54 protein-coding genes and 4 pseudogenes (2 of these 58 running past the window's edge) are annotated in these 55,812 nt (G+C 71.1%); 38 read left to right on the plus strand and 20 right to left on the minus strand.

Annotation, left to right across the window (positions count from 1 at the left end; all coding sequences use genetic code 11):
• Window positions 1-205: the 5' portion of a reverse transcriptase domain-containing protein gene (locus OHT76_RS38360; RefSeq protein WP_328875478.1), read on the minus strand. It extends 1,577 nt beyond the left edge of the window; the window shows 205 of its 1,782 coding nt (coding positions 1-205); the start codon lies at window positions 203-205; the stop codon falls past the left edge of the window.
• Between the two features lie 538 nt (window positions 206-743).
• Window positions 744-1,406 (minus strand): annotated as a pseudogene (locus OHT76_RS38365) (IS5 family transposase); the annotation flags it as partial.
• Window positions 1,407-1,786: 380 nt separating this feature from the next.
• Here OHT76_RS38365 and OHT76_RS38370 point away from each other — a divergent pair.
• A complete protein-coding gene (locus OHT76_RS38370) occupies window positions 1,787-2,086 on the plus strand; it encodes a hypothetical protein (protein WP_328875479.1) in 300 nt (99 codons plus the stop codon).
• A complete protein-coding gene (locus OHT76_RS38375; protein ID WP_328875480.1) occupies window positions 2,086-3,720 on the plus strand; it encodes a sodium/solute symporter in 1,635 nt (544 codons plus the stop codon). The genes OHT76_RS38370 and OHT76_RS38375 overlap by 1 nt, the downstream gene beginning before the upstream one ends.
• Before the next feature lie 67 nt (window positions 3,721-3,787).
• On the opposite strand, the gene OHT76_RS38380 is transcribed toward OHT76_RS38375, so the two are convergent.
• On the minus strand, window positions 3,788-4,723 hold the full coding sequence (locus tag OHT76_RS38380; RefSeq protein WP_328875481.1) for a helix-turn-helix domain-containing protein: 936 nt from the start codon (window positions 4,721-4,723) through the stop codon (window positions 3,788-3,790).
• 252 nt (window positions 4,724-4,975) lie between these two features.
• Here OHT76_RS38380 and OHT76_RS38385 point away from each other — a divergent pair, with 252 nt between their 5' ends.
• Genes OHT76_RS38385 through OHT76_RS38405 form a run of 5 tightly spaced genes read left to right on the plus strand, consistent with a single transcriptional unit; the run spans window position 4,976 to window position 8,990 of the window.
• Window positions 4,976-6,289 carry an ATP-binding protein gene (locus OHT76_RS38385; protein ID WP_328875482.1) on the plus strand — a complete coding sequence of 438 codons (1,314 nt, stop codon included), beginning with the start codon at window positions 4,976-4,978 and terminating at the stop codon, window positions 6,287-6,289.
• Entirely contained in the window at window positions 6,286-6,699 is a 414-nt protein-coding gene (locus OHT76_RS38390; protein WP_328875483.1) for a roadblock/LC7 domain-containing protein, read from the plus strand. The genes OHT76_RS38385 and OHT76_RS38390 overlap by 4 nt, the downstream gene beginning before the upstream one ends.
• Window positions 6,696-7,055 carry a DUF742 domain-containing protein gene (locus OHT76_RS38395; protein WP_328875484.1) on the plus strand — a complete coding sequence of 120 codons (360 nt, stop codon included), beginning with the start codon at window positions 6,696-6,698 and terminating at the stop codon, window positions 7,053-7,055. The genes OHT76_RS38390 and OHT76_RS38395 overlap by 4 nt, the downstream gene beginning before the upstream one ends.
• The gene (locus OHT76_RS38400) at window positions 7,033-7,635 is read left to right on the plus strand and encodes a GTP-binding protein (protein ID WP_328875485.1); all 603 of its coding nucleotides are present in this window, start codon (window positions 7,033-7,035) and stop codon (window positions 7,633-7,635) included. Before OHT76_RS38395 ends, OHT76_RS38400 begins: the two co-directional genes overlap by 23 nt.
• Window positions 7,632-8,990: a cytochrome P450 gene (locus OHT76_RS38405; protein ID WP_328875486.1), complete on the plus strand. Its 1,359-nt coding sequence runs from the start codon at window positions 7,632-7,634 to the stop codon at window positions 8,988-8,990. Before OHT76_RS38400 ends, OHT76_RS38405 begins: the two co-directional genes overlap by 4 nt.
• Here OHT76_RS38405 and OHT76_RS38410 read toward each other — a convergent pair whose 3' ends face one another.
• Window positions 8,991-10,232, minus strand: a complete 1,242-nt coding sequence (locus tag OHT76_RS38410; protein ID WP_328875487.1) for a cytochrome P450 family protein — start codon at window positions 10,230-10,232, stop codon at window positions 8,991-8,993.
• Between the two features lie 208 nt (window positions 10,233-10,440).
• On the opposite strand from OHT76_RS38410, the gene OHT76_RS38415 reads away from it, so the two are divergent.
• Window positions 10,441-10,812, plus strand: coding sequence for a hypothetical protein (locus OHT76_RS38415; protein ID WP_328875488.1), 372 nt, complete (start codon window positions 10,441-10,443; stop codon window positions 10,810-10,812).
• A gap of 80 nt (window positions 10,813-10,892) precedes the next feature.
• Here the strand turns inward: OHT76_RS38415 and OHT76_RS38420 are convergent.
• The 3 genes and pseudogenes from OHT76_RS38420 to OHT76_RS38430 form a co-directional block, all read right to left on the minus strand.
• Window positions 10,893-11,516, minus strand: a pseudogene (locus tag OHT76_RS38420) (peroxidase family protein); the annotation flags it as partial.
• Window positions 11,517-11,562: 46 nt separating this feature from the next.
• Window positions 11,563-12,162, minus strand: coding sequence for a TetR/AcrR family transcriptional regulator (locus tag OHT76_RS38425; RefSeq protein WP_328875489.1), 600 nt, complete (start codon window positions 12,160-12,162; stop codon window positions 11,563-11,565).
• Window positions 12,159-13,454 (minus strand): PucR family transcriptional regulator, encoded by a 1,296-nt coding sequence (locus OHT76_RS38430; protein WP_328875490.1) that lies wholly within the window; start codon window positions 13,452-13,454, stop codon window positions 12,159-12,161. The genes OHT76_RS38425 and OHT76_RS38430 overlap by 4 nt, the downstream gene beginning before the upstream one ends.
• 191 nt (window positions 13,455-13,645) lie before the next feature.
• Between OHT76_RS38430 and OHT76_RS38435 the strand changes: the two genes are divergently transcribed.
• From OHT76_RS38435 to OHT76_RS38460, 6 genes are all read left to right on the plus strand, one after another.
• A complete protein-coding gene (locus OHT76_RS38435) occupies window positions 13,646-14,404 on the plus strand; it encodes an ABC transporter ATP-binding protein (RefSeq protein WP_328875491.1) in 759 nt (252 codons plus the stop codon).
• A complete protein-coding gene (locus tag OHT76_RS38440) occupies window positions 14,401-15,192 on the plus strand; it encodes an ABC transporter ATP-binding protein (protein ID WP_328875492.1) in 792 nt (263 codons plus the stop codon). The genes OHT76_RS38435 and OHT76_RS38440 overlap by 4 nt, the downstream gene beginning before the upstream one ends.
• Window positions 15,189-16,079: a branched-chain amino acid ABC transporter permease gene (locus tag OHT76_RS38445; protein WP_328875493.1), complete on the plus strand. Its 891-nt coding sequence runs from the start codon at window positions 15,189-15,191 to the stop codon at window positions 16,077-16,079. The genes OHT76_RS38440 and OHT76_RS38445 overlap by 4 nt, the downstream gene beginning before the upstream one ends.
• Entirely contained in the window at window positions 16,076-17,200 is a 1,125-nt protein-coding gene (locus OHT76_RS38450; protein WP_328875494.1) for a branched-chain amino acid ABC transporter permease, read from the plus strand. The genes OHT76_RS38445 and OHT76_RS38450 overlap by 4 nt, the downstream gene beginning before the upstream one ends.
• A 5-nt stretch (window positions 17,201-17,205) precedes the next feature.
• The gene (locus tag OHT76_RS38455) at window positions 17,206-18,483 is read left to right on the plus strand and encodes an ABC transporter substrate-binding protein (RefSeq protein WP_328875495.1); all 1,278 of its coding nucleotides are present in this window, start codon (window positions 17,206-17,208) and stop codon (window positions 18,481-18,483) included.
• Between the two features lie 130 nt (window positions 18,484-18,613).
• Window positions 18,614-19,240, plus strand: coding sequence for a TetR/AcrR family transcriptional regulator (locus OHT76_RS38460; protein ID WP_328875496.1), 627 nt, complete (start codon window positions 18,614-18,616; stop codon window positions 19,238-19,240).
• Here OHT76_RS38460 and OHT76_RS38465 read toward each other — a convergent pair.
• Window positions 19,204-20,883, minus strand: a complete 1,680-nt coding sequence (locus tag OHT76_RS38465) for a carboxylesterase/lipase family protein (protein WP_328875497.1) — start codon at window positions 20,881-20,883, stop codon at window positions 19,204-19,206. The two genes, OHT76_RS38460 and OHT76_RS38465, sit on opposite strands and share 37 nt — an antisense overlap.
• 39 nt (window positions 20,884-20,922) lie before the next feature.
• On the minus strand, window positions 20,923-22,158 hold the full coding sequence (locus OHT76_RS38470) for a right-handed parallel beta-helix repeat-containing protein (RefSeq protein WP_328875498.1): 1,236 nt from the start codon (window positions 22,156-22,158) through the stop codon (window positions 20,923-20,925).
• A 321-nt stretch (window positions 22,159-22,479) separates the two neighbouring features.
• Between OHT76_RS38470 and OHT76_RS38475 the strand changes: the two genes are divergently transcribed.
• Window positions 22,480-23,592, plus strand: coding sequence for a catalase family protein (locus OHT76_RS38475; protein ID WP_328875499.1), 1,113 nt, complete (start codon window positions 22,480-22,482; stop codon window positions 23,590-23,592).
• 35 nt (window positions 23,593-23,627) lie between these two features.
• Here OHT76_RS38475 and OHT76_RS38480 read toward each other — a convergent pair.
• The 3 genes and pseudogenes from OHT76_RS38480 to OHT76_RS38490 form a co-directional block, all read right to left on the minus strand.
• Window positions 23,628-23,959, minus strand: a pseudogene (locus OHT76_RS38480) (putative quinol monooxygenase).
• 57 nt (window positions 23,960-24,016) lie between these two features.
• Window positions 24,017-24,874: an alcohol dehydrogenase catalytic domain-containing protein gene (locus OHT76_RS38485; protein ID WP_328875500.1), complete on the minus strand. Its 858-nt coding sequence runs from the start codon at window positions 24,872-24,874 to the stop codon at window positions 24,017-24,019.
• Between the two features lie 26 nt (window positions 24,875-24,900).
• Window positions 24,901-26,100 (minus strand): hypothetical protein, encoded by a 1,200-nt coding sequence (locus OHT76_RS38490; RefSeq protein WP_328875501.1) that lies wholly within the window; start codon window positions 26,098-26,100, stop codon window positions 24,901-24,903.
• A gap of 91 nt (window positions 26,101-26,191) precedes the next feature.
• On the opposite strand from OHT76_RS38490, the gene OHT76_RS38495 reads away from it, so the two are divergent.
• The 11 genes from OHT76_RS38495 (at window position 26,192) to OHT76_RS38545 (ending at window position 38,639) form a co-directional block, all read left to right on the plus strand.
• Window positions 26,192-27,169: an ABC transporter substrate-binding protein gene (locus OHT76_RS38495; protein WP_328875502.1), complete on the plus strand. Its 978-nt coding sequence runs from the start codon at window positions 26,192-26,194 to the stop codon at window positions 27,167-27,169.
• A 23-nt stretch (window positions 27,170-27,192) separates the two neighbouring features.
• Complete coding sequence (locus OHT76_RS38500; protein WP_443049946.1) at window positions 27,193-28,281, plus strand: FecCD family ABC transporter permease; 1,089 nt, start codon at window positions 27,193-27,195, stop codon at window positions 28,279-28,281.
• Between the two features lie 56 nt (window positions 28,282-28,337).
• The gene (locus OHT76_RS38505; protein ID WP_443049947.1) at window positions 28,338-29,285 is read left to right on the plus strand and encodes a FecCD family ABC transporter permease; all 948 of its coding nucleotides are present in this window, start codon (window positions 28,338-28,340) and stop codon (window positions 29,283-29,285) included.
• A 19-nt stretch (window positions 29,286-29,304) separates the two neighbouring features.
• Window positions 29,305-30,126, plus strand: a complete 822-nt coding sequence (locus OHT76_RS38510; RefSeq protein ID WP_328875504.1) for an ABC transporter ATP-binding protein — start codon at window positions 29,305-29,307, stop codon at window positions 30,124-30,126.
• Between the two features lie 56 nt (window positions 30,127-30,182).
• On the plus strand, window positions 30,183-30,296 hold the full coding sequence (gene amiA / locus OHT76_RS38515) for a streptamidine family RiPP (RefSeq protein ID WP_328875505.1): 114 nt from the start codon (window positions 30,183-30,185) through the stop codon (window positions 30,294-30,296).
• Between the two features lie 93 nt (window positions 30,297-30,389).
• Window positions 30,390-31,199, plus strand: coding sequence for a hypothetical protein (locus tag OHT76_RS38520; protein WP_328875506.1), 810 nt, complete (start codon window positions 30,390-30,392; stop codon window positions 31,197-31,199).
• Window positions 31,196-32,668 (plus strand): CocE/NonD family hydrolase, encoded by a 1,473-nt coding sequence (locus OHT76_RS38525; protein WP_328875507.1) that lies wholly within the window; start codon window positions 31,196-31,198, stop codon window positions 32,666-32,668. Before OHT76_RS38520 ends, OHT76_RS38525 begins: the two co-directional genes overlap by 4 nt.
• Complete coding sequence (locus OHT76_RS38530) at window positions 32,665-34,044, plus strand: YcaO-like family protein (RefSeq protein WP_328875508.1); 1,380 nt, start codon at window positions 32,665-32,667, stop codon at window positions 34,042-34,044. The genes OHT76_RS38525 and OHT76_RS38530 overlap by 4 nt, the downstream gene beginning before the upstream one ends.
• Window positions 34,045-34,069: 25 nt before the next feature.
• The gene (locus tag OHT76_RS38535) at window positions 34,070-35,161 is read left to right on the plus strand and encodes a nitroreductase family protein (protein ID WP_328875509.1); all 1,092 of its coding nucleotides are present in this window, start codon (window positions 34,070-34,072) and stop codon (window positions 35,159-35,161) included.
• Complete coding sequence (locus OHT76_RS38540; RefSeq protein ID WP_328875510.1) at window positions 35,158-36,897, plus strand: ABC transporter ATP-binding protein/permease; 1,740 nt, start codon at window positions 35,158-35,160, stop codon at window positions 36,895-36,897. Before OHT76_RS38535 ends, OHT76_RS38540 begins: the two co-directional genes overlap by 4 nt.
• On the plus strand, window positions 36,894-38,639 hold the full coding sequence (locus OHT76_RS38545; RefSeq protein WP_328875511.1) for an ABC transporter ATP-binding protein: 1,746 nt from the start codon (window positions 36,894-36,896) through the stop codon (window positions 38,637-38,639). The genes OHT76_RS38540 and OHT76_RS38545 overlap by 4 nt, the downstream gene beginning before the upstream one ends.
• Before the next feature lie 79 nt (window positions 38,640-38,718).
• Here OHT76_RS38545 and OHT76_RS38550 read toward each other — a convergent pair whose 3' ends face one another.
• On the minus strand, window positions 38,719-40,068 hold the full coding sequence (locus OHT76_RS38550) for an alkaline phosphatase PhoX (protein WP_328875512.1): 1,350 nt from the start codon (window positions 40,066-40,068) through the stop codon (window positions 38,719-38,721).
• A gap of 374 nt (window positions 40,069-40,442) precedes the next feature.
• Window positions 40,443-40,856: an arsenate reductase ArsC gene (locus OHT76_RS38555; protein WP_328875513.1), complete on the minus strand. Its 414-nt coding sequence runs from the start codon at window positions 40,854-40,856 to the stop codon at window positions 40,443-40,445.
• 91 nt (window positions 40,857-40,947) lie between these two features.
• On the opposite strand from OHT76_RS38555, the gene OHT76_RS38560 reads away from it, so the two are divergent.
• The 3 genes from OHT76_RS38560 (at window position 40,948) to OHT76_RS38570 (ending at window position 43,340) form a co-directional block, all read left to right on the plus strand.
• A complete protein-coding gene (locus tag OHT76_RS38560; protein WP_328875514.1) occupies window positions 40,948-41,256 on the plus strand; it encodes an ArsR/SmtB family transcription factor in 309 nt (102 codons plus the stop codon).
• Complete coding sequence (locus OHT76_RS38565; protein WP_443049948.1) at window positions 41,247-41,996, plus strand: aquaporin; 750 nt, start codon at window positions 41,247-41,249, stop codon at window positions 41,994-41,996. Before OHT76_RS38560 ends, OHT76_RS38565 begins: the two co-directional genes overlap by 10 nt.
• 111 nt (window positions 41,997-42,107) lie before the next feature.
• On the plus strand, window positions 42,108-43,340 hold the full coding sequence (locus tag OHT76_RS38570) for an MFS transporter (RefSeq protein WP_328875516.1): 1,233 nt from the start codon (window positions 42,108-42,110) through the stop codon (window positions 43,338-43,340).
• Here OHT76_RS38570 and OHT76_RS38575 read toward each other — a convergent pair.
• On the minus strand, window positions 43,321-43,698 hold the full coding sequence (locus OHT76_RS38575; protein ID WP_328875517.1) for an ArsR/SmtB family transcription factor: 378 nt from the start codon (window positions 43,696-43,698) through the stop codon (window positions 43,321-43,323). The genes OHT76_RS38570 and OHT76_RS38575 overlap by 20 nt on opposite strands.
• Before the next feature lie 141 nt (window positions 43,699-43,839).
• Between OHT76_RS38575 and OHT76_RS38580 the strand changes: the two genes are divergently transcribed.
• A complete protein-coding gene (locus tag OHT76_RS38580) occupies window positions 43,840-45,186 on the plus strand; it encodes an NAD(P)-binding domain-containing protein (protein ID WP_328875518.1) in 1,347 nt (448 codons plus the stop codon).
• A 28-nt stretch (window positions 45,187-45,214) separates the two neighbouring features.
• A complete protein-coding gene (locus OHT76_RS38585) occupies window positions 45,215-45,601 on the plus strand; it encodes an ArsI/CadI family heavy metal resistance metalloenzyme (RefSeq protein ID WP_328875519.1) in 387 nt (128 codons plus the stop codon).
• 9 nt (window positions 45,602-45,610) lie between these two features.
• On the opposite strand, the gene OHT76_RS38590 is transcribed toward OHT76_RS38585, so the two are convergent.
• Window positions 45,611-46,624, minus strand: a complete 1,014-nt coding sequence (locus OHT76_RS38590) for a hypothetical protein (protein ID WP_328875520.1) — start codon at window positions 46,622-46,624, stop codon at window positions 45,611-45,613.
• A gap of 84 nt (window positions 46,625-46,708) precedes the next feature.
• Here OHT76_RS38590 and OHT76_RS38595 point away from each other — a divergent pair, with 84 nt between their 5' ends.
• From OHT76_RS38595 to OHT76_RS38605, 3 genes are all read left to right on the plus strand, one after another.
• On the plus strand, window positions 46,709-47,515 hold the full coding sequence (locus OHT76_RS38595) for a TetR/AcrR family transcriptional regulator (RefSeq protein ID WP_328875521.1): 807 nt from the start codon (window positions 46,709-46,711) through the stop codon (window positions 47,513-47,515).
• An 87-nt stretch (window positions 47,516-47,602) separates the two neighbouring features.
• Window positions 47,603-47,914, plus strand: coding sequence for a DUF1490 family protein (locus OHT76_RS38600; RefSeq protein WP_328875522.1), 312 nt, complete (start codon window positions 47,603-47,605; stop codon window positions 47,912-47,914).
• A 2-nt stretch (window positions 47,915-47,916) separates the two neighbouring features.
• Complete coding sequence (locus OHT76_RS38605; protein WP_328875523.1) at window positions 47,917-50,106, plus strand: heavy metal translocating P-type ATPase; 2,190 nt, start codon at window positions 47,917-47,919, stop codon at window positions 50,104-50,106.
• Between the two features lie 21 nt (window positions 50,107-50,127).
• On the opposite strand, the gene OHT76_RS38610 is transcribed toward OHT76_RS38605, so the two are convergent.
• From OHT76_RS38610 to OHT76_RS38620, 3 genes are read right to left on the minus strand one after another with little or no spacing between them, the layout of a single operon-like run.
• A complete protein-coding gene (locus OHT76_RS38610; RefSeq protein WP_328875524.1) occupies window positions 50,128-50,889 on the minus strand; it encodes a WD40 repeat domain-containing protein in 762 nt (253 codons plus the stop codon).
• Window positions 50,886-51,908 carry a CobW family GTP-binding protein gene (locus OHT76_RS38615; RefSeq protein ID WP_328875525.1) on the minus strand — a complete coding sequence of 341 codons (1,023 nt, stop codon included), beginning with the start codon at window positions 51,906-51,908 and terminating at the stop codon, window positions 50,886-50,888. Before OHT76_RS38615 ends, OHT76_RS38610 begins: the two co-directional genes overlap by 4 nt.
• Window positions 51,905-52,381, minus strand: a complete 477-nt coding sequence (locus tag OHT76_RS38620) for a Fur family transcriptional regulator (RefSeq protein WP_328875526.1) — start codon at window positions 52,379-52,381, stop codon at window positions 51,905-51,907. The genes OHT76_RS38615 and OHT76_RS38620 overlap by 4 nt, the downstream gene beginning before the upstream one ends.
• 164 nt (window positions 52,382-52,545) lie before the next feature.
• On the opposite strand from OHT76_RS38620, the gene OHT76_RS38625 reads away from it, so the two are divergent.
• Genes OHT76_RS38625 through OHT76_RS38635 form a run of 3 tightly spaced genes read left to right on the plus strand, consistent with a single transcriptional unit; the run spans window position 52,546 to window position 54,677 of the window.
• Window positions 52,546-53,343: a metalloregulator ArsR/SmtB family transcription factor gene (locus OHT76_RS38625; RefSeq protein ID WP_328875527.1), complete on the plus strand. Its 798-nt coding sequence runs from the start codon at window positions 52,546-52,548 to the stop codon at window positions 53,341-53,343.
• A complete protein-coding gene (locus tag OHT76_RS38630) occupies window positions 53,340-53,741 on the plus strand; it encodes a VOC family protein (protein WP_328875528.1) in 402 nt (133 codons plus the stop codon). Before OHT76_RS38625 ends, OHT76_RS38630 begins: the two co-directional genes overlap by 4 nt.
• A gap of 27 nt (window positions 53,742-53,768) precedes the next feature.
• Window positions 53,769-54,677 (plus strand): SDR family NAD(P)-dependent oxidoreductase, encoded by a 909-nt coding sequence (locus OHT76_RS38635; protein ID WP_328875529.1) that lies wholly within the window; start codon window positions 53,769-53,771, stop codon window positions 54,675-54,677.
• 19 nt (window positions 54,678-54,696) lie between these two features.
• Here OHT76_RS38635 and OHT76_RS38640 read toward each other — a convergent pair whose 3' ends face one another.
• Window positions 54,697-55,077: a VOC family protein gene (locus OHT76_RS38640; protein ID WP_328875530.1), complete on the minus strand. Its 381-nt coding sequence runs from the start codon at window positions 55,075-55,077 to the stop codon at window positions 54,697-54,699.
• Between the two features lie 113 nt (window positions 55,078-55,190).
• Between OHT76_RS38640 and OHT76_RS38645 the strand changes: the two are divergent.
• Window positions 55,191-55,812, plus strand: a pseudogene (locus OHT76_RS38645) (sensor histidine kinase); its annotated part runs 179 nt beyond the window's last position; the annotation flags it as partial.

Consider the following 55,812-nt stretch of genomic DNA (forward strand, 5'->3'; position numbering starts at 1 on the left):
CGATCCGGCTGATCTTCCGTTGGGACATGCCGTCCACGGTTTCTGACGTGACCCCGGGCGTCATCGCGCCACGGTTGGCGTAGATACGTCCGTAGGCCAGCAGATACAACTTCGGGTTGAACAGCTGCCGATACAGTTCATCGCACGGCAGGTTGCGCCTGCCGCGTTCACGCAGGACACCCAGCACCGTTGCGGCGCTCTGCATTTCGCATACCTCCCGGGTTTCAAGGTGTCCGAATCACCTGGCCCCCTTCGCCCTGCGGACGGCTTTCCCGTCCTCCCTGGCCGGGCGTTAATCCGGCGACTACTACGGGGCCTCCGTCGCCCTAGGACTCGCATCCCGTAGGCGATCCCACGTTCGTCTCTGCATGTACGTTCTAGCGCGACACAGGCGTCCCACTCATCTCCTTGAATGCCCTCGCTGGGCATCGCTCCGCGCCCGGGAGTTGCTCCGGCCGCACCATACGAAGCCAGAGCAGAGCGCGGCGCCGGTTTCAGTTGTCTTTCCGGCGGATGGGAACTTGCATCTTCTGGAGATTGGGCTTCAAACAATCCAGTCTTCGCCATATCGCGCGGGCCACCCAGCACCCCGTCCCTGACAACTGGGCCCGGTCACTGGTTTTCTGACATGCTTTTGTCCCCTTCACCTTTCGGATCCAGTTAAGTCATCGGGCCCAGGAACTTCCTTCCGAGTTCCTCCCGGGTCAGCCAGGGATACAAACAGAGCGCCTCGTGGCGCACAAGGTGCGCTCGATCGCCCAGCGCTTGGGCTGGACCTCGAAGCCGCGCTGGCCGGGATACTTGCGGACGATGTCCAGCTCGCGGCCGAGGATGTGGGTGGTCCAGTCGACCAGGCGGCCGGCGAAGCCCTGGTCCGCCCAGATCTTCCGAATCTGCGGATGGTCAAGTCGAGCCCACAGCAGCGGCCGCTTCGCGCCATCCCGATCCTGGACACGGGCCGCGACGACATGGATCGCGACGAGCAGGCCGAGGGTGTCGGTGACCAGGAACCGCTTGCGGCCCTTGACTTTCTTGCCCGCGTCGAAGCCCCTGGTCGCCGCTGGCACCGTGTCGGCGGTGCGGACAGACTGCGAGTCGATCAACCCTGTGCTCGGCTCGGCGTTTCGGCCGTCAGCCTCACGGACCCGGCCGCGGAGGACGTCATGGATGTGCTCGACCGTGCCGTCATCGTGCCACCTGGTGAAGTGCCAGTACACAGTGGGCCAGGGCGGGAAGTCCTTCGGCAGCTGCCGCCAGGCGCACCCGGTCCGCACCACATAGAAGATCGCGTCCACGATCCGACGCCGCGGATGCTTCTCCCGACGCCCGCCCCTCGGTCCCACCCGTGCCGGCGGCAGCAACGGCTCCACCAACACCCACTGTTCGTCCGTCAGATCCGACGGATAGCCGCCCCCAACACCACTCACGCGGACCTCAACGACCGCTCCACCGCACAGGCACGGCAGATCTCAAACGCGGTCTGAGCACGCGGATTGAGTAGCACGGCCGGTGTCCGAGTGACAGTCGAAGCTTCGACGGCTACGGAGAGGGCAACGCTGCAGTCGGTCCGGCCGGTTTCCTTCCCGTGCATGGCTGAATGTGCATCAGCACAGTCACCCACCTCCGGCGTTGGGAGCGGACAACGGCGTGCCCGAAACGCATGGACCGACTGGTCGGTACGTGCTCTGGTGGGCCCGCATCAGGGGCAATGCCGTCAGGGGCAATGCCCGCGCAAGGCATCGATCGGATCAGGCGATGCGCGCATCCCGCCCGCCAGGAGAGCTCCATGGCCCATCAGCACGCCCCCCAGCTCCATCAAAGACCCCGGCCCCACCTGCCCGGCAAGTCCTTCCTGCTCGTCAATGGACTGACCTTCGCGGTCCACCTCCTGCTCGCCTGCACCGCCGAGGACCTGCTGGCCACGCGAGTCGCCGGACAGATCACCGTCGGCGTCGTCGCACTCCTCGCCCAGGCTGTGCTCCTGCTGTGGACGGCGGTGCGCTACGACCGCGCCCCCCACGACGAGGCCCCCTACGGTGAGGCCCTCTACCGCGAGGCCTCGTACGAGCCGCAGGGGGAGCGCTGATGCTTCCTCAGATGCTGCTCGACGCAGGGGCACCCGGCACTCTCGATCTGGACGCGGACACCCGCTCCTGGGTCCTCGTCGGCTTTCTGACGTTCATCGTCCCGATGCTGCTGATCTGTGTGCTCAACGGCCCCGAGCGCGACCGGGTCAACGAGTTCTACACCGCGGGCCGCAGGCTGCGCCCCGTGCAGGGCGCCATCGTCCTCTCCGGCGTCTATCTCTCCGCCGCGACCGTGCTCGGTACGACGGGAACCGTCGCGGTCTTCGGTTTCGACGGCCTGTTCGTCGCCCTGTGCACCGTGCTGTCGCTCGGAGTCCTGCTCCTGCTGGCCGGCCCGCTGCGCGAGCGCGGCAGCTACACCCTCGGCGACACCTTCGCCCTGCGCGCCCCGGGGCCCGCCGTGCGGATCGCGGCGGCCGTCGTCACGCTGAGCGCCTGTATCCCGTATCTGATCGTCCAGCTCTCCGGCGCGGGCCGGACCACCGCCATGCTGCTCGGCCTTTCCGGGCCGGGTGCCGAACAGACCGTCATCGTCATGATCGGCACGCTCGTCGTCTGCGCCACGGCCTTCGGCGGGATGCGAGGCATGATCGCGCTCCAGATCATCAAGACAGTGTTCCTGCTCGCCATGGCGCTCGCCCTGGCCGCGGTGCTGCTCCACCGCTTCCACTGGAGCGCCGACTCCCTCATCGACACCGCCGCTCGGGGCAGCGGCCGGCCCGAGGGCTATATGCGTCCGGGCCTTCGCTTCGCCGACGGCGGCCCGGTCGAGAGCACGCTCGACTTCATCGGCCTGATGATCACCGTGGTGCTGGGCGTGGCGTGCCTGCCCCATGTCGCCACCCAGCTCAACACCGCGCCCGACCCGGCCGCCGCCCGACGTACGGTCCGTCACACCATCGGGATCGTCGGCGCCGTCTGCCTCGTCACCACCGTGTTGGGCTTCGGTGCCGCGGCGGTGATCGGTGCCCCGAAGATTCTGGCCGCCGATCCCGGAGCCACCAGCAGCCTGCTGATGCTCACCGGGGATCTGGCGGGAGGATCGTCGGCGCGGACGGGCGAGGCATGGCTCGTCGTGCTGGTCGCGTGCGCGGTGTTCCTCACGACCCTTGCGGTCGTCGCGAGCGTGACCCTGGCGGCGGCGGGCGCGGTCGCCCACGATCTCGTCACCAACGTCGTGCGCCGCGGGCGTACCACCGAGGGCCGGGAGGTGGCCGCGGCCCGTATCGCGTCCGCCCTGGTCGGCGTGGCGAGCATCTTCTGCGCGGTGTGGGTCCAGGGCTGGAACATGGGCTTCCTGTCCACACTTTCCCTGGCGGTGGCGGCCTCCTGCCTGCTCCCGGCGCTGGTGTACGCGTTGTTCTGGCGCGGCTTCACACGCCGGGGACTGCTGTGGACGCTGTACGGCGGCCTGGGCTCCGCGATCGGACTCCAGGTGTGCAGCCCCGTCTTCTCGGGCAACCCGATGGCGCTGATGCCCGAGTGGCACATCGACTGGTTCCCGCTCCAGACAGTCGCCCTGGTGTCGCTGCCCGTCGCGTTCCTGCTCGGCTGGCTCGGCAGCGTGACGGGGCGGCGGCATACGGCACCGGTGGCACAGGCGCCGGTCAAGCCTGACGCACTGACGTACTGACGCATGAAGGCGGCGGTCGGTGGAGCGCCCTCACACGCTCCACCGGCCGACTTGACCTGTAGTTGGATCAGCGGGCCTTGTGGCGCATCTCCCGGGGGCTCACCCCGAAGCGTCGGTGGAAGGCCGTACTCATGGCGCTGCCCGAGGAGAAGCCCGAGGCGTACGCCAGGTCCGTGATCGTCATGTGTGCGCAGTCGGTGCACAGGAGTCGCTCGCGGATCAGCCGGAGGCGCTCCTCGCGGATCAGGTCGCGGGGCGTGGTGCCCACGTGCTGGAGCGCGAGCTGGATCTGGCGGAGGGACCAACCGAGGGCGCGGGCCATGGAGTTGCCGGACAGGCCGGGGTCGGCGGCGTGTTCGCGCACGTAGCGGCGGACCATCGCCTCGACCTCGGTCAGATGCCCCGGTGTGCCGGGACGGTCGTCGCCGCAGGCGAGCATGCACAGCAGCTCGACGACCCGGTCGCAGACGGCGTCGAACTGCGGGGTGGTGAGGTGGTCGCGCTCCTCGTTCAGGCTGCGCATCACGGAGTGCACCACGCGGCCAAGACCCTTGGTCAGATCGAGCCCGGTGGCCAGCGGTGCCTTCCGGTTCAGCGGGCCGTCGATCTCCTGGGCCGGGATCGACATGATGACTCCGCGCAGGGACGCGCCGTGCATGAGCTCGAAAGGCGCGCCGAGGGCGAACAAGCTGCCCGTGCCGGGCGTCAGCCGCACTTCCTGGTCGTCCTGCCGTAGCCGCAGTTCGCCGGAGAGCGGGAAGAGGAGCCGGTAGTCGGGGTCCGGCATCTGCCGGATCAGTCCCGGTGTGCGGACGTACTCGATCTGGTCGCTGTGCCAGGTGACGACCTGGTAGGTGCCACTGCGCTGCCGGATCATCTCGCCGCGGAAGACCTCGGCGCGGGGGTACCTGTAGTCCATCCGGGTCTGGTACGCCCCGACGCGCTCACTCCACAGATCGGTCTGCTCGCCTGCCGCGACCTCGGCGGTCCTCGTGGTCTCCACGACGTAGCTTCCCGTGGGCAACGCATCCCCTCCCCGACGGCTGTCACCCGCGCAGACTAGGGACCAGCAATCGGTTTCCGGAACTCGTCCCAGCCTCATTGGCCTATGCCGGAGACAAGCCTGGCGCGATCGGCCCGTCCCACGAACGCGCCTGCGTCCCACGGCAACTTCCTTGCGCGCACGGACAAGTGCGCACCCGGACGCGCCACTACCGTCGTGCGCTCGTCGACCGCCACGTGCTGTGAGGACTTGATGACGGAACAGATACCGGAGGCGGTGTTCTGGTGCCTGGCCGTGGGCCTGATCGCCGTCACCGTGCTGCTGGTGCGCGAGCGCGGCATCACCGCACGGCAGCGCAGACGGAACGCCGAACTCAGGGACGGCCTGCGGGCCCGGGACGAGGAACTCCTCCACCTCGTCTCGGCCCGGCTGCCGGCCCTCGATGACGCGCCTCACCAGCAGGTCCCGGCCGTCGGTCCGCTCGACGACCGGCTCGCCGACACCGAGTTCGCGAAATGCCTCGACGCTGTCCTGGAACGGTTCGCCGGCGCCGTCGAGCACGCCCGCTCGCGCGCCGACCAGTCGGCGAAGGCCGCCCTGAAGGCGTCGATGCGCTCCATCCAGGCCCTGGCCAACGAACAGCAGGTGTCCATCGCCGAGATGCAGGACCGGCACGACAACCCCGGCGTGCTCCGCGACCTTCTCGAAATCGACCACACCAACGCCCAGTTCGGCCGCCGCGCCCAGGCCATCGCCGTGCTGTGCGGCTCATGGCCGGGCCGCCAGCGCGCCACCTCCGCGCTCGTTGAGGTCGTACGCGGCGCCACCTCCCGCATCCGCGACTACCGACGCATCCGCATCACCGGCGAGGTCGACATCGCCGTGCGGAGCCGGGCGGTCGAACCGGTGGTGCTCGCGGTCGCCGAGCTGCTCGACAACGCGGCACGTCACTCGCAGCCGGGCACGAGCGTCGAGGTCACCGTCCAGACGGTGCACAACGGCGCCTGCGTGGTGATCGACGACGCCGGGGTCGGCATGGACGGCCGGGCCGCCGAGCATGCCGCCGAACTCCTCGCCGGCACCCACGCGGTGGACATCACCCGGCTCGGCGACCCGCCCCGCTTCGGCTTCGCCGTCATCGGGGCGCTCACCGAGCGCTACGGGTTCAGCGTCTCCGTGGGCACGGTCTCCCCGTACGGCGGTGTACGCGCCGTGGTATTCCTGCCGACCGCTCTGCTCACGCACCTGGACGCCGCCGTCCAGACGCCCGCACCGTCCGCAGTACCGCCCGCATCCATCCCGGATACCACCGCCGATCCGGCCCACCCCGATCCCGAACCCACCCCCGAGCCTGAACCCCCGGCGGCGACCACGCCCGGAGGCCTGCCCAGGCGCCGTCGCCGATCCGCCCGGCGACCGGCCGCGGAGCCCGTGCCGGCCGACGAGGTCGGCGGGCGCTCGGCCGAGGAGAACGCCCGGCGCATGGGCGCCTTCGCACGGGGCACCCGCTCCGGCAGGTCCGCCCAGCACCCGCTCCACGACGACGAAGGGAACAGCCACGAATGACCGGGCCCACCAACAACACGTTGGGCTGGATGCTGGACGAGGTGCTGAAGGTTCCGCATGCGCGTCACGCGATCCTGCTCTCCGCCGACGGCATGCTCCGCGCCTTCTCCAAGGACATCGACCGGGACGACGCCGAACGGCTGGCCGCGGGCCTGTCCGGCGTCCAGTCGATCAGCCGCAGCACGGCCGAGTTCTGCGGCACCCCGCACACCCCGTGGCGACAGACCCTGATCGAGTTCGCGCACGGCTACGTCTTCCTGGTCGCCGCCGGCGAGGGCGCCTACCTCGCGGTCTCCACCGGTGAGGACGTCGACATGGAGGCGGTCACCTACCGCATGCACAAACTCGTCGACCGGCTCGGCAAGGAGCTGACCAGCCCCGCCCGGCAGGACACCGGCAGCCCGGCATGACACCCCGGCGCCGCCCCGCAGACCGGCTGGTGCGGTCGTACGTCGTCACGGACGGCCGTGCCCACCCGACCCGCAACACTCTGGACCTGGTCACCCTGCTGATCGCGGCCGACGATCTGCCGCTGACCGGACTCAACCCGGAAAAGCGCAGGCTCATGGAGCTGTGCCGGCCCGGAGCCCTGTCCGTCGCCGAGGTGGCCGGCCATCTGTCGCTGCCGGTCGGCGTGACCAAGGTGCTGATCGCCGACCTCATGGACAGCGGCCACATCGTCACCCGCACGCCGATCCCCACAGCCCGGCCGACCGACGCCCGAATCCTCCAGGAGGTGCTCGATGGACTCCGCGCCCGCCTCTGACGACGTCTACCTGCGGCCCAGCGTGCAGACGGCGGTCAAGCTGCTCGTCGTGGGCCACTTCGCGGTCGGCAAGACCACGTTCGTCGGCACACTCTCCGAGATCCGGCCGCTGCGCACCGAGGAGGTCATGACCGAGGCCGGCGCCCTGGTCGACGACCTCGCGGGCCTGCGGGACAAGACGACCACCACGGTCGCCCTCGACTTCGGCCGGCTCACCCTCAACGACCGCCTGGTGCTCTACCTCTTCGGCACCCCGGGCCAGCAGCGCTTCACCCGGCTGTGGCAGGACATGACACGGGGCGCGCTCGGCGCGCTCGTCCTCGCCGACACCCGCCGCCTCAGCCAGTCGTTCGACGTCATGGGCGTACTGGAGGAGCACGGACTGCCGTACGCGGTCGCCGTCAACCAGTTCCCCGGCGCTCCCGCACACCAGCTCGACGAGGTGCGCGAAGCCCTGGACCTGCTGCCCGAAACCCCCCTCGTCCGCTGCGACGCCCGCGACCGGGTCTCGTCCACGCGGGCTCTCATCAGCCTCGTCGAGTACCTCCTGAACCGCACCGGCCACTTGGAGCACGCGTGACCTCCGCATCCCCCGTACCGCCCTCCCCGCCGCCGGGCTGCCCCGCGCACGAGTCCCTGTACGGGCCGGAGTTCGCCGCCGATCCGGCCGCTGTCTACCGGCGGCTGCGCGACGCCGGCCCGATCGCGCCGGTCGAGCTGGCACCGGGCGTGCGAGCCTCGCTCGTCGTCGGATACGACGCCGCCCTGCACGTCCTTCGCAGCACCGAGACGTTCTCCAAGGACCCCCGCCGCTGGAAGGACATGGCGGACGGAACCGTCCCCCCGGACAGCCCGGTCGTGCCGATGATGATGTACCGGCCGAACGCGCTGTGGACCGACGGCGCGGAACACCGCAGGCTGCGCGGCGCGATCACGGACAGCCTGGCCCGGGTCGACCCCGCCACCCTGCGCGGTTACGTCGAGGCGAGCGCGGACACGCTCATCGACCGCATCGCCCCGGCCGGGAAGGCGGATCTGCTCGGCGAGTACGCCCAGGTGCTTCCCCTGCTGGTGTTCAACCGCCTGTTCGGCTGCCCGGCGGACTACGGAGAGCGGCTGGTGCGGGGGATGTCCGGGATCTTCGACGGAGTGGACGCCGAGCAGGCGAACGAACTGCTCGCGACGACGCTGCTGGACCTCGTCACACTCAAGCGCAGGCGGCCCGGGCCGGATGTGACGTCCTGGCTCATGGCCCATGCCGCCGACCTCACCGACGAGGAGATGGTGCACACCCTCGTCCTGCTCATGGGCGCGGGGACCGAGCCGCAGCAGAACCTGATCGCCAACAGCCTGCGGCTGCTGCTGTCCGACGACCGGTTCGCGGGCAGCCTCTCGGGCGGCAGCATGCCGGTGGAGGACGCCCTCGACGAGGTGCTGTGGACCGACCCGCCCATGGCCAACTACGCCGTGCACTACCCGATCCACGACGTCGTGTACGAAGGGGCGGTACTGCGGGCGGGGCATCCGCTCGTGGTCAGCCTCGCCGCGGCGAACACCGACCCGTCCCTTACGGCGGATCAGCGTGCGGGCAACCGCGCCCACTTGGCGTGGAGCGCGGGCCCGCACAACTGCCCGGCGCAGAGCCCGGCCCGGCTGATCGCGGCGGTAGCCGTGGAGAAGCTGCTCGACCGGCTTCCCGACGTCGAACTCGCCGTACCGGTAGAGGAATTGGCCTGGCGGCCGGGCCCCTTCCACCGTGCGCTGGCCGCGCTGCCGGTGACGTTCCCGGCGGCCACCATCGCTCCGTCCACCGTCGGCGACGAGCCGTCCGTGGAGCGCACCGCAGCGACACCGCGCCCGGCCGCGGTGCCCGAGGCCGGCCGCGTGCGGCGCGGATGGGCCGGTCGGCTGCTGGCGTGGTGGCGCGGCGAGTGATCAGGGCAGGCGTACCGGAAGACTGCGGTGGCCGTTGGAGATGAAGGAGTCGACCGGCTCCAACTCGGCCTGGGGAACGGCGAGTCGAAGGCCGGGGAAGCGATCGAAGAGCGCCCGCAGAGCGATGCGGGCCTCCAGTCGGCCCAGCGGGGCACCCAGGCAGAAGTGCACGCCGTGGCCGAAGGCGAGGTGCTCCTTGTCGGTGCGGGTGACGTCGAAGCGGTCGGCGTCCTCGCCGTACTTCCCGGGGTGACGTCCGGCGGCCGCGTACGCGGCGAGGATGGCCTCGCCCTTGCCGATCACCACCCCGTCCGGGCCGCCGAACTCGCTCATCTTGAGGTCCTCGACGGCGTACCGCAGCGGCAGGCTGGCGACGGGCGCCTCCACGCGCAACGCCTCCTCGACCACGTCCTCCCACGGGACGCGACCGGAGCGGACGTGGGCGAGCTGGTCCGGATGGGTCAGCAGGAGGTGGATGGCGTTGTCGATCAGGTTGACCGTGGTCTCGTGGCCGGCGCTGACCATGAGCACCAGGGTGTCGAGCAGCTCCAGCTCGCTCAGCGCGGTGTCGCCGTCGTCGCGGACCGCGATGAGCGCGGAGGCCAGGTCGTCGCCCGGCGACCGCCGCTTGAGGGCGACGAGTTCGCCCAGCGCCGCGTACAGCCGCGCGTAGTTGTCGGTGACTTCCTCCGGGGTGGCGGAGGTGTGGAAGACGCCGTCCACGACGGCCCGTAGCTCCGCACCCTGTTCCTCGGGCAGGCCGAAGAGCTCGCTGATCACCCGGATCGGCAGCGGATAGCAGAACTCCTCGCGCAGATCGACGACTTGGCCGTGCCGTCCGGCCTCTTCGATGCCGTCCAGCAGGCTCGCGGCGATCTCCTCGATGCGGGGCCGGAGTGCAGCGGTGCGGCGTGCGGTGAACGCCTTGGAGACCAGGGCGCGCAGCCGTTTGTGGTCGCCTCCGTAGGCGGTGAACATGTTCTGCACCGCGACCCAGGTGAACAGCGGCCATACCGGGGCGATCTCGCCGTTGATCCACCGGGGCCAATGCTGGCGCGGGTCCTTGGAGACGCGTGGGTCGGTGAGCAGGCGCTTGAGGAGGTCGGGACTGCTGACGGCCCAGGCCTGGACACCGTCGGACAGTTCGACGAGGGTCACCGGTCCGCGCTCGCGTATCCGGGCGGCCTCGCCGTGGATGTCACGGCCGGTCGGGTCGATCACTAAGGGGCGCGGGTGTCCCACGGAAGCCTCCCTGACGCTCGATCAACAATACGACCGGTAAAGCTACTTGGACGTAGCGTGTGCGTGCGAGAGCCCTCGGCACATGCTGCGCACGGGGACAACTTCTCTGCGCCCGGCCGCAAGTCGCAGCCTCGCTTCCGCCCTACGGTTCGGGTGTCGGATCGGAAAGCCGGTGAGGGTGATGGCAGTCGGCAGGACCTCGTGGTGGATGCAACCGGGCAGTGTCGAGGTGCGGACCGTGGCCGCGGGCAGCTGGTGGGATGCCGTACGCGTACCGCTCGGCCTCGGGACCGACGTACTGCGGCACCTCGGCGACGAGACGGGAGCCGTGATCAGGGACGGCTTCGGCCAGCGCCTGTACTGGATGATCCCTCCTGGCTCCGCCGCCGGCTGGAGCCTCCCCCAGGTCCGCGTCCTGGGCCGGGGCTGCCACGTGGCGATCCCCCCGCTCCACCGCGTCATGTGCGCCGGCCTGTGCTGGCAGATCCCTCCGACAAGGGACCGCGAGTGGACCAACACCCCCCGCCTGCACGCCGCTCTTCGCACCGCCCTGCGCCGCGAGAAGTCCCCGACCCCCTGAACACCCGCCCCGGCCGATCCTGAGCCCGGCCGGGGCGGGACCTCGGGCTCAGGAGAGGTCGAACCGGTCGAGGTTCATCAGTTGACGAAGAAGTCGTTTGTCAATGTCTCCGGGCGGTCGGTGAAGACGCCGTGCCGGGATCGCTTGAATCCGGTATTCAGGGCCCGCATGCCGCCGATCAGAACCGTCATCTCGGGAGCAGTCAGCGCCACCAGGTTGGCGCGGTCCAGCAGGAGAGTCTCCGGCGACAACTTCTCCCCCGACCGGAGGTAGTTGCGGAAACCGTCCGCCTTGGGTTCGAGCACGGCGAACGACTCCACGTCGGTCTGCTCCTGCGAGGCATCCGTGCGCCCGGGAGCGAACGGAACGGTGATGTCGTGCCCGGCGTCCTTCGCGGCTTGCTCGACGGCCGCGCACCCGCCCAGGACGATCAGGTCAGCGAGTGAAACCTTCGTTCCGCCGGTCTGTGAGGCGTTGAAGTCCTGCTGGATCCGTTCCAGGGTCTGCACCACCTCGGGCAGCTTGTTGACCTCCCAGTCCTTTTGCGGTGCCAGTCGAATCCGTGCCCCGTTCGCCCCGCCGCGCTTGTCGGTGCCACGAAAACTCGCCGCCGCCGCCCAAGCGGTGGTGACCAGCTGGGAGATGGACAGCCCCGAGGCGAGGATCCCGGCCTTGAGGGCAGCGATGTCCTCGTCCCCGACCAGCAACCCGGGAAAGGGCTGCATCCCATTCGAACCAGTGGCTCGCAATTCAACCGGGCGGAGCTGACAGGTGGATGAGGATGCCGCACACCTCGTCCACGATCTCCCGGACCTCCCGCTCGTCCACGCAGTCGCCCAGCTCGCGCGCCGCCCCGCCGATCACCGTGGTCAGCACGCGCACCCGGACCCGGCCGGCACGTCGCGTCTCGTCCACCTCCAGGAGCCGGGCGTTGCGCCTCACCCACGCGCGGTCCCACTGGCGGCGCAGCGCGTCGAAGCCTGCGGGGCCGTCGTCGCCCACGAGGAGCAGGGCGAGGCGCCGGTTGTCCCAGGCGCCCTCCAGATACGCCCTGGCTCCTGCGACGAACAGGGCGATGGGATCGTCCACGCCACCGTCACGTCCGGCGGCCAACGCGGCCGCGGTCCGGCGCTCCTGCTCCTCCCGGAACTCCTCCCACAGGGCGAGGTACAGGCCTCGTTTTCCGCCGTAGTGCTGGAAGAGGCTGCCCACCGGGAGGCCGGAGCGTGCCGCGATCTCGGTGAGACCGGCCTCGGCGTAACCGCGCTCGGTGAACACCTCAAGCGCGGCATTCAGCAGGGCGTGCCGAATCGAACCGTCCCGCTCGGCCGTCTCCATGATGCCGCTCACTCGTCATCCCCACCTTCCCCGGCCCCGTCGCGGATGGCGAGGGCGACCAGCAGTTCCAGGAGGTCGGCGATCCGGCGCGGGTTGCGCCCGGTGCGTTCCTCGATCCGGCGCAACCGGTAGTGCGCCGTGTTGTGGTGTATCCGCAGCCGGTCGGCGGCCAGCCGCAGGTTGAGATCGGCCTCCGCGAAGGCCCGTATGGTCGCGGCCAGGGGGTCGCCCCGTTTGCGGTCCTCCTCCAGCAGCGCACGCACGCGGGGATCGACCAGCTGGCGGGCCAGATCGTCGGCGCGCAGTGCCAGATAGTCGAAGGGGGACAGGCGCGGCAGCGCCGCCACCCCGCCCCCGCTCGGCACCAGGTCGAGGGCGGCCCGTGCCTCCTCATAGGCGCGCCGCAGTTCGCCGGCGCCCCGGGCGACCGTGCTGATGCCCATGGAGAGCATGGTTCCCTCCCGTGCGAGCCGCCGCTGCACGGCCTCGAAGTGGGCGCAGATGTCCTCCGCGTCCATGCCGGTGCGGACCACGGGAACGGCCACCACCTCGCCGTGGCGTACGACGACGAGGGTGCGGCCGGCCCACGGCCCGGCGACGCTGATGGACGCGCTGGCGGCGTAGCCGTGCTCGGCCGAGGTGAAGTCGCCGGTGCGGGTGTCGCCGACGCACACAGCCACGACCGCCATCATCGGAGAGTGCGGCCCGATGCCGTACGCCTGCGCCGCGGCGAGCAGCGGACCGCGCGTCGGTGCCGCGCCGGCCAGGAGCTGGTCCAGCAGGTCGCGGCGCTCCCGGTCCGCGTCCGCGACCACGTGCTGCTGGTACTCGACATAGGCCTGCGCGGCATGGGTGCTGGCGTAGTCGACGTACCGCATCAGCGGGGTGACGAGGGACAGCGCCGCCTGCTGTGCCTCGGCGGAGGTGCCCGCGCATTCCAGCAGCGCGTCCCACAACACCTGCCGGCCGACCCGGAAGGCGCTGATCCAGTCCTCCAGGGCGAACCCGGCGCGTGCTCGGCGCATGGCCGCCGCGCGGCTGAAGACCAGGTCTTCGGGGGCCATGTCCCGGTCGCCGGCCAACGCCGCCAGCTGCATCCGGTAGTGCGTGAGGACCTGGTCCCGCACGTCGTCGAAGAACCGCTTGTCCTGCAGCGCGTACGAGGGGATCTCCGTGCGCATCACCGCGACGGTGGTCTGCGCCACCTCCTCCAGCCGGTCCTGCACGGCGTGCAGGATCCGGTGCCGCTCCCGGCTGAGCGGGTCGGCGGGTGCGGGGCTGCCCAAGGCGGGTCCGCGAGGCATGGGGCCGATCGTCGCCGTCCCCCTCGTGTCCCGTCAACAGGCTTCGGGAAGGACATGCCGGGAGAACTGGGCGCGGCGCACAAGTCGGTGGCCGCGAAGTTGGGTGCTCGTACCCAATGTGCGCGTGGAAGACCCCCACCTACTGTGACGCTCGCCCACCTCCCCCCAGCACCTCGGAAGGGGCGTCACTCATGCTCGCGGTCGACGGTATCAGCGTGCGCTTCGGCGGGATCACGGCACTGGACGGTGTCACGTTCACCGTCGAGCCGGGCACCGCCGTGGGGCTCATCGGACCGAACGGAGCCGGCAAGACCACCTTGTTCAACTGCCTCACCCGGCGCTGCACCCCCGATGCGGGGACAGTGCGGTTCGAGGACGAGGACCTGCTCGCCCTCCCGCCGCACTCCGTGGCCGGGCGCGGCATCGCCCGCACCTTCCAGAACCTGGGGCTGTTCCCACGGCTCACGGTCCGGGACAACGTCATGATCGGCGCCCACAGCCGGGGGCGCACCGGACACCTCGCCGCGGCGCTCCGGCTGCCCCGCGTCCGGCGGGAGGAGAGGGAACTGCGTGACCACGCAGAGGAATTGCTACGGCGTCTCGGCCTTGCGGACGTCGCCGACCACCCCGCCTCCGGGCTGCCGTTCGGCACGCTCAAACGCGTCGAGCTCGCCCGCGCGCTCGCGGTACGGCCCCGGCTGCTGCTGCTCGACGAACCCGTCAACGGGCTCAGCCACGGCGAGGTCGGCCAATTCGCAGATCTGGTCCGGACGGTGCGCGAGGACTTCGACCTGACGCTGGTGGTGGTCGAACACCACATGGGGTTCGTGATGGGCCTGTGCGACACGGTGGTCTGCCTCGACTTCGGGCGCAAGATCGCCGAGGGTCCGCCGGAGGAGATCCAGCGCGATCCTGCGGTCATCGAGGCGTACCTGGGGGTGGCCGCGTGAGCGAGCCCACCACCGATCGCACAGAGTCCCCGGCGACCGCGGAGCCGGACTTCCTCAAGGCCTCCGACCTGCACGCCGGATACGGCCAGGCCCGCGTTCTCCAGGGCCTGGACTTCTCCGTCGCCCGCGGCGAGGTGTGCGCGATCCTCGGACCCAACGGCGCGGGCAAGACCACGACCCTGCGGGCCCTGTGCGGCATGGTCCGCGGCCGCGGCTCGGTGACCTTGGACGGTACGCAGCTGCTGGGCCGCTCGCCCGAGCAGGCCGCCCGCCTCGGCGTGGCGCACGTGCCCGAGGGCCGGGGCACCTTCAACGAGCTGACCGTCGAGGAGAACCTGCGCGTCGGCGCCCACCTGCGCCGGGGCCGTGCCAGGCGCGCCGCCGTGGCGGCCGACCTGGACCGCATCTACGGCTACTTCCCCAAACTGCGCCAGCGGTCCCGCCAGGCCGCAGGCAGCCTCAGCGGCGGCGAGCAGCAGATGCTCGCCATCGGCCGGGCCCTGATGCTGCGGCCCTCACTGCTGCTCCTTGACGAGCCGTCGCTGGGGCTCGCCCCGCTGGTCACCCGCGAGCTGTTCGAGATCGTCCGTGCCGTCAACGAGGAGGAACGCACCACCGTGGTCGTCGTCGAGCAGAACGCCCAGCTCGCGCTGGACATCGCGCACCGGGCCCACGTACTGGAGGCCGGCCGGCTGGTGATGTCCGGACCGGCCGACCGGATCCGCGAGGACGGGCAGGTCGCCGAGGTGTATCTCGGTGTCTCCGTCCGCACCGGAACGGGCGGGTGAGCACCGTGACCGAACTGCTCCAGCAGGTGGTGGAAGGGGTCGGCTCCGGCGCGGTGTACGCCAGTCTGGCGCTGGCCCTGGTGCTGATCCACCGGTTCACGGGGATCGTCAACTTCGCGCAGGGCGAGCTCGCCATGATCTCCACCTACGTGGCGTGGCAACTCGTCGCCTCCGGGATGTCGTTCTGGCTGGCGCTGCCGGTCACCCTCGCGGTGTCGTTCGCCGGCGGCATGCTCATCGAGCGGCTCGTCATCCGGCCCGTGCAGAACGCGCCCGAGCTGACGATGGTCATCGTCACGGTCGGCCTGTTCATCTTCGTCAACGCCGTGGCCGGCCTGATCTGGTCGTTCACCGTGAAGGACTTCCCGCAGCCCTTCCCCGACGGCGGCATCGAGCTGGCCGGGGTGCGCGTGGACTGGTCGACCCTCGGGATCATCGCGGTGGTGGCCGTCGTGATGGGTCTGCTGTACCTGCTGTTCCAGCACACCTCCGTCGGCCTGGTGATGCGGGCCGTCGCCTGCAACCCCGCCTCCGCCCGGCTGTCGGGCATCCGGGTCGGCCGGGTGCTGATGCTCGGCTGGGGACTGGCCGCGACGGTCGGCGCGATATCGGGCGTGCTGGTTGCCCCGCTGCTGTTCCTGGAGCCCAACATGATGGGCGGAGTGCTGATCTACGCGTTCGCCGCGGCCACCCTCGGAGGCTTCGACAGCCCGGTCGGCGCGGTCGTCGGCGGCCTGCTCGTGGGCGTCGCCGAAACGCTGGCCGGGGCGTACGTGGACGTCATCGGCGCCGATCTGAAGGTCGGCGTACCCCTGGTGACCATCCTGGCGGTGCTGCTGGTGCGGCCCCAGGGCCTGTTCGGCCGGGCGGCGGTGGAACGCGCATGAGCACCATCGTCGCCACCCTCGCCACCGACCGTGCCCGCCGCGTGCGGGCCGCGCTCACCGCACTGCTCGCGGTGGCCGTCGCCGTCGGCGCACCGTTCTACTTCGCCCCCTTCCAGGTCTTCCAGCTGACCATGGTGCTGCTGTACGCCGTGGCGCTGGCCGGACTGAACCTCCTGGTCGGCTTCGGCGGGCAGATATCGCTCGGCCACGGCGCGTTCTTCGCGGCCGGGGCCTACACGGCGGCCGTCATGCTCGACCGGTACGACACCGGCCACCTGGCCACGCTGCCGGTCGCGGCCGCCGGATGCTTCCTGCTCGGCCTCGGCTTCGGAGTGCCCGCGCTACGGCTGCGCGGCCTGTACCTGGCCCTGGTCACCCTCTCGTTCGCGGTGTTCCTGCCCCCGCTGCTCAAGCGGCTCGAACCGGTGACGGGCGGCTCCATGGGCCTGACCGTCGACAAGCTGCAACCCCCGGCATGGAGCGGCCTGGCCGAGGACCAGTGGATGTACTTCGTCGCCCTCACCGTCGCCGCGGCGGCCCTGCTGCTCGCCCGCAACCTGCTGCGCTCCCGGGCTGGCCGGGCCCTGCTCGCCGTACGGGACAACGAGAGCGCCGCGGAGGTCATGGGCGTACGGCTGTCCCTGCACAAGACCCTCGCCTTCGCGTGGAGCGCCCTGTTCGCCGGCGTCTCCGGCTGTGTGTACACCTGGGTCATCGGCTACGTCTCACCCGACTCCTTCAGCTTCGTCCTGTCCATCACGCTGCTGGCCGGACTGGTGGTCGGCGGACTGGCCTCGCTGTACGGACCGCTGCTGGGGGCGGCGTTCGTGATGTACGTGCCCAGCGTGGCCCAGGACATCAGCGACGCGGCGCCCGGTGTGGTGTTCGGCCTCCTGATCATCGTGGTGATGTTCGTGGCGCCGACCGGAATGGCCGGCCTGGTGGGCCGGGTCCGGGGCCTCGCCGCCGGGCCTCTGACCCGTACGGCCCCTGCCCCCGACCGGACGCCCGACACGGGCTCCACACCTGTATCCGAATCCTCCGCGCCCCCCACTCCTGCGGATCCCGCACCTGCCGACGCCGAACCCGTGGGCGCACCGCCCCGCACGGAAAAGGAATGAGTCATATGCGCAAGACGACCGCTCTGCGGGCGGCCGCGGCCGCGTCCGCCGCTCTGCTCCTCGCCACGGCCTGCAACAGCCAGCGCGGGGAGGACGAACAAGGCACCGCCGCCGAGGGCGCGTGCAAGGGTCAGCAGACCACCGGGATCACCGACACCACCATCAAGCTGGGCGGAATCTATCCGCTGTCCGGACCGGCCTCCGCGTACGGCACGATCAGCAAGGGCGTGGGCACCTACTTCAAGCACGTCAACGACCAGGGCGGCATAGACGGCCGCAAGGTGGAGTTCGTCGTCCGCGACGACGGCTACCAGCCGCCTAAGGCGGTCGAGGAGGCCCGCAGACTGGTCGAGCGGGAGAAGGTGTTCGCCGTGTTCCAGAGCCTGGGCACCCCGTCCACCGCGGCGGTGTGGGACTACCTCAACAAGCAGCAGGTGCCGCAGCCGTTCGTCGCCACGGGCGCCTCCGTGTGGGGCACGGACGACCAGCACCCCTGGACCATCGGCTGGCAGCCCAACTACGTGTCCGAGGCACGGGTGTACGCCAAGTACCTCAAGGACGAGAAGCCGAAGGCCAAGGTCGCGGTCCTCTTCCAGAACGACGACTTCGGCAAGGACCTGCTCGGCGGATTCAAGGAGGCCGTCGCCGGCAGCGGCATCGAGGTGGTCGCCGAGGAGAGCTACGAGGTCACCGACCCGTCGGTGTCGGCGCAGATGACAAGCCTCGCCCGCTCCAAGGCGGACGTCCTGCTCAACATCACCACCCCCAAGTTCGGCAGCCAGGCCCTCGCCTCCGACGCCAAGAACACCAAGTGGAACCCGCTGCACATCGTCAACAACGTGTCCTCGTCGGCCGCCGTGCTCAAGCCCGTCGGTTTCAAGAACGTCCAGGGCGTGGTCTCGGCGACCTACTTCAAGGACCCCGCCGACCCGCAGTGGGCCGACGACGCGGAGATGAAGGCGTACAACGACGCGCTGGACAAGTACGCGCCCGACTCCGACCCGACCAACCAGTTCAACGCCTACGGCTGGGCCGCCGCCTCCAGCCTGCACAAGGCCCTGGACGCCATGAAGTGCCCGACCAGGGAAGGGCTGCGCGACGCGGTGCGCGACCTGAAGGACGTCAAGGTGGACATGCTGCTGCCCGGTGTCACGCTCTCCACCGGGCCTGACGACGCCTTCCCCATCGAGACGATGCAGCTGATGCGCTTCAAGGGCGAGCGCTGGCAGCTGTTCGGCGAACCGGTGGACACCCGCAAGGAATTCGGGTCGCCGGGCAACTGAGCCGCGGCAACTGAGCCGGCGGGGGCGGTCCTTGGTCGATGCCCAGTCACTCGGGGACCGCCCCCGCCCCTGCCCTACTGCCCGATCGGCCACCTGGGGCACCGCCTGCGCTTCCTCTAGAGTCGGCCGCATGACGGAGGCACCGGCCCAGGGCCGCGGCGCACGGTCCCGGGACGCGATACTCGACACCGCCGGTGACCTGATGGCCCGGCACGGCTACGCCGCCACATCCATTTCGATGATCTCCGCCGCGTGCGGCCTGCCGGTCAGCTCTCTCTACTGGCACTTCGGCAGCAAGGACGGGATCTACGTCGCGGTGCTGGAGCGGGCCAGGACCACCCTGCTGGCGGCCCTGCCCCCGGCCGAGGTGCCGGGCGCCGACGTCGACGAGCGCCTGGAGGCCTTTCTCGCCGAGGTGGGGGACGCGTTCCAGCGTCATCAGCATGGTGTGCGGCTGCTGCTGGGGCTCGGGATGGTGCAGCAGGACGCCAGTGCGGCGGCCGTGGCCGAGGTGCGGCACTACCGGGACGCGCTGGTGGTCTGGGCCCGGGACGCGCTGAGCGCCGTCTTCGGACTGGGCGATCGCCCCGAGGTCGCGGACGAGCTGGCGCGCTTCACGCTGAGGATGGCGAGTGGAACGGCCGTGGCCCGCTGGTTCGATGCGGGTGCCGCCTTGGAGATCGGGCCGTTGTGTGTGGCGTTGCGGGCACTGGCGGCCCATCACGGTGTGGCGGTGGAGGGTGGCTGCCCCCACTGAGTTGAGGCGGGCTGCGGCCAGAACGCGCAATGGTGATCGGCCGCGAACCCGGTGGTGGGGCCGACCCGGTCGGGTGCCAGTACCTGGATGCGGTCTGCGTCGGGCGTGTAGCGCGGCCAGGAGGGCGTTCCGGGCCCGTTGGGGTCGCCGCTCGCGGCGAACCGGGCCCAGTAGGCGGTCATCGTCGCGGACAGGCGGCGCTGTGCCGGTGTCAGGGGCCGCACCGCGTCCATGGGGAAGAGATAGGCCAGTTCGGAGGCGTGGAAGGCGCCCTGCGGTGTGTGCGGTGCCGGGATGAACGGTGGCGCCTGGGGGTCGGCGAACTCGTAGGCGTAGACGGGCGCCCGAGTGCCGTACAACCGGCTGTCGGACCGCGCCGGGCAGGCGAACCGCTGATCGGTGCCGACGGCGGAGTACGCCAGGTTGGGAGAGGCATACGCCGACGCCGGGTACGCGTCGAGGACCGCGGCCGCGCGCTCACCGTACTGGAGCCGGATCAGCGCGGCGTACGACGCGGGAGTCAACGGGCCGCCGCCGAGCAGATCCACGTACAAAGCGGTGAAGTAGCGGTACTCGTCATGGGTGTTGCCGCTCAGCGTCGGCACCGCGTTCACGCGTCCTTCGGCCCACGCCTCCTGCGGAGCGTACGGCAGGACGCGCGGCCCGGTGTTCGGACCCCACAGGGACGCCGCCCCGGTCCCGGCGGTGCGGATCAGCTCGGCGACCGGCACGGCACGCAGACACTCCGCCGCGGTTGTCGGGTCGGGGCAGCCCGCGGAGGCCGCGAAGCCGCTGCCCTTCCGCTCGGCCGCGTCGAGCGTGAGCGCAGTGACCGCGCCGGGCGAGGCGCAGCTTCCGCTCTGCTGGATCGCCCGCTGGAACAGCCCCTTCGCGGTCGGCGAGACGATGTGGGCGCAGGTGTCCGCCGATCCGGCGGACTGGCCCCCGAGCGTCACCCGGTTCCGGTCGCCCCCGAAGGCACCGATATTGCGCTGCACCCAGCGCAGCGCGGCCTGTTGGTCCATCAGGCCGTAGTCCCCGGAGGCGCGGTCCCCGCTCTCGGCCGACAGGGCCGGATGGGCCAGGAACCCCAGTGCTCCGAGACGGTAGTTGACGGTCACCACGACCATGCCCCGCGGGGCCAGCGCCGAGCCGTCGTAGTCACTGCCCGCGCCGTAGGCGTTGCCGCCGCCGTGCAGCCAGACCAGCACCGGCAGGGGCCGGCCGGTGGTGTGGGCGGGGGCCCACACATTCAGATACAGGCAGTCCTCGGCGGTGCTGCCGGTGCGGTTGGACTCACCGGGCAGGACGGGGCCGCCGTCGGGCAGCAGCCTTAACGGCAGTTGGGGACACGGGTGGGCCGCTGCGGTGGCATCCCGTACGCCCTGCCATTGCGCGACGGGTCGCGGCGTACGCCAGCGCAGCTCACCGGTCGGCGGGGCGGCGAACGGGATCCCCTGGAACACCCGCCCGCCGTCGCGGCCGGCCGCGCCACGCACCCAGCCATGGTCGGTGCGCACGACCACGGAGTCGTGGCCGGCGTCGGCGCGGGCCGTGGGCAGGGGAGTGGTGAGGGGCAGCAGCAGGGCCGCGACAGCGGCCATGGCGCGGGCAAGGGTGTGCCGCAGACTCGGAGAGCTCATCTCATCCTCATCGGTCCTGATGCCGGTGCGGGGCGGAGGTCAGGGCGTGTGCTCGTAGGCGCCGATGTCACAGGCGGCGCCCTGGGGGCGGGCCATGCCGCGCTGATCGGTGACGGGGCAGTCGTCGGCCGCGTCGAGGGCGGGGCTGCCCGGCAGCAGCGCCGCCGTGTCCGTCGGGCCGCCGTTGTCCGCGAGCGGCCCGAGCAGCGGGTCACGGCTGGGCAGATCGCCTGCGGCGGTGAGGTGACAGCTTCCGCCGGCGTCGATGTTGTTGCCCAGCGAGACGATGGTGGCGAAGGCCTTCTCGCAGTCGGCGCTCGCGCCGTCGACGGTGTTGCCCGCGACGACGGAGTTGCGCAGGGTCATGCGTCCCAGGGGCAGATCGACGATGTCGGGGAGGGGCGCGGGCAGGCTGTCGAGGTAGGCCGGGGCGATGTTGATGCCGCCCCCGCCGTCGCTGGAACGGTTCCCCGTGATGGTCGAGTTGAGGATCCGTACGGTTCCCAGGCCGCGGATGTCGATGCCTCCGCCGTAGCCGCCGAGGCTGCCGGGACGGCCACCGGGATCCGTCACCCGGTTATCGGCGATCGTCGAGTTCGTCACGGTGCCGCTGTCGTCGAATCTGATGCCCCCGGCCTCTCCTGCCGCGTTCCGGCTGACCGTGCTGTCGACGAGATCCAGATGAGAGTCGGGGACGTTGAAGACGCCGCCCCCGTAGCCGGCGGAGTTCCCGGTGACAGTGACTCGACGCAGTGTCAGATGCTTTCCGTTGGCGATGCCGCCGCCACCGGTGTCGGTGAAGGGCAGTTCGCGCTGCCTGGCCCTGCCCCCGGTGATCGTCACGTCCGAGATGCGGGTGTCGGCCCGCAGGCGGAAGACCCGGTCCAGGAGGTTGGCGTCGATGACGGTGTTACGCGCGCCGGATCCCCTGATCGTGGTGGGCGCGTCGACGTTCAAGTCGCCTGTGGTGGGGTCGGGATGGTCGCCGATGATCAGCCGGGGGTCGGGCGGGATCGTCAGCCGGTAGTGGCCGGGAGGCAGCGTGATCGTACTGCCCGGCCAGGAGTTGGCGGCCATCACCGCGGCGCGCAGACTGCACGCTCCCGACGTGGTACGGCACCAGCCGTCCGACGGGTCGGCATCCACCGCGTCGGAGGCGGTGTCCACGGTGAACTCCGCAGGGACGGCGGCCGGGGTCGCGGAGGCATCGGCGGCGGTGGCGGTGATGGCCAGGACGATGGCGGCGAGTGTCGCAGGGGTGACTCGGACTCTCATGCGGTGAACTCCTCACAGCGAGGAATCTGGGCGTACGAGGAATCAGGCGCTGCGAGATCTGCGCACTGGGGGGGATGCACGGCGCGGAAGAAGAACCGGCGGAGCGGGAGAACAGGTCCGCGTCTCTGTAGGGAGCGTTCCATTCAGCGCGAACCGTGTCTACACACCGGCAGGGAAAGGCCGAAACGGCCCCTCGGGGCACCGCACCCCCGACATGGTTGCCCTGGGCTACGTGTGATTCATCACAGTCAGTTACGTTGTGCACAATTGAATTGGTGGCTAGCGTTTGAGATCGACACCACCGCACAGGGAGGCAACACCATGGATCCCGTCCGTTACGAGGATTACCGTCCCGCCGAACGTCCGGCTTACCAGGAGGAGTTGGACGCAGTGGTCGCACAGGTGGCGCAGCGCACCCGCGCCTCGGTCGAGCGCGGGCCGGGCGGGCGCGCCGTCCGGACCGCCCATGGAAAGACGTACGGACTTCTCAAGGCCACCGTCACCGTCGGTGACAACCCGGGCTTCCACGGGCAGGGCATCTTCGCCCGGCCCACCGTGTACGACGCCGCCGTGCGCTACTCCAACGGTCTGGGCCACCAGCGTCCCGACCACCAGCTGGGCGCGGCGTGCGGGATGGGCATCAAGCTGTTCGGGGTGCCCGGCACCTCACTGCTGGACGACGAACCGGACAGCGGTACCTTCGACCTCAACCTGATCAACAATGAGGTCTTCTTCGCGAACACCGCCTACGACTACATGGTCATCGAGGAGTTGTTCGCGGAACTGCCCGAGGGCCTGGCCAACCCCGCCCGCCGCAAGTCCTGGATGGCGGAGTTCTTGACCCGCCGGGGCACGCTCACCGACCCCGACGGGTGGCTGTGGGACGAACTGTTCGCCATGCTCTCGTTCACCACCGTCCCGCGCAGGAACCTGCTGTCGTACAACTACAACAGCATGGGCGCCTTCCGGTACGGCGATCACATCGCCAAGATCCGTACCGTGCCGACGGCCGAGTCTCTGGCCTCCCTGACGCACCAGATCGTGGACGTGCGCGCGGACAACGAGGCATTCCGCCGCACCCTGGTCGCCGAGGCCGCGGAGCGGGACCACTCCTTCGAGCTCCAGGTGCAGCTCAACACCGATCTGTCCCGCATGCCGGTCGACAACACCTCGGTGAAGTGGCCCGAGGAGTTGTCCCCCTGGGTGACCGTCGCCCGAGTGGACCTCCCGCGTCAGGACATCGGCGACGACGACAACGTGGCGGCCGCCGACGCCACGTCGATCACACCGTGGCGCTCACGCGAGGAGCACCGGCCCATCGGCGAGATCCAGCGGGTGCGGCAGGAGGTGTACCGTCGCTCGTCCATCGAGCGGCACCGCATCAATGGACAACAGCGGCGCGAACCCGTCAGCAGCGCACAACTGCTCGGCTGACGCGGCCAAGGCCCACTCCCGCCGCCCGCGCTGTCCTACCCCTGCTCGGGAACGGCCATCTCGCCCAGCAGTGACCAGTCGTCCTGCGGAATGTTCGCGTTCACGATGAGTGGTGTCTCGATCAGATGGGGCGGCAAGGTCTGCTGCGCGGCCCTGAAGTGCGCCGACTGCACGTGAGCAGCGCCTGCTGCGTCATCGCGGAAGGCCTCGACCAGGACGTACTCCGTGGGGTCCGTCACGCTTCGCGACCAGTCGAACCAGGGCAGCCGGGCTCCCGGCGCGTGGCTTCGGTGAAGTCGGCGGTGATCTCCGGCCACCGGTCGGCATGCTCGGGACGGACCCGGAACTTGGCAGTGATGAAGATCATCGGCCTTACTGTCTCCTCGTGATGCGTGATGCGTGATGACAAGACCGTACGACGACGTCAGCCGCGCATGAGCAGTTCACCCGCACCAGGAGGTGCCCCTGTATGAGAGGGAAGCCCTGTCTTCCCTCTCATGGACAGGGTCAGCCGGTGGGGTCGAGGAGAATCTTGCGGACGCCGTCGGAGCGGTTGGCGAACAGTTCGTACGCCGCCGGGCCTTCGGAGAGAGGGGAAGCGGTGGGAGACGACCGCCTCCGTGTCCCGCACGGCGGCCTTCGCGTCCTCGCCCTCGACCGGCTCGACCCCCAGGCCGGCGGCGAAGGCGCGGCGCTCCGCGACCAGGTCCGCACCGAGCACGCGGGCGGCGCCCATCGCGAAGGCGGACTGGGCGGCCATCAGGCCGACCGGGCCGAGGCCGATGACCAGGACGGTCTCGCCGGGCTGGATGCGGGCGCGGCGGCAGCCGTACCAGGCCGTCGGGGCGTTGTCGGTGAGGACGACGGCGGCCTCGTCGGAGATGCCCTCGGGCAGGGGCACCAGGTTGATGTCGGCGTACGGCACGGAGAGTGCCTGGGCCTGGCTGCCGGGGAGTTGGGGGCTCACGCCGTAGCAGAGCTCCGTACTGGACTTGGCGCGCTCGCACCGGGCGGTGAACCCGGCCGCGCACGACCGGCACAGTGTGCAGCCGGCCGAGGCGGGCACCAGGACCCGGTCGCCTGGCTTGAAGCGGGTGACCTGGTTGCCGGTGTCGACGACCACGCCGACACACTCGTGTCCCGGTGTGTAGCCAAGTTCCGGGCTGAACGGGTTGCCCTGGTAGATGTGCAGGTCGCCGTCGTCGTGAACTGAGATGGCTTCGCGACATACCAGCCGGTCGGTATGGCTCGTGAGCGCACGGTGCCGAGGCGTGGGAGGCAAGAGATGCCGGTCTCAGGAGGGGGTCGTCACCTGCCCACGGGATCGCCTTCGGCGCCGTCGGCCTGCGTGCGCAGCACCATGTGGCCGCCGTGATGCAGAGGCGTGTCGAGCTTCAAGCGGGCTGATTCGCTGCCGGTTCGCGCGTCGAAGACGTGGACTTCGCCGTGGCCGCCGCGGGTGACGGCGATCCAGTCCGCGCCCGGTGAAGCGGCCACCGCGCGGCGCTGGACGCCGTCCCAGGGGGTGCCGCCGCGGCGGGGTGCGCCGTCCATGGCGGGCAGGGGGACGCGGCGGGCGGTGTCGTCGGTGTCCAGGAGGATCAGTTCGTCGCCGTCCGGGTGGATGCGGGTGAACGCGGTGTGGTGTCGGGCGAGCGCCAGTCGGAAGACCAGGCCGGGGCCGAGCTCCGTCAGTGTCGTGCGGTTCGTCTCCAGGTCGTGGCGCCACGCCTGATTGGTCCACTCCGGCCACCGCAGCGGGTCTGCGGGGCCGCCCCGCAGGGTCGACCACAGCATCCGTTGCCGGGTGTCGAGCCGCAGGTACCAGCCTCGGGCGGGCGAATCCCAGGGGATCACGGGCTCCGGGACGAGCGCGTCGCCCTCGCGGCGGGCGCGGTGCACGCCGTCTCCCGTGGCCGCGAACACCTCGCCGGAGTACGGCTCTTGGGCGTCTCCGTGTCCGTCGTCCGGCAGCGGCAGGTGCGTGTGGGGTGTGACCGGAGGGCAGCCGGGCGGGGCTTCGAGGAGGTCGGCGAACCGGTGGACAGCCAGTGCGCCGGGCTCCCGGTGCCGCAGGACGACCAGCGGATCGCCGTTGCCCAGGACCGTCACACCAGGTTCGCCGACCCGTGTGCGTACGCGGACCGTGTCTCCCGTGGTGAGGTCGACGACCGTCAGCAGGTCCGACCACGGCTCGGCGTTCTCGCCCAGACCGGTCGTGACGGCGATCCACCGGCCGGACGGGTCGCAGGCGAGGTGCTCGGCCGGCACGGCGACCGGGATCGCCGTTTCCACCAGTTCATCGCCGAAGGGGTCCAGTACCAGCAGCTCGCCGTTGCGGTCGTCGACGCAAGCCGCCCGCCCGCCCGGCAACGCCAGGAACCCGGCGTGCTCGGAGAGATGGCGACCGGTGAGGCGGCCCGTCTCGGTGCCGTCCGGCACGGTCAGCGCGTGGACAGAGCCCTCCACGTGATCGGAGACGAGCAGCAGGGGAGGGGCGGCGGTCATCGATGCCTCCATCGAAACGAGAGTGCTATTGAAAACGATTATCATGTATCTTCAGGGCGTTCCAGGTTCCTGAGAAGAAACGAGGGCATCGATGCTGCGCTCACCGTCGAAATTCGTCCGTAGCTGGATCACCGCAGCCCTGGTCGGCTCGGTGCTGGTGGGGTGCGGATCGTCCACCGAACCCGCGAGCGAGAAGGCCGCCGCGGCCGGCCCGAAGACCGATGTCACCGTCGAACCCATCAAGGCGACACGGGAGTTGACCGACACGGGCGGCGTCAAGGTCTCGCTCAAGAAGGAGCCCGAGCGCATCGTCTGCCTCTTCGCGCTCTGCGACGACATCCTGACCGAGCTGGGTATCGTCCCCACGGCCACGAACAGCGCGCTCCTCGCCCACCCCGACTTCCTGGGGGAGGAGAAGGCGAAGCAGGTCGACGTCATCCCCGGCGGGTTCATCGCGCCCGAGGTCGAGGCGATCCTCTCCCACAAGCCCGACCTCGTGATCGGCCTGGAGGACACCCACGGCAAGCTCGCCCCGGCCCTGAAGGACGCCACCACCTTCTGGCCCATGCAGCCCGCGACGTGGCAGGACAGCGTGGGATACCTGCGCGATGTCGCCGCGCTGACCGGCCGTACCGACGAGGGCGAGAAGGCCGAGAAGTCCTTCCGTGCCAAGCTCGCCGAGGCCGAGAAGACCAAGAGCGACAAGACCGCGCTCATCATCTACGGCAGCGACGAGAACTTCGGCGTCGCCACCCCGGAGACGGACGCGGCCGCCAGCCTGTTCCCGAAGCTCGCCGACTACCCCTGGAAGTCCCGTGGCGTGGAGGGGAGTTACAGCCTCGAGGAGATCCTCGCGGCCGATGTCGACGTGCTGTTCGTCGAGACGATGAGCTTCGGTGAGGCGGACGGCAAGCTGTCGGAGAAGCTGGCGGAGAACCCCCTGTGGGGCAAGATCCCGGCGGTGAAGAACGGGGACGTCCACGAGGTGAACTCCGAGGTGTGGGCCAAGGGACGCGGTACCCGTTCGCTGGGCATCGTGCTCGATGAGGCCACGGCCGCGCTGCGGTGAGCGTGCCCACCGCAGCGGGTGACATGGCAACGGGCGTACGACGGTCGGTGACCCTCGCGGGAAGACGGCAACTGCTCGTCCTGGTCGCCTTGTTGGTCGCCGCGTCCGCCTGCGCGCTGAGCCTCGGCACCCCCTACGTCCCCCTGCACCAGCTGCCCGGTGCGCTCCTGGAGGGGGACACCACACTCGCCGGGATCGTCGTCACCGAACTCCGCGTGCCCCGGCTGGTTTTGGCGCTCGTCGCCGGTGCGTGTCTGGGCGCGGCGGGGCTCGTGCTCCAGGAGGCGCTGCGCAATCCCCTGGCCGTCCCCGAGATGCTGGGCGTGTCCTCGGGCGCCGCGCTCGGGGTGGCCGCGCCTCTGGTGCTGGCGGTATCCGTGCCCGCCGCCGTCCAGCCCCTGCTGGCCATCGGCGGGGCCACGCTCGGCGGTGGACTCACGCTGCTCGCCGCCGGGTTGGGGCGCAGCCCGTCCGCCGTACTGCTGACCGGCGCCGCGGTCGCCGCCGCGCTGCAGGCCGCGCTGCTTGTGCTGATGGTGATGGCCGACCAGCTCGACCTCCAGCTGATCTACCGCTACCTGCTCGGTTCGCTCTCCGCCCGCACCTGGGACGATGTCACCGGGCTGTGGCCGTGGCTGCTCGTCGCGGTTCCCGCGCTCGTCCTGTGCGCGCCGGTGCTCTCGGTGCTGCGGCTGGGGGACGAGGACGCCGAGGCGCTCGGCGTGCGCGCCCAGCGGGCACGGCTGGCCGCGCTGGCCATCGCCGTCGTCCTGATTGCGCCGGTGACGGCCGTGTGCGGGCCGGTGGCATGGGTCGGGTTCCTCGCCCCGCACCTGGCCCGCTGGTTCAACCCCGGGGCGGACGCGGTGCGTTGGCTGCCCTGGTCGGCGGCCTGGGGTGCCGTCGTCGTGGCCGTGTCCGACGTTCCGGCCCGCCTCGCGCTGGCGCCGGTGGAGACGCCGGTCGGCGCGTGGACGGCCCTGCTCGGCGTGCCCGCCGGGGTCGCCCTGCTGCGGTCGGGCAACCGCAGGCCGAAGGCCGGGCGCCGGGCGGTGGGTACCGCGGTCTCTTCCGGAGCGTCCGCCACACACCGTGAGAAGGAGGTCCGGTGAGCCGGCGTTTCGCGGTGCTGGCCGCACTCATCGCCGTATGCGCCGGTGCCGAACTGATGGCCGGGCGGGGTATCTCCCCGGCCGTCGTCTGGGACGTCCTCGGCGGGGGCGGCGATACGACGGAACGGCACATCCTGTTCCAACTCCGGCTGCCCCGGCTGCTGGTGGCCCTCGGTGCGGGGGCGTGCCTCGGTGTGGCGGGCCTGGTGCTGCAGTCGGCGCTGCGCAACCCGCTGGCCGGGCCCGAGGTGACGGGTGTGACTCCGGGCGCGGTGCTCGGAGCCGTCGCCGCGACCGGCCTCGGACTCGCGGGGTGGGAGTCGCCCCTGGCCGTGGTCGTGGCCGCGTGCGTGGGTGGCTGTGCCGGGGCCGCGCTGCTGTGGCTGCTCACCGGACGGGGCCGCAGCGACCCGGCGCAGATCGCCGTGCACGGGGTGCTCGTGTCGGCGGTGCTCGGCGGGCTCACGGCCATGGTGCTGCTCGTCGCGCCCGGTGAGCTGGGCAGCGTCGTGCAGTGGCTCGTGGGCACGACCGAGGGCCGGGTGTGGGAGCACTGGCACCTGCTGTGGCCGTGGGCGCTGGCCTGGGGCGCCGTGGCCTGGCTGCTGGCCGGGCCGCTGACCCTGCTGCGCTGCGGAGACGAACTCGCCCTGGCCGCCGGGCTGTCCTCCGGGCGGGCCCGGACCCTCGCCCTGCTGTGCGCGGTGGCGCTGACGGCGGGTGCGGTGGCAGCCGTAGGGGCGCTGGGGTTCGTCGGGCTGCTCGTACCGCACGTCGCCCTGGCCCTCTTCGGCGCCGACCTGCGGGTGACCCTGCCCGGCGCCGCCCTGGTGGGCGCGGCCGTGGTGTGCGGGGCGGACGCGGCGGCACAGCTGTCCTCGCGGCTGCTGGCGGCCGTACTGGACTCCGGGCGGCTCACGCTGCCGGTCGGGGCCCTCACCGCCTGCCTCGGGGCCGCGCTGCTGCTGGTCGTCGTGCGCCGCTCACCGAGCAGTACGTTCTGATGTCGACGGAGGACAGAGCATGACCGAGCCCCTGGGGATCCGCGTCGAGGGGGCCCACTTCGGCTACCCCGGACAACCCGTGTTGCGGGGAGTCGACATGACCGTCGAGCCGGGTGAGCTGACCGCCCTCATCGGGCTCAACGGCTGTGGAAAATCAACCCTGTTGCGGCTTGCCGCGGGATTGCTGCGGCCGGACGAGGGGCGCGTGCTGCTCGGCGCGGACGACCTCGCCCGGCTCTCCCGGCGCGCCACCGCCCGAAAGGTCGCGCTGCTGCACCAGTCGGCCCCGGCCGTTCCCGGTATGACGGTGCGTCAACTGGTCCGGCAGGGGCGGTACGCGGCGCGCGGCCCGCTCGGCATGCTGCGCGAGGGTGACGACCCCGTCGTACTGCGCGCACTGCGCGATGTCGGGGTGGAGCAGTGGGCCGAGCGTGACGTCGACGCGCTGTCCGGGGGCGAGCGGCAGCGGGTGCGGCTCGCGATGGCGCTCGCCCAGGACACCCGCGTCCTGCTGCTGGACGAGCCGACCACCTATCTGGACCTGCACCACCAGCTCGACGTACTGCAGACCGTGGTCCGCCTGCGTGAGGAACGCGGCCTCACCGTCGTGATGGTGCTGCACGACCTGGCCCACGCCGCCCGGTTCGCCGAACGGATCGTCGCCCTGCGCGACGGCCGCGTGGTGGCCGACGGGACGCCGAAGGAGGTCGTCACGCCGGGGCTGCTCGCGGACGTTCTCCGGGTGGCCGGCCGGGTTGGCCAGGACCCCGAGGGGGGCTGGCCGGTGTGTTACCCAGATCACCCCCTCCCAGCACTAGAATATGAAAATCATATTCATTAGAGTCTGCTGTGGCGCTCGCCCGAGCGCTGCATCTCCCGCACGAACAAGGAGAGTTCATGGAAAACGAGCAGATCTTCAACCCCATCGCCGACCAGGGCCAGCTGGCCCACGCCTCGGCCACCCACTCCAACGCGCTCGTCGAGAACCCGTTCGAGGACACCGAGGAGTAAGCGAGGGTTCAGCTCCCTCGACCGTGGGCCCGCCCGTCACCTCAAGGGCGGGCCCACGCCCTTCCAAGGCCCCTTCCCCACAGGAGTATTGACGTGTCCCGCAGCCAGCTCGCACCCGGTGTCGAGATCGTCGCCGTACCCGGGCGGGGCCTCGCCGTCCGTACGGCCGAGGGGGAGTTCCTCAGCGTCAGGACCGGGGACGTGGACGAGGACGCCCTGCTGTCCCGCCTGTCCGGTACGGCAGCAGATGAGCCGGACGACGAACTCGACCGCATCGTCCGGGCCTTCGAGAACGCCGGGTACCTGGCGAACGGGCCGCGGCCCCCGCAATGGCCCGCCGACCGCCGGGACATCCGACTGCTGGGCGACCCGGTACTGACCGAACCCCTGGCCGCGCTCCTGCGCGCACTGGGCGCCGAGCCGACAACGACAGCCCCCGACAACACCGCTGACGATCCGTCCGCTGTCGTGTGGTGCCTCGACGGGCCCGTACCCGACGGGCTGTGGGACGCCGCCGACCGGCTGCCGGAGCGCGGCATCGCCTGGCTGCGCTGCCACCGCGAGGGCTGGCAGGCGTACGTCGAGCCCCTCGCCGTCGCTGCCGGGGACGTCACCTCGGCACACGTCCGGGCCCGCCGGCTCGCCGCCACCCCCGCGCACCGCGAGCTGACCGCCTACTGGAGCGGGGCCCGTACGTCCGGCGCGCCCGCTCACCTCACCGCCCCCGCAGCGGGCCTGCTGGCCGCCCTGCTGGCGGACGACCTGAGCCGGTGGATCAGTGGTGCGCTCGATCTGCCCGCCCGGCGTCGGCTCCGGCGCGTCGACCTGCGCACGCTGACCGTCACCGAGCACGCCGTACTGCCCGTGCCCGACGTCGCCCAGACACCGAAGAGGGCCGGATGACGCCGTTCACCGTAGCTGTGGAGGGGCTCGCCGCCGACGTCCACCTCCCGGACGGCGACGGCCCCTTCCCGGCCGTCCTCATCCGCACGCCCTACGACCGCCGACGGCACCGCGCCGAACTGTGCGGCTGGGCCCGCCGCGGGTTCGCCGCGCTGGCCCAGGACGTACGGGGTCGGCACGCGTCGCCGGGGGAGTGGCACCCGTACGAGAACGAATCCGCTGATGGAGCGGCGACCGCCCGCTGGATCCGCCGACAGCCCTGGAGCGACGGTCGGTTGGTCGCCGTAGGTGCCTCCTACGCCGCCCACTGCGCCCTCGCCCTTGCGCTCGATGCGCCCGCGGAGGACCGGCCCGACGCCGTCATCGCTGCTGTACCCGCGCTGGGCACCGTAGATACTGCTCGTGAACCCTCGGGTGTGGAACGGCTGTTGGCCCGCGCCGGATGGTGGGCAGCCCACGGCGACCGGCCGGACTCCGACGAGAGCGCCCTGGACAAGGCCCTTGCGGCGGACCCCGGTCTGCTCACCCACCTGCCGCTGACCGGCCTCCCCGAGCGGCTCGGCCGGAGCCTGCCCTCATGGCCGGACGTGTGGCGGCACCACGAACGCGGCCGACTCGCCGCGAAGGCGCAGCACGCCGGAATGCCCCTGCTCGCCGTCGGCGGCCACCATGACCACTTCACCGAGGACACCGTCGCGTTGTGGCGCGGCTGGGGCGGTACCTCGGCGCGGCTGCTGCTGGGCCCGTGGGGGCACGGTCTCGTCGGCGAGCCCGGACCCGACGCCGAGCCCGCGCATAGGGTCGGCCTCGGCGAGCTCTACGTGCGCTGGGCCCGCCGCGCCCTCGCCGGGGACCTCGGCCCTGGGCGCCGTGGCGCGGTCGGGCTGGGCGGCAGTCCGTTGTGGGTGCGCGCCGACACCGAGGGAGAGCTGGGCACGCAGCGCGTACGGCTGCTGCACGGATCCTCCTTCACAGCCGATCCCGAACGCCCCATGTCCTCCGAGGACTTGGCCGTCCCCACGGACGGTACGCCCGACCGCTGTCTGCTGGTCACCCCGCCACTGCCGCGTCCGCTGGACGTGGTCGGGCCCGTGGAGGTGCGGCTGCGGGCCACCGCCCACACTCCGTCGGCCGACTGGGCCGTCCGGCTCGTCGCCGTCACGCCGACAGGGGTGGCAGAGCGGCTCGCCGTCGGTGTCGTCCGACGCGAGGAGCCATCAGGCGAGTTCACCGTAGGGCTCGGCAGGCTCGCGCGGCGGCTGCTCGCGGGCACCCGGCTCCGCCTGGAGATCGCCGGGCACCACTTCCCGGCCCACGCCCGCAACCCCCACACCGGCGACGACCCGGTCACGGCCACCCGGCTGCTTCCCTCCCGGCGCGAGGTCGACGCCGGGAGCGTGGCCCTCCGGCTGCCCGTGCTCAGGTCCCGTCCCACTCCCACCGATCCCGCAGAGGAGATCCTGCGATGACGACGCTGCCGCTGGAAACTCTCGTCGACCCCGTCTGCGGCATCGTCCGCGCGGTCAAGCCCGTTGAGCACCCTGCGGGCGCACCGCCCCGCTACACCGCGCTCACCGCCGAGATAGCCGACGCCCGCCGGCTCGGTCTGTGGCCCGCCGACCGGGTGTCGCTCGGCACCACCTTCGGCGACCCCGAGGGTGCCCGAATAGCCGCGATAGCGGAGGGGATCGAGCGATACTGCGGCAACCGCGTGCCGCCGCCCGGCCACCCCGACGCCCCTCTGCGGGCCACGGCCGCCGAGCTGGCCGAGAAGGGGCTGCGGCTGTACGGTCCGGACGCGCTGCCGACGTACGCCGACTGGCAGTACGGCCGCGAGAAGTTCCCCTACCGCCCCCTCACCCCGGACACGCCCGCCCTCTGGACGCGCGGCACCGAACGGCTGCCCGGCGGAGACACCGCCGAGGTCTGGGCGCCCGTCGCACTCACCCACCTCAACTGGCGCCAGGGCGAGCTGCGTTCACTGCCTCGCACCCACCACCTCAACTACGCGGGGATCGCCACCGGACAGGGCTTCGACGACGCTGCCGAGCGCGGGCTCCTGGAGATCATCGAACGCGACGCCCTCGAACTGTGGTGGCACCTCGACGGCCCGACCCGCGGCATCGACCCGGCCGGCGTGCCCGGTCTCGCCGACGACCTCGCCGGATGCGCGCTCGACGTCCATCTCGTCGAGATGCCCTCGGAGTTCGCCCCCTGCATGGCCGCACTTGTCCACGATCCCCGACTCGGCCTGTACGCCGCCGGGTTCGCCTGCAAGTACGACCCGGCCGAGGCTGCCCGCAAGGCCGTCCTCGAAGCCGTCCACACCTGGGTCTTCACCCAAGGTCTCACCGGCCCCGACGGCTGGGTCTTCCAGGCGGTCGAGGCCGGGCTGCTCGCCCGTGGGCTGTACCTGGACCACCGTGCCGACGGCCGTTATCTCGACGTGTGCGGCGAACAGTTCGAGCACGTACGGGACTTGGGCGCGCATGTCCAGGTGTGGCTGGACGAGCGGATGGCGTCCGAGGTCCGGCGGTTCAGTGAGCCCGCGCATGGGACCGTGTCGATCGACGCGGTCGAGCCCGGCAGCCGGGACCGGCTGGAGCGCGCGCTCCACGAGGGCGGTCACCGCATCATGACGTTCGATCTCACCACCGAGGACGTGGCCGAGACGTCCCTGCGTGTCGCGCGGGTCCTCGTCTCCGGGCTCCTCCCCAACGCCCCTGCCGCATTCGGGTACTTCGGCTGCCCGCGCCTGGCCGGCGCCGCCATCGCGCGCGGCTGGCGTACGACCGCACCGAGCGGGCCGGAGGACTTCACGTTGGCTCCTCCGCCCCACATGTGAGGGCCGTGCCGTGAAAACCCGCCCCGTGGAACACCCAGAGTCGGTGGACCTCGTCACCACCCTCGCCCGCGCCCGCACTCTGGAGGATCCCGGCCCGGACACTCCCGCCGGGCCGGCCGTCCGTGCCTGGCCGGGACCGCCGAGCTCCCTACCGGAGCCCGACCCCGGTGAGCTGGACTTGCGGGCCCTGCTCGGCCTCTCCCTGGCGGCGTCGGACGGTTCCGGGCGGCTGCGGCCCGCGCCCTCCGCGGGTGCGCTGCACCCGGTGGACGCCCAACTCGTCGTAGGCACCGGCTGTGCACTGCCGCCCGGGCGCTACGGCTACGACCCTCTGCGCCACCGTGTGCACCGCCTCGGCCGGGAACCGGACGGCACGCTGCCCGGCGCGACCGTCGAACTCTCCGTCACCGCGCGGCGCACGGTCTCCCACTACGGTCATCGCGCCTGGCCGCTGATGCTGCTGGACACCGGGCATGTTGTCGGGGCGCTGTGGCTCGCGGCTCGCGCGCTGGGCACGGGCGCGTCCCGGCCTCGGCTGGACGGGCTCACCGAGGAACCTCTCGCCACGGTGCACGTCGCTCCAGCTGAGGGAGCGCGCCCGGACTCGGGCGCCGAACTACTGGCCCGCCGCAGCGCGCCCCCACCACTACGGGGCACCCCGCCCTCGGACGTTCTGCGCGCGCTGCTCGCCACCGCCGCCCAGGCGAGCGCCGGGGAACTCGGCTGGTGCGCGGCCGTCGGTGGACCGGAGCCGGAACTGGTCGAGTTGGCCCCCGACGGCACACTGCGGCGGCTCGCGGCGGGGGAGGCCCGGCCGACGCTCGCCGTATGGGGTGCGGGGCAGCCGTGGATCGCGGACGCGGGCGCCGTCCTGCTCGCCTACGGCTGCCCGTCCGACGCCGATGCCCCGCGCATCCGCCGAGCGCACCTGCGCGCCGGATTCGCCGTCCACCTCGCTCACTTGGCCGCCGTACGACACGGTCTGGCCGCCCGCCCTGTCGGCTCCTGGCAGCAGGCGGATCTGGGTGCTGCGCTCGGCGCCCCACCGGGCCGGGACTGGATCGTCCACGGCCTGGCCCTCGGCACCACCCACTCCGACGAGGAGAAGACCTCGTGATCGTCCACCCCGAGCTGCGCCGTGCCGCACGCCACGCACGGCGCCCCCTGCTCGCGGCCACTCTGCTCCAGGCGGCCGTCACCCTCACGCACCTCGGGCAGGCCGTACTGCTGGCCGTTGCCCTCGCCGACCTGGCCCGCGGGGACACGGACCGGCTCCCGCTGCTCCTCGGCACGGTGCTCGGCGTCGTCGCCGCGCGTGCCGGGCTCGACAACTGGCAGCGGCGAACCGCGACCCGTGCCGGGGTCAGGGTCAGGGTGGCTCTGCGGGACGAACTCGTGGCCCACCTCGGACGGTTGGGACCCGCGCACCTGACGACCGCGCGGGCCGGGGCCGTCCGTACCACCCTCGTCGACGGGGTGGAGGGCGTCGACGCCTATGTCTCCCGCTATCTGCCCCAGCTCCTGATCACCCTCACCGTGCCGCCCCTGCTGCTCGCGGCCTTGGCGGTCATCGAACCGGCCGCCCTCCTCGGCCTGGTCCCCGCCCTACTGCTCGCCCTCGTCGGACCGCGTGCCTGGGACAGGCTGCTGGCCAAGCGCGGAAAGGAGCATTGGGACACGTACGAGGAACTCGGTGCCGACTACCTGGAAGCTCTCCAGGGCATGCCCGCGCTGCGGGCCGCGGGCGCCGTCGGGCGGACCCGGAAGCGGCTGGAGAAGCGGTCGGCGGAGCTGCACCGGGCCACCGTCGCCAAGCTGCGCGTGTCCCTCGTCGACACCGGCATCACCGACCTGGCCATCCAGGGCGGCACCGCGGCCGCCGCGCTCCTCGCCTGCTGGTCGGCCGTCACCGGATCCACCGCGGCGACCGGCACCTACCTGGTGCTGCTCCTGGCCTCCGAGTGCTTCCGGCCGGTCCGTGATCTGTCCCGCGAGTGGCATGCCGGGTATCTGGGCGTGTCGGCAGCGGACGGGCTTGCGGCGCTGCGCACCGCCGAACCCGCCGTCCCCGACACGGGAACGGCACCGGCGCACTGGCCGGGCCCGCCCGAACTGCGTTTCAAGGACGTCGAGTTCACCTACGACGGCGCCGAGACGTCTGCGCTGAGCGGCATCACCTTCACCGCCGAGGCCGGACGTACGACCGCGATCGTCGGCCCGTCAGGCGCCGGCAAGTCCACGCTCCTCGCGCTGCTCCTGCGCCACCACGACCCGCAACGCGGCCACATCACCCTCGACGGCCGCGAGGTGAGCGAGTACGCGCTCGACTCGCTTCGACAGGGCATCGCCGTGGTCTCCCAGGAGACGTACCTCTTCCACGCCACCATCGCCGACAACCTGCGCCTGGCCCGGCCGGACGCCACGGACGACGAGCTGACACGCGCCACCCGAACCGCCGGCATCCACGACGAGATCGCCGCCCTCCCCGACGGCTACGCCACCGTCCTCGGCGAACGGGGCGCCACCCTGTCCGGCGGCCAGCGGCAGCGGCTCGCCCTGGCCCGCGCCCTGTTGGCCGACGCTCCGGTCCTCGTGCTGGACGAGGCCACCAGCGCGGTCGACGAACGCCGCGAGGCGGACATCGTCCGTGAACTGGTGGACGCCGCAGGAGGCCGGACCGTCCTGGTGGTCGCCCATCGGCTCGCCGCCGTCCGGCACGCGGACCGCATCGTCGTGCTCGACGGCGGACGCGTGGACGCCGTCGGCGAGCACACCACCCTCATCGAAGCCGGGGGCGTCTACGCGGAGCTCGTCAAGGCAGGCCACGCTTACCAGGGAGGGCTCGCCGCATGAGCAGCAGCACCACCACTACCGATCTGCCCGCGCGCGGCTCACTGCGCGCCCTGCTCCCCGCGCTCGCCGGGCACCGGATCATGATGGCCCGCACCTGTGCCGCCGCGCTCATCGAACAGGGCTCGCTCGTCACGTTGCTGACGCTGGCCGCGCACACCGTGGGAACCGCCGTCATCGAGGACAGCGCGCCCTCGGCCGGTACGGTCAGCGCGCTCATCGTCCTCGTCCTCGTACGCGCCCTGATGACCTGGCGCGAGATGGACCTCTCGCACGACCTGGCCTACCGGGTGCTGGCCGAGCTACGCGTACGCGTCTTCGACGGGCTCGCCCGCAGCGCGCCCGCCCGCGTCGCCGGCCGGCGCAGCGGGGACCTGGCCGCCACGGCCATGGCAGACGTCGAGGCGCTGGAGTTCTTCTACGCACACACGACCGCCCAACTCCTCGCATCGGGAGTGGTGTTCACCGGCGGTGCCACTGTTCTGGCTTCTGTGGAGCCATGGTTGCTGGTGGCGGTGGTGCCGGTCGCCGCGCTGCTCGCCGTGGCGCCCTTCGCCGACGCGCGCGGACGCGCGGCGCGCGGGGCCCGCACCAGGGCTGCCGCCGCGAAGCTGTCGGCAGACACGGTGGAGACCGTCGACGGGCTGCGTGAGCTGCTCGCCTTCGGTCGGCTGGGCGAGCGGCGCGGCCGTCTCGCCGAACAGGGTCGGAGGGTGGGTGAGGCACAGCGTGCCGAGGCCACGTGGGAAGCCATGGCCGCCGCCGTACGCGATCTCCTCATCGTGCTCGCGATCCTCGGCGTGGTGGCCGCCGCGGCGCAGTCCGTCACCTCCGGGCGGTTGCACGGCGCTTGGGCCCCGGCCGCGATGGCGCTGGCCCTGTCGGTGCTGGGCCCCGTCGCCGAGTCGGCCAGGGCACTGAGCCAGGCGGTGGGCCTGCGGGCCGCGGCCGCCCGGGTCAACGCGGCCCTGACGGCGCCCGCTCTCGCCCCGCCGCCCGCCACACCCCGTCCGCTTCCTTCCGGCCCGCTGGGCGTCCGACTCCACCAGGTGAGCTTCGACTACGGAGGCAAGCCCGTACTGGACGGAGTCGAGCTGAAGGTCCGCGCAGGGCAGACCCTGGCACTGGTCGGTGCGTCAGGGGCCGGCAAGTCGACCTGCGCGCACCTGCTGGCCCGCTTCTGGGACCCGTCCGAGGGCACCGTCCATCTGATACCCGGCGACGGCGATCCCGTCGACGTGCGTGACGTGAGCGATGCCGAACTTCGACGTGCCGTGGCCGTGGTGGGCCAGGACACGCCCCTCTTCCACGGCACCCTCACCGACAACCTTCGGCTGACCGCGCCCGAGGCGCACGGGGACCTCCTCACCGAAACGGCCCGGCTGTGCGGCGTCGACCGGATCGCCCCCCTGGACACCCTCGTCGGCGAGCGTGGCTCCACCCTCTCCGGCGGCCAGCGCGCCCGGATCGCTCTCGCCCGCGCGCTGCTGGCCGAGCCGAGAGTTCTCGTCCTCGACGAGACCACCGCCCACCTCGACAACGCCAGCGACGCCCAACTCGCCGCCGCTCTCGGCAAGAAGGACCGCACCACGATCGTCATCGCCCACCGCCCCGCCACCATCCGCCGCGCCGACCGCATCACCGTCCTCGAAGCCGGCCGCATCACGGAGGAAGGCACCTGGGACGAACTCACGAGCCGCCCCGACAGCGCGCTGAGCCGCATCCTGGCCGTCACCCCGTCCTGAACTCAGGAGCCTGGACGAAGTCCACGCGTCGCGAGGTCAGCTGCGGCAGCACCCCGCTGCCGCAGCTGAAGCCATCGGCTCAGAGAGCGCCCTGGGCCCAGGGGCCGGTGATCGCGAAGGTGATGCCGGGGGTCTGGATGTTCACGAACAGCCAGTTGCCGTTCTTCGGTTCGAACACGGAGCCGGCCCACTCGGAACCGCGGTGGTCGGCCGCCGGGACGTTCTTGCCCGCCGTACCGCCGCGCAGGTCGACGTTGTTGGTGGCGAAGCGGAAGATCTCGCCCTCGGTGGTGAGGCCGTGGACATACTCAGTGCCGCCGCCGTCCTCGCAGAGCACGAGGGCGCCGCTGGGGCTGACGCACATGTTGTCCGGCGCGTTGAGGACATCGGCGCCGGGCGAGGCGAACAGGACGCGGAACTCGTCAGTGGCCGGGTCGAGTTCGAAGACCTGGCCCTGGCGGGCGGGACCGCCGTCGGTCGTGATCACGTAGATGCGGTCGTTGCCGTACCAGGCACCTTCGAGGCGGCTGAAGACCGCGGCGCCGTTCGCCTGCGCCTGGAGCCGCACGGTGTCCGTCGCCGGGTCGACGTCCTCCACGGGCACCCAGGAGACGGTGCCGTACGCCTTCTCGGCGTCGAGGCGGGTGTCGTACGTCGTCGTGCCGATCCGCAGGGCCTCGAGGCGGCCGCCCTTGGACAGGTCGCCCGGCACCGCCGGGACGAACCGGTACAGCGAGGCGTCGCCGCGGTCCTCGGTCTCGTACACGTAACCGGTCGCCGGGTCGACGGCGATGGCCTCGTGGTTGAAGCGGCCCATCGCCTTGTACGGCTCGGGGTTGCCCTTGCCCTCCGAGGCCACCTCGAAGATGTAGCCGTGGCGCTTGCCGGCGGTCGTGGAGAAGGTCTCCTCGCAGGTGAGCCAGGTCTTCCACGGGGTGGGACCGCCGGCGCAGTTGCGGATGGTGCCGCCGAGGCTGCCGTAGGACTCCAGCCACTGGCCGGCGTCCGGGTCGAAGACCAGGGTGGTGGTGCCGCCGCCCGCCTCGGGGTTGTACGCCGGGGCGGTGAAGGCGGGTCCGGCGCCGCGCTCGTGGTTGCGGACGAGGTGGACCTTGTCGCCGTAGCGGAAGGCCGCCATGCCGTCGTGCGCGCTCGGGGTGCGCAGGCCGTCGTCCATGAGGTCGTTCGTCCACCCGTAGGAGATGTACTCGAACCCGCGCGGCAGGTGCAGCAGTTCAAGACCGGTCGCCTGGTCCTTCACCGGGCGCAACGGGCCGTATCCGGCGTCGAATTCGCGCTTGACCGGCTCGGCGGCCGCCGTTCGCGCCGCGAGGGCCTGGAAGGGGACGGAGGCGGCCGCGGCCACCGCCGCACCGCGCAGAATCGTGCGTCGTTCAACACCGCGACCGGTCGAAGATCCGGCGGACATACCTGACATGGGAGTCCTCTCGATACAACGAACCGGGGGGCGGCGGCAGTCACCTTAGGAGCGATCCCTTGTGCCGATTCCCAACGGAAAGTGACCTTTGAGAGAAGCTCTTTCTGATTGTGGTCATGGGGTGTGCGAGGAAGCGGCTTCGTTGACCTTCAGCCGAACCTGGATGTCGTCCCTATGGATGTGCATAGCAACCGGTCATGTAGGCGGACGTGGCGAGGAGTTCGAGATCCTTCGTCTTCAGTGGAGTGACGTGATCCGCGCGCTCCAGAGCCTTGCAGGCATCGACCCAGGCCCCCAAGGCGTACGCCGCCGACCCCGCTCAAGATCGCCGGTCACAGCCACGGCGGAGGCGGGCTCGCTGATGCTCAGGCCTGAGGCGTCGGTGCGATCTCCTCCACCAGGCCTTCGACCAGCTTCTTGATCTCGTCCCGGATCGGCCGTACGGCCTCCACGCCCTGGCCCGCCGGGTCGTCCAGCTGCCAGTCCAGGTACCGCTTGCCGGGGAAGACGGGGCACGTGTCGCCGCAGCCCATGGTGATGCAGACGTCCGACTCCTTCACCGCGCCGACCGTGAGCATCTTCGGGACCTCGGCGGAGATGTCGATGCCGACCTCGGCCATGGCCTCGACGGCGGCCGGGTTCACGTGCTCGCCCGGGTTGGAGCCGGCAGAGCGGACCTCGACGCGGTCCCCGGCCAGGTGGGTCAGCCATGCGGCGGCCATCTGGGAACGGCCCGCGTTGTGGACACAGACGAAGAGCACGGAGGGCTTGTCGGGCATCGGAGGTCTCTCTTGTCTCACGACGGCATCAGGCGCGCTTGGCATCGGCACCCGGTGGTATCAGCCACCACTGATGTGACAGTATCAGCGCATGCTGACGTCAGTCGACACTGACCTGATCCGGGTTCTGGCCGACCCGCTCAGGCTCCGGATCGTGACCCTGCTCGCCAAAGAGACGCTGTGCACCACCCACCTCGTGGAGGAGACCGGTGCCAGGCAGACCAACCTCTCCAACCATCTGAGAGTGCTGCGCGAGGCCGGGGTCGTCGAGACGGAGCCGTGTGGCCGGTTCACCTACTACCGGCTCAAGCCCGACGTCATCGACTCGCTCGCCGGTCGGTTCGCCGAACTGGCCGCGTCCGCCCGCACCGCAGCCGAGAACAAGAGGGCCTGCCCGTGATCCCCGCCGACACCGCGACAGCCGCTGTACCCGCTGCCGTCGAGCCCTCGCCGGGCAGCCCCCTCGTCTCCCGGGCCGCCGCCGAATTCATAGGTACGGCGCTGCTGGTGGCGGTCGTGGTCGGCTCCGGCATCCAGGCCACCGACCTGACGACGGACGTCGGCCTGCAACTGCTGGCCAACTCCCTGGCCACCGTCTTCGGCCTCGGCATCCTGATCCTCCTGCTCGGCCCGGTCTCCGGCGCCCACTTCAACCCGGCCGTCACCCTCGCCGAGTGGTGGACGGCGCGACGCGGAGGCGCCGGAGTCACCCTGCGCGAGGCCGCGGTATACGTGCCCGCGCAGATCGTCGGCGCCATCGCGGGCGCGATCCTGGCGGACGCGATGTTCGGCGAGCCCCTGGTGGAGTGGTCCACGCACGACCGCTCCGCCGGACACCTGCTGCTGGGCGAGATCGTCGCCACCGCCGGCCTGATCCTGCTGATCTTCGGCCTGGCCCGCGCCGACCAGCTCCGTTTCGCCCCGGTAGCCGTCGCGTCCTACATCGGCGCGGCCTACTGGTTCACCTCGTCCACGTCCTTCGCCAACCCGGCGGTCACGATCGGCCGAGCCTTCACCGACACCTTCGCGGGCATCGCACCGGGCTCGGTCCCGGGCTTCATCGGCATGCAACTCGTCGGCGCCGCGGTCGGTCTGGCGCTGGTGGCTCTCGTCTTCATGCCGGGGCGAGCGGCCGAGTGAGGCAGCGCTCGCCGAGCATGCCGACTGTGGCTGGAAGGACATAAGCACAGGCAAGGGATGGTGGCATCGCACACTGCCGAGGCGGACGCCACGTACTGAAGACTGACGGCCATGACCACGACTCCCGATGCCGATCGCTCCTCGACACCCGAACAGGAGCTATGGCTGACCCCGGGAGTACGGGGGATCGGCGCCGCCAGCTTCCTGGCGGATGTCGGCCACGAGATTCCCACCGCTCTGCTGCCCTCGCTGCTCACCTCCACGCTCGGCGCACCGGCCGCCGCGCTGGGCGCGATCGAGGGCGTGTCGGACGCGCTCGCCGGAGCCGCCCGCTTCGGCGGCGGGGTCGTGGCCGACGATCCGAACAGGCGCCGCAAGGTCGCCGTCGGCGGCTACACCGCCACGGCGGTACTCGGCGCCGCCACCGCGGCGGCCACCTCGGTATGGCAGGTCGGCGTTCTGCGCGCCGCGGCGTGGACGGCACGCGGACTTCGGGTGCCCGCGCGCAACGCGCTGCTCGCGGACCTTGTCCCGGCGGGGAGCTATGGGCGGGCGTACGGCTTCGAGCGGATGATGGACAACCTCGGCGCCATCTTCGGCCCGCTCCTCGCCCTCGGTCTGGTGGCCTGGCTCGGCGTGCAGTGGGCCATCGGGCTTTCGGTGATCCCGGGCCTGCTGGCAGCCGCCGCGGTCATCTATTCGATCCGCCACACGCCCAGGCCGACCGGCCGGGACAAGGTGCCGCTGAAGATCCGCGTACGCCCCTTGCTGCGGGGCGAACTGGGGCGGTTGATGACCGCGGTCGCGGCGTTCGAGGTCGGCAACGTGGCCGCGACCCTGCTGATCCTTCGCGCGAGCGACCTGCTCACCCCCGGACACGGCACGCAGACCGCGACGACCCTCGCGCTCGGCCTCTACATCGCCTACAACATCGCCGCCACCCTCGCCTCCGTCCCGGCGGGACGCCTGGCCGACCGGCTCGGTGCGCGCGGTCCGGTGCTCGTCCTGGCGGGCGGAGTCGCGGCGTTCGCCGCCTCGTACGGCCTGTTCGTGGTCACGGGCGCCGACCTGGCCGTACTGGTGATCCCGTTCGTCCTCGCCGGAATCGGCATCGGCGCCGTGGAAACGGCCCAGCACTCGGCCGTCGCCGCCCTCGCCCCAGCCGATCTGCGCGGCTCGGCGTTCGGACTGCTGGCCACCGTGCAGTCCCTGGGGAACCTCGCCGCGTCGACGGTGGCCGGTGTCCTGTGGACGGTGTTCTCCCCGGAGGCCGCGTTCGCCTACCTCACCGCGTGGATGCTCCTGGCCCTGGCGGGGCTGCGGATCAGGCCGCGACCGGCGTAATGGTCAGCAGCCTGCCCATCGCGGCCAGGACTGACGGCTCGACGCGGTAGTACACCCAGGTTCCGCGCCGCTCGGAGGTGAGCAGCCCCGCTTCCTTCAGCTTCTTCAGGTGATGGGAGACGGTCGGCTGCGAGACGCCCACGTCGGAGATGTCGCACACGCACGCCTCGCCGCCCTCGTGCGAGGCCACCAGCGAGAACAGCCGCAGCCGGACCGGGTCGCCCAGGGCCTTGAACATGCGCGCGGCCGTCTCCGCCTCGTCCGCGGTGAAGGGGCGCTCGGTCAGGGGCGGGCAGCATGGCGCCACGGTCTGGTCGGGCGTGGGCTCCAGCAGCGGCAGCACCTTCGTATTCGACATACGTCTATGTTGACATACGTCGAACCAGTGGGGTGATCAATGAACCCTGATTCGGCCAATGTCTATGTTGACGTTTGTCGAATCAGGTGGGACTCTGGGCTGCGTAGAACATCGACGAATGTCGAATCAAAGGGGAGTCCCGTGAACACGCCCAAGCTGCCCGTCGTCGTGATCGGAGCCGGTCCGATCGGCCTGGCCGCCGCCGCCCACCTCATCGAGCGCGGCCTCGAACCGCTGGTGCTGGAAGCCGGACCGTCGGCCGGCAGTGCCGTACGAGGCTGGGTGCACGTGCGCCTGTTCTCCCCGTGGGCCGAGGTCACCGACCCCGCCGCCGAGAAGCTGCTCGCCCCGACCGGCTGGGTCCGCCCCGACGGCGGCACCTACCCCACCGGCGGCGACTGGGCCGAGCGCTACCTCCAGCCGCTCGCCGACACGCTCGGCGACAAGGTCCGCTACGGCACCACGGTGACCGGCGTGGCCCGCGCGGGCCGCGACCGCATCGTCGACTCGGGCCGTGACGAGCAGCCCCTCACTGTGCACATCCGTACCGCCGACGGCCACGAGGAGCGGATCACCGCCCACGCCGTCATCGACGCCTCCGGCACCTGGTCCACCCCCAGCCCGCTCGGCGCCGACGGACTACCCGCCCTGGGTGAGAAGTCGGCAGCCGATCGCATCGCCTACGGCGTCCCCGACCTCAACGACCCCGCCGTACGCGCCCGTTACGCGGGCAGGCGCACCGCGGTCGTAGGCTCCGGCGCCTCCGCCTTCACCGCCCTGGCCCAACTCGCGGACCTGGCCAAGGACGAGCCGGGCACGCACGCGGTGTGGATCCTTCGACGCGGACTCACCGGATCCACCTACGGTGGCGGCGAGGCCGACCAGCTCCCGGCTCGCGGCGCCCTCGGCCTGCGCGCCAAGGCCGCCGTAGAGGAGGGGCACGCCAGCGCGGTCACCGGCTTCCGCACCGAGTCCGTCGAGCGCGACGCCGACGGCCGACTGGTCCTGTCCGCCGAGGACGGCCGCCGCCTCGACCCGGTGGACGAGATCATCGTCCTGACCGGTTTCCGCCCTGACCTGTCCTTCCTCTCCGAGCTCCGCCTCGGCCTCGACGAACGCCTCCAGGCCCCGACCGCCCTCGCCCCGCTCATCGACCCCAACGTCCACTCCTGCGGCACCGTCTATCCGCATGGCGTGAACGAGCTCTCCCACCCGGAGCAGGGCGTCTACCTGGTCGGAATGAAGTCCTACGGCCGTGCCCCCACCTTCCTCGCGATGACCGGCTACGAGCAGGTCCGCTCCATCGCCGCGGCCATCGCCGGCGACCGCGAGTCCGCCGAGCGGGTGGAACTGACCCTGCCCGAGACCGGAGTGTGCGGCGGCGCGGGCCTGTTCGACGAGCCGGAGAACGCCGAACAGTCCAGTGGCTGCTGCGCGGCCCCGGCGACGCTGCAGATCGGCGCCCCCGCGCCCTCGGGCGGCTGCTGAACTCCCTGCCCACTCAAGGAGGTTCGCCATGTCCCGCGTACAACTAGCCCTTTGCGTCCCCGACCTGGAGGCGTCCATCGCCTTCTACAGCAAGCTGTTCGGCACCGAGCCCGCCAAACTCCGCGACGGCTACGCCAACTTCGCCATCGCCGAGCCCCCGCTGAAGCTCGTCCTGTTCGAGGGAACGAAGGGCGAGGCGACCCGCATGGACCACCTCGGCGTCGAGGTGGAGACGACCGAGGCGGTCCACGCCGCCACCGCCCGCCTGAGCGAGGCGGGCCTGGCCACCGACGTCGAGTCCAACACCACCTGTTGCTACGCCCTCCAGGACAAGGTCTGGGTCCACGGCCCCGGCCAGGAACCCTGGGAGGTGTACGTGGTCAAGGCGGACGCGGAGCAGAAGGGGGGTTGCTGAGAACCCGGGTCAGACCAACTGGGGCTGGCGGCCCGGCTCTTCCACGGCGGCCTCGCGGGGTCCGCGCCGGTCGGCGATCAGGATCAGAGCGAGGCCCAGCAGAACCCAGCAGCCGAGAGTGAGGGCGGATCCGCCGCCACCCGTTCCGTCGAAGAACGCGTTGGCGCGCAGCAGGCTGCCGGAGGCGCCGGGCGGGAGAAGCTGGCCGAGGGTGGCCCAGCCGTTCGGCAGCCAGTGCGGCCCGCTGGCGAGACCGGACAGGGGGTTGCCCAGCAGCATGACGACGGCCGCGCCGAGACCGAAGCCGGCCATGCCCATCAGGGACTCCAGGCCCAGGAGCGTCAGGCAAAGGGCCGCCATCCCCAGCGACAGCCCGAGGCTGGTCATCAAGTAGTCGCCGCTCAGCGATCCCGTGCCGTACTGGAGGAAGGCCGCGACGGCAAAGCCCGCCACGACAGCGAAGGCGATACCGCCTGCCAGGCGCAGCCGCAGTCCGGCGTGGCCGGGGAAGAGGCGCGAAAGGATCATGGCGGGGATCATGCCGCCGAAGATCATGGGCAGGGCGGCGGAGGAGAAGCCCGAGCCCCTGGGGTCCTCGGAGGGGAACGGCCTGAGGTCGGTGACGGTGACCTCGGCCTGTTGCTGCTTGGCCAGGGCGGTGGCCGCGCTGGTCAGCGTGGCCGCGGACTGGGCTCCTCCGGCGGTGGCGGTGTACGCGGTGAGGTGTCCTTCCGCCGGCACGATGCCGCCCATGACCTCGCGGTCCTTCACCGCGGCCGTGAGGGCCTTCTCGTCGTCATACGTGCTGACGTCCCACTCCTCGCCGGACAGGGCCTTGGACAGCGCCGCCGTGGCGTCCTGTGAGCCGGTGACACCGACGGGGATGTTGTGCGGGCCGCTGTTGACCGAGGGCAGCGCGAAGGCGCACAGCATGGCGACGACGACGGCAGCCAGGCCGACCACGATGACCGCGAGTTTGCGAGCCTGCCCGGCGCGGTCTGGCGTTGTTGCGCTTTGGTTCATGGAGGCTTCCTTGCAGAGGGTGGGCGCCGGTGCGAGTACCCGACACAGTGGCTTGATACACGATTACAGGGTAGATTGAATCGTGTGTCAAACAGTGAGTCTCCCGCCCCCGTCCCGTCCGAGCTGGTCCAGGCCGCGCTGCGCGTCGCCCGGAAGCGCAAAGCGGCCGTAGCCGACGTGCCCCTGCAGGCCATCGCGCTGGAAGTCGGCATCTCCCGCAGCACGCTGCTGCGCCGCCTCGGTGGTGGCCGGCAGGCCCTCGACGAGGCGGTACGAGCCGCAGGCGTCGACCCCGGCGGCCAGAAGCCCGTACGCGAACGGGCCATCGAAGCCGGAGCCGCCCTGATCAGCAGCCACGGACTGGCATCCGTGTCCCTCGAACGCGTCGCCGCTGCCGCCCAGTGCTCGGTGCACAGCCTCTACGCGGCGTTCGGCGGCCGGGACGAAATGCTCCAGGCGATCTTCCTGCGCTACAGCCCTCTGGTGGACGTCGAGGCAGTCGTGGCCGCGCAGCCCGAGGACCTGGACAGCACGGTCCGGAAGATCTACGCGCTCCTGGCCACGGCTCTCCAGCGCGAACCGCGAGTCCTGCCGGCCATCCTCGCCGAGTTCCTGGCACGCCCGCAGGACGAGACCCTCCAGCCACTCGTCCAGTACGTCTACCCGCGTCTGTTCGCGGGCGTCGGCAAGTGGCTCACCGCTGAAATCGCGGCGGGCCGCATTCGCGACCTACCGCCGCTGCTGATCATCCAGCAGCTGTCGAGCCCCCTGGTCATGCACCTCCTCCTCCGGCCGATCACCCAACAGGTCCCCGACCTGCCGGCCCCGCCCATCGAAGAGGTCTGCGACACCTTCGCCGACGCCTTCCTCCGCGCCGTCGCACTGCCCTGAGCACCACATGCCCCACCGTCACCTGAAGGCGCACAATTGAGGTGGCCGTACTGAGCCGCCCCACGGCCGGACTCCGCGGAGGTCCTCATGCATCCCGCAACTGTCGCCGGTGCCGCACTTGGCCGTCTCGCTCACCACGCCGTCTCCGGTGTGGTCGGAGTCGCCGTCCTGAGGGGTGCGAGCAAGGCGGCTCCCAGGGCCAGGCCCGCGGCGCGCAAGGCCATGGTCAACGGGCTCGCCGGAGGCATCGTGGCCGCCCGGTGGCTCGGGTCCGCGGCGGAGGAGGCCCGGCTCAAGGCGGGGGACATGCTGGCCGAGGCCCGCTCCTCGCTCGGTGAGGAGGCACCGCCCCCGTCCGCGGTCGACATCAACAGCCACGACCACGACCACCAGCACTGATCATGTCCGGCGTCCTGGTCCGTTCCGCCGCCGCGGGCCGTGTGCGGCTGACCGTCCCCTGGCTGAGGGCCCGGCCGGGCTGTGCCGGCCTTGTCGACGACCGGCTCGCGGATCTCCCGGGTTTCCGTGCGCTGCGGATCTTCCCGCGCACGGGCAGCGTCATCATCTGGGTCGAGCCGTCCGATCTGGACGTCGACCGGCTGGCCGCGGCGCTGGAAGAGGCTCCCCCCTCCGCCGTACCGGACAAGCGGAGCCGGTCGGTGGCCGACTCCTCCACCGGTGAGGTGGCCCGGCTCGTGGTGGGCGGGGCGGTGCTCGCTGTAGTGGCCGTGCACCGTCTGGTGCTGCGCCGGTCCCCGTGGGTCACCGGCGGCCGCTCCGGGTTCCTCGGCGCCGTCACGGTCTTCAGCGGTCTGCCCTTCTTCCGGGGCGCGCTACGGACCATGACGGGCCGTCAGCATCCAGGCACCGACACCCTCGTCACCGCCGCCACCGTCATCTCCCTGCTGCTGCGCGAGAATGTGGTCGCCCTCACCGTGCTGTGGCTGCTCAACATCGGTGAGTTCCTCCAGACGGTCACCCTGCGCCGCACCCGCCGCGCCATCGAGGAGCTGCTCAGCATCGGCGAGGAGCGGGTCTGGCTGGTCCGCGAGGGCGTCGAGGTCGAGGTCGCGCTGGACGACGTAGAACCTGGTGACGTGGTCGCGGTCTACGAGCACCACAAGATCCCGGTCGACGGGACCGTGCTGAGCGGCGAGGCGCTCGTCGACCAGGCCGCGATCACCGGCGAGGCCCTCCCGGTCTACACCCGGGACGGCGCCGAGGTGTACGCCGGCACCCTCGTCACCTCCGGGTCGCTCACCGTCCGCGCCACTTCCGTCGGCAGCGACACCACCGTCGGGCGGATCATCAGCCGCGTCGAGGAGGCCCAGGCCGACCGGGCGCCGATCCAGACCGTCGCCACCCGCTTCACCCGCCGCTTCGTCCCCGTCTCCCTGGCCCTGGCGACGGGGACGTACGTCGTCACCCGCGACGCCCGGCGGGCCATGACCATGCTCCTGGTCGCCTGTCCGTGTGCGGCCGGGCTCGCCACTCCCACCGCGATCAGCGCGGCCATCGGCAACGGCGCCCGGCACGGCACGCTGATCAAGGGCGGCACCCACCTGGAGGGCGTCGGCCGGGTCACCGCCGTCGTCTTCGACAAGACCGGCACCCTCACCTTCGGCCGCCCGCTGGTCACGAGCGTCGTCGCGTTCCACGAGAACTACACCGCCGACGACGTCCTGAGCCTCGCCGCCTCCGGCGAACTGCACGCCCGCCACCCGCTGGCCCAGGCCATCGTCACCCGGACCGAGGAGCAGCACCTCAACATCCCCATCCACCAGGCCTGCGAAGTCGTCCTCGGCATGGGCATGCGCGCCGAACTCGACGGCACCCGCCTCCTGGTCGGCAGCCCAGCCCTGTTGCGCCGCCACGGACTCGAACTCACCCCGGTCGCCCAGGAGTGGACCGAGCAACTGCGCAATCAGGGCGAGACCGTTATCTGCCTGGCCCACGACGACGCCCTCATCGGCATGCTCGGCGTGTCCGACGCGGTACGCGCCGCAGCCGGCACGGTCGTCCAGCAACTGCGCGACCTCGGCGTCCAGCGGATCATCCTGCTGACCGGCGACGCCCCCGAGACCGCCCAGGCCGTCGCCGACGCCCTCGACATCGCCGAAGTGCACGCCCACGCCCTGCCCGAAGCCAAGCTCCAGCTGATCCGCGACCTCCAGGAGGAGGGCCACATGGTCGCCATGGTCGGCGACGGCACCAACGACGCCCCCGCCCTCGCCCTGGCCGACGTCGGCATCGCCATGGGCGAACACTCCTCGCATGTCGCCCTGGAGACCGCCGACATCGCCCTCGCCGGCAACGACCTCCGCCAGGTCGCCGCCGTCGTGGAACTGAGCCGCCACACCCTGCGCGTCGTACGGCAGAACTACGGCCTGGCCATCGGCGTCAACCTCGCAGGACTGCTCGCGAGCGCGGGCGGCTCCCTCAACCCCGTCGCTGCCGCCTTCCTGCACAACACCAGCAGCATCGCCGTCGTCGGCAACTCCGCCCGCCTGGTCAGGCACACCCCGCATCTGCCCAGAGAAACGGGCCGGCCCCTGGGCGCGGCACCGCTGGAGGAGACCCGGCTGCGCTGACCTACGGCAACTGGAACAGATTCATCCGGTACTCCTCCACCTGCGGCAGCCGCTGCTCGGCCAGCCCGGCGAGCATCTCTCGCTCCGCGGCGGGCAGCCGGTCGTGCACCGGCGCCGGAAGGCTGGAACCTTCTCCCGGTAACCGGACATGGTCAGTTCACTGCCGTCCCGAGTACGCCAGATGTGGATAGAGGCGTCCTGGTTGCCGCTGCAGATCCACTTGCCGGTCGGGGAGACGGCGAGAGCCAGATGCGAGCCGACATAGGGGTACGTCACCACAGGACGCTCGGTGTGGCGCTCGTGCCCGCGCACGGCACCGTACGCCGCCACGGCCAGCCGCCGCCCCTGCCGCAGCCAAGCCAGGTCGGTGACGGTGGACGGAGCGGATTCGGTACGCCACAACTCCTCACCGTCCGGGCCGAGTACGAGCGCCCGCCGCCCGAAGGCTACGGCGACGCGGGAGTCGTCGGCCCAGGCCACGGCACCTGACCAGACGCCGGACTCACGCACGGTCGCGGTCCCGTCCGAGCGCCGCCACAGCGCGTACCCCATGGGTCCGTGTGCAGCCAAGTGCGCGGCGTTCTGTGAGAGTTGAACACCCAGCGCGCCACCGGAGAGGCCGAACGCGCCCAACTCGGCACCCATGGCCGCGTCCAGAACCTTCACCGTCCCCTCGGCGCCGGTGACGGCCACCAGGTCGCCGCGCGCGCTGAGGGCGACGGGCGCGTCGTCCACGGTGATGTCCCAGGCGACGGTCGGCTCGGCATCGACGGTGAGATTCACGCGGCCACCCCTGCCGTGGCCAGGCAGGCCGCGAAGCCGCGCTCCAGCGCCTCGCGGTCGAGGTCTCGGCCGATGAACACCAGCTTGTTGCCGCGTGGTTCGCTGTCGCGCCACTCCCGTCCGAGGGTGCCGTCGAGCAGCATGTGGACGCCCTGGAAGACGTACTGCTTGGGCTCCCCGGCCAGGGCGAGGATGCCCTTGGAGCGGAAGATGCCGACGCCCTTGATGCGCAGCAGGGTACCGAGCCAGGCGTTGAGCCGCTTCTCGTCCAGTTCGCCCTCGAGCTCGATACCGAATGAGGTGACGGTGGTGTCGTGCTGGTGCTCGGTGTCCGTGAGGAGCGACGGGTCGTCGGCGAGCACCCGCTGGAGGTCGAACGCGCCGACGTCCAGGACCTGTTGGAGGTCGATCCGGGCGTGCCGGGCGCGCAGGATCTGCACCGGCGCGTTGATCGACCGGATCCGCGCCTCGATCTCGGTGAGGGTGCTGTCGTCGGCGAGGTCGGTCTTGTTGAGGACGATCCGGTCGGCGAAGGCGATCTGCTCGACGGCCTCGTTCTCCACGCCCTCGGGTTTGACCTCGTCGAGGTGCGGGAGGACATGGGCGGCATCGACGAGGGGGACGATGGCGTCCAGACGCAGCTGTGAGGCGATCTCATCGTCCATGAAGAAGGTCTGCGCGACCGGCGCGGGGTCGGCGAGCCCGGTGGTCTCGATGAGGATGTGGTCGAACTTCTCGCGGCGGCGCATCAGCGCGGCCAGGATGCGGATGAGATCGCCGCGCACGGTGCAGCAGATGCAGCCGTTGTTCATCTCGAAGATCTCTTCCTCGGCGTCGAGGACGAGCGCGTCGTCGATGCCGACCTCACCGAACTCGTTCTCGATGACGGCGATCCGCAGCCCGTGGTTCTCGGTGAGGATGCGGTTGAGCAAGGTCGTCTTGCCCGAGCCGAGGAAGCCGGTCAGGACGGTGACGGGGACACGTGCGGCACGGGTTTCCGGGGATGCCGGGGTGGTCAACCAGGTCTCCTAGCAGCTGTGTTGTCCGGGGGAGAGGGGGCGGCGGCCCGCAGATCGCCCTCCGTGATCTGTCGGCTGTTCAGCCGGCACGGTTGGCAGTCGGCGCAGATGCCGCTGAGTTCGACGGTGTGCTCCACGGCCGCGAATCCGGTGTCGGCGGTGATGCGGTCGGCCCACTCCTCGACGACCGCCGAGTCCACCGGGCGGCTGTGGCCGCAGCCGCGACAGATCAGATAGTGGCGGTGCCCGTCGGCGGGCCGTCGCCGGTACAGCCGTTCCCCGGAGTCGTCACGGATGACATCGACGCCGCCGGTGGCCGCGAGTTCGCGCAGCGCCCGGTAGACCGTGGTCAGCCCGATCCGATGTCCGCGCGCCGACAGCAAGGCATGCAACTCCTGTGCCGACACGAAGTTCTGGCAGCCCGTCAGTCCTTCCAGGACCGCGGCCCGCTGCCGGGTCGTGCGGTTACTCACGGCAGGTCACCTCCACGGGATGTCGCCGGGGCGGCACAGTGAAAAGGCTAGATGAAAATGACATCCATATCTATATGAATCGTTGGTCATGTCTCGGCGGTGCCTGGGCTGGAGGGCGGGCTTCCAAGTCGATGCATCAATCCAGATTGATGTATTCTCGAGATATGGGACCCCGACCCCCGGACGCGACAGCCGCGCCGCCGGAATTCGTCCGGCTGGCCGCGCATCCGTTGCGCTGGCGGCTGCTGACGGAGCTCGCCGGTGGCGACTATCGGGTCCGTGAACTGGTGGAACGCGTCGGGGAGCCGCAGAACCTGGTCTCGTATCACCTACGGCTGCTGCGCGACGGCGGTCTGGTCAAGGCCCGGCGCAGCAGCTTCGACGGCCGGGACAGCTACTACCACCTCGACCTGGAGCATTGCGCTCAGGCGCTGGCCGCCGCCGGAGCGGCCCTGCACCCGGCGTTGAGCCAGACCCCCTCACCACCCCGTCGTCCGGTCGCCCGGGCGGGATCCCGCCGACCTGCGGTGCTCTTCGTGTGCACCGGCAACAGCGCCCGCTCGCCGATTGCCGAAGCCCTGCTGCGCCACCACACCACCGGCCGCGTGACGTCGGCCAGTGCGGGCACCAGCCCCAAGCCACAGGTGCACCCGCATGCCGTCCGGGTCCTGCGCGAGTCGTTCGGCATCGAGCTCTCCGGTCACCGCACCCAGCACGTGGACGACCTGGCCGGACGGCGCTTCGACCACGTGATCACCCTGTGCGACAAGGCTCGCGAGGTCTGCCCGGAGTTCGGCTCGCGGCGGGTCCACTGGAGCATGGCCGATCCGGGCGCGGCCGATGACACCGGCCAGGGCGGCTACGCGGCCTTTCAGCACGCGGCGGCAGACATAGACACCCGCGTCAGACACCTGATGCCGCTCCTGAACACCCCCGAGACCGTTGCGAGGTCCGAGCCATGACCACTCACGACGAATACGTCAGCGTCCGCTACCTCGTCGATGACGTGCAGGCCGCCACCGACTTCTACACCACCCACCTGGGGTTCACGCTGAACTCCAGCGCCGCCCCCGCCTTCGCCGACGTGGTCCGCGGTCGACTGCGGCTGCTGCTGTCGGGCCCGGCGAGCTCGGGCGCCCGGGCCACCCCGAAGGAGGCCGCCGTCCCGGGCGGCAATCGCATCCACCTCACCTACGAGGACCTCGACGGCGAGATCGCCCGACTGCGCAGCGCCGGTCTCTCCTTCCGCAGCGAGGTCGTCTCCGGTCCCGGAGGACGTCAGATCCTGCTGGCCGACCCGGCGGGCAACCTCATCGAGCTGTTCCAGCCCGCTCGACACTCTGGTGGTAAGCACAACTGACGATTCGTCGATGATTCGAGGGACGGCATGTCCACGATCGTGATGACAGGCGGCACATCAGGATTCGGAGCGATTGCCGCGGAGCGGCTGACGCGGTCGGGCGGCGCTCGGGTGATCCTCAGTGCGCGCCAACCGATCTCTGCCGGTGAGTCGTTCCAGCTCGACCTGACGGAACTCGGCTCGGTGCGTGCCTTTGCGACACAGGTCCGCGAACGACTGGACGGAACTCCCGTCGACGCGTTGCTGCTCAACGCCGGCATGGTCCGTCCCGACGTCACCGGTCGTACGGTCGACGGCTACGAGACGACGTTCGCCGTCAACCACCTTGCGCACTACCTGTTGTTGCGCCTGCTGCTGCCCGCTCTGGCAGAAGGGGCGATCGTCGTGCTGACCACGAGCGGCACACACGATCCCGCCACCGGAGCCGGACTGGCACCGCCCCGGCATGCCGACGCCGAGTTGCTCGCGCATCCCGATCGCGACCCGGGGTGCGACACCCGGCCGCGCAAGTCGGGCGAGCACGCGTACACCGCTTCCAAGCTGTGCGCCGTACTCACCGCACGCTCGTTGTCCGAGCACCCCGCCATCCGGACCCGGCACGTGACCGCACTCGCCTACGATCCAGGGCAGGTCTTCGGGACCGGATTGGCCAAGGACCTCTCGCTCCCGTTGCGGACCGCCTGGTCGCTTCTGGGTACGCCGGTGCTGGGGTGGCCGCTGCGCCTGCTCAGCCCCACTCTCAACAGCCGCACCGCCGCCGGCACCACCTTGGCCGACCTGGCTCTCGGCCGCGCGACGCCTCCGAAGGGACACACCTATGCCGCCCTGCGACGAGGACAGCTCAGTTGGGCGGACCCATCGGAACTGGCGCGCAGGGACGATCTGGCCCAGGCGCTGTGGAACGACAGCGCCAGACTTGTCGGCCTGCCGGACTGACGCAGGTCTTCAGGGGCCGTCAGAGTGCGGCGAGGCGCCGCTTGAGCAGGCAGAACTCGTTGCCTTCTGGATCGGCGAGGACGTGCCAGGACGCCTCCGCGGGCTGACCGATGTCGACGAGCTTGGCCCCGGCGGCGAGGATGCGCTCAAGTTCGGCGTCCTGATCGCGGTCGGTGGGGTTGACGTCGAAGTGCAGCCGGGCATGTTCGTTCTTCGGCTCGTCGTTGCGGATGAGGAAGATCGTCGGCTGCGGGCCGCCGAACCCTTCGCGCGGACCGATCTCGACGCAGCCCTCCGCTTCGCGATCGAGCACCACCCAGTCCAGCACCTCGCACCAGAACCGCGCCAACGCCTCGGGGTCGTGGCACTGGAGCACGATCTCACTGATACGGCATGCCATTGACGGAACCTACTTTCAGCGCGGGAGCAGGATCGCGACCGTACCGGGCGAGGCGAGCGGGATCGAATTGATTTCAGGCCCTGGCCGATGGTGTAGCGGGCTACACCATCTTTCTCGCGCTGCCGCTGTGGCCGATCGGCCTGGTCGTCGACGGTGTGTGGTGCGCGCTGCTGCGCCGTGAGGCGGTTGTGCTGCCATTGATCACTCGGCTCGCCGACCTTGAGGCCGACTGGTCCCAGTCCTTGCTCAAGCCCTCACCGAAGGCACAACTGGCGGCCCGCGTCGAGGAGTTGGCCGCCACTCGGGCGGGCCCGATCGCCGCCCACGGCGCCGAACTGCGCCGTATCGAACGCGACCTGCACGACGGCACACAGGCCCGCCTGGTGGCGCTGTCCATGCGGATCGGGTTGGCCCAGCGCGCCTACGACCAGGACCCCGAGGCCGCCCGCAAGCTGCTGGCCGACGCTCAGGACCAGGCCGAGGAGGCGCTGGCGGAGCTGCGGCAGGTGGTACGCGGCATCCACCCGCCGATCCTCACCGACCGCGGGCTGGTGGGAGCCGTACGGGCGCTGGCGGCGAGCAGCGGACTTGAGGTGAGCGTGCGCGTGGACGGGATGGACGAGGTGCGAGCCCCGGCGGCGGTCGAGGCGGCCGCCTACTTCGCCGTCGCCGAGACCCTCACCAACGCCGCCAAGCACAGTGGCAGCGAGCGGGCGGCGGTCGTCATCGAACGGC

This window comes from Streptomyces sp. NBC_00287, assembly GCF_036173105.1.
Taxonomy (GTDB): Bacteria; Actinomycetota; Actinomycetes; order Streptomycetales; family Streptomycetaceae; genus Streptomyces.

Coding starts and splice junctions, on each gene's coding strand:
- OHT76_RS38545 (WP_328875511.1), top strand. CDS start 36,894: ATGAGCAGCAGCACCACCACTACCGATCTGCCCGCGCGCGGCTCACTG.
- OHT76_RS38510 (WP_328875504.1), top strand. CDS start 29,305: ATGACCGAGCCCCTGGGGATCCGCGTCGAGGGGGCCCACTTCGGCTAC.
- OHT76_RS38450 (WP_328875494.1), top strand. CDS start 16,076: ATGAGCACCATCGTCGCCACCCTCGCCACCGACCGTGCCCGCCGCGTG.
- OHT76_RS38400 (WP_328875485.1), top strand. CDS start 7,033: ATGGACTCCGCGCCCGCCTCTGACGACGTCTACCTGCGGCCCAGCGTG.
- OHT76_RS38550 (WP_328875512.1), bottom strand. CDS start 40,068: ATGTCCGCCGGATCTTCGACCGGTCGCGGTGTTGAACGACGCACGATT.
- OHT76_RS38430 (WP_328875490.1), bottom strand. CDS start 13,454: ATGCCTCGCGGACCCGCCTTGGGCAGCCCCGCACCCGCCGACCCGCTC.
- OHT76_RS38525 (WP_328875507.1), top strand. CDS start 31,196: ATGACGCCGTTCACCGTAGCTGTGGAGGGGCTCGCCGCCGACGTCCAC.
- OHT76_RS38590 (WP_328875520.1), bottom strand. CDS start 46,624: ATGAACCAAAGCGCAACAACGCCAGACCGCGCCGGGCAGGCTCGCAAA.
- OHT76_RS38585 (WP_328875519.1), top strand. CDS start 45,215: ATGTCCCGCGTACAACTAGCCCTTTGCGTCCCCGACCTGGAGGCGTCC.
- OHT76_RS38560 (WP_328875514.1), top strand. CDS start 40,948: ATGCTGACGTCAGTCGACACTGACCTGATCCGGGTTCTGGCCGACCCG.
- OHT76_RS38390 (WP_328875483.1), top strand. CDS start 6,286: ATGACCGGGCCCACCAACAACACGTTGGGCTGGATGCTGGACGAGGTG.
- OHT76_RS38605 (WP_328875523.1), top strand. CDS start 47,917: ATGTCCGGCGTCCTGGTCCGTTCCGCCGCCGCGGGCCGTGTGCGGCTG.
- OHT76_RS38500 (WP_443049946.1), top strand. CDS start 27,193: ATGGCAACGGGCGTACGACGGTCGGTGACCCTCGCGGGAAGACGGCAA.
- OHT76_RS38600 (WP_328875522.1), top strand. CDS start 47,603: ATGCATCCCGCAACTGTCGCCGGTGCCGCACTTGGCCGTCTCGCTCAC.
- OHT76_RS38470 (WP_328875498.1), bottom strand. CDS start 22,158: ATGAGAGTCCGAGTCACCCCTGCGACACTCGCCGCCATCGTCCTGGCC.
- OHT76_RS38630 (WP_328875528.1), top strand. CDS start 53,340: ATGACCACTCACGACGAATACGTCAGCGTCCGCTACCTCGTCGATGAC.
- OHT76_RS38455 (WP_328875495.1), top strand. CDS start 17,206: ATGCGCAAGACGACCGCTCTGCGGGCGGCCGCGGCCGCGTCCGCCGCT.
- OHT76_RS38635 (WP_328875529.1), top strand. CDS start 53,769: ATGTCCACGATCGTGATGACAGGCGGCACATCAGGATTCGGAGCGATT.
- OHT76_RS38375 (WP_328875480.1), top strand. CDS start 2,086: ATGCTTCCTCAGATGCTGCTCGACGCAGGGGCACCCGGCACTCTCGAT.
- OHT76_RS38460 (WP_328875496.1), top strand. CDS start 18,614: ATGACGGAGGCACCGGCCCAGGGCCGCGGCGCACGGTCCCGGGACGCG.
- OHT76_RS38640 (WP_328875530.1), bottom strand. CDS start 55,077: ATGGCATGCCGTATCAGTGAGATCGTGCTCCAGTGCCACGACCCCGAG.
- OHT76_RS38415 (WP_328875488.1), top strand. CDS start 10,441: ATGCAACCGGGCAGTGTCGAGGTGCGGACCGTGGCCGCGGGCAGCTGG.
- OHT76_RS38575 (WP_328875517.1), bottom strand. CDS start 43,698: ATGTCGAATACGAAGGTGCTGCCGCTGCTGGAGCCCACGCCCGACCAG.
- OHT76_RS38395 (WP_328875484.1), top strand. CDS start 6,696: ATGACACCCCGGCGCCGCCCCGCAGACCGGCTGGTGCGGTCGTACGTC.
- OHT76_RS38385 (WP_328875482.1), top strand. CDS start 4,976: ATGACGGAACAGATACCGGAGGCGGTGTTCTGGTGCCTGGCCGTGGGC.
- OHT76_RS38465 (WP_328875497.1), bottom strand. CDS start 20,883: ATGAGCTCTCCGAGTCTGCGGCACACCCTTGCCCGCGCCATGGCCGCT.
- OHT76_RS38475 (WP_328875499.1), top strand. CDS start 22,480: ATGGATCCCGTCCGTTACGAGGATTACCGTCCCGCCGAACGTCCGGCT.
- OHT76_RS38495 (WP_328875502.1), top strand. CDS start 26,192: ATGCTGCGCTCACCGTCGAAATTCGTCCGTAGCTGGATCACCGCAGCC.
- OHT76_RS38570 (WP_328875516.1), top strand. CDS start 42,108: ATGACCACGACTCCCGATGCCGATCGCTCCTCGACACCCGAACAGGAG.
- OHT76_RS38435 (WP_328875491.1), top strand. CDS start 13,646: ATGCTCGCGGTCGACGGTATCAGCGTGCGCTTCGGCGGGATCACGGCA.
- OHT76_RS38625 (WP_328875527.1), top strand. CDS start 52,546: ATGGGACCCCGACCCCCGGACGCGACAGCCGCGCCGCCGGAATTCGTC.
- OHT76_RS38370 (WP_328875479.1), top strand. CDS start 1,787: ATGGCCCATCAGCACGCCCCCCAGCTCCATCAAAGACCCCGGCCCCAC.
- OHT76_RS38505 (WP_443049947.1), top strand. CDS start 28,338: ATGGCCGGGCGGGGTATCTCCCCGGCCGTCGTCTGGGACGTCCTCGGC.
- OHT76_RS38530 (WP_328875508.1), top strand. CDS start 32,665: ATGACGACGCTGCCGCTGGAAACTCTCGTCGACCCCGTCTGCGGCATC.
- OHT76_RS38555 (WP_328875513.1), bottom strand. CDS start 40,856: ATGCCCGACAAGCCCTCCGTGCTCTTCGTCTGTGTCCACAACGCGGGC.
- OHT76_RS38490 (WP_328875501.1), bottom strand. CDS start 26,100: ATGACCGCCGCCCCTCCCCTGCTGCTCGTCTCCGATCACGTGGAGGGC.
- amiA (WP_328875505.1), top strand. CDS start 30,183: ATGGAAAACGAGCAGATCTTCAACCCCATCGCCGACCAGGGCCAGCTG.